This is a genomic window from Nanoarchaeota archaeon (genome assembly GCA_018897155.1).
GTDB lineage: Archaea > EX4484-52 > EX4484-52 > EX4484-52 > LFW-46 > LFW-46.
Map to the genome: position 1 here is coordinate 1 of JAHILE010000017.1, position 43,582 is coordinate 43,582.

General features: G+C 39.9%; 47 protein-coding genes and 1 pseudogene. 17 read left to right on the plus strand and 31 right to left on the minus strand.

Translation table 11 applies throughout. The features are described from left to right. Window positions 1-121 precede the first annotated feature (121 nt). Window positions 122-391 carry a hypothetical protein gene (locus tag KKB09_01570; GenBank protein MBU4299883.1) on the minus strand — a complete coding sequence of 90 codons (270 nt, stop codon included), beginning with the start codon at window positions 389-391 and terminating at the stop codon, window positions 122-124. 65 nt (window positions 392-456) lie between these two features. Between KKB09_01570 and KKB09_01575 the strand changes: the two genes are divergently transcribed. Continuing rightward, window positions 457-864: a PIN domain-containing protein gene (locus KKB09_01575; protein MBU4299884.1), complete on the plus strand. Its 408-nt coding sequence runs from the start codon at window positions 457-459 to the stop codon at window positions 862-864. Here KKB09_01575 and KKB09_01580 read toward each other — a convergent pair. Continuing rightward, the gene (locus tag KKB09_01580) at window positions 832-1,938 is read right to left on the minus strand and encodes a hypothetical protein (GenBank protein MBU4299885.1); all 1,107 of its coding nucleotides are present in this window, start codon (window positions 1,936-1,938) and stop codon (window positions 832-834) included. The genes KKB09_01575 and KKB09_01580 overlap by 33 nt on opposite strands. Before the next feature lie 129 nt (window positions 1,939-2,067). On the opposite strand from KKB09_01580, the gene KKB09_01585 reads away from it, so the two are divergent. Next, window positions 2,068-2,223 carry a hypothetical protein gene (locus tag KKB09_01585; GenBank protein ID MBU4299886.1) on the plus strand — a complete coding sequence of 52 codons (156 nt, stop codon included), beginning with the start codon at window positions 2,068-2,070 and terminating at the stop codon, window positions 2,221-2,223. A gap of 51 nt (window positions 2,224-2,274) precedes the next feature. On the opposite strand, the gene KKB09_01590 is transcribed toward KKB09_01585, so the two are convergent. Beyond that, entirely contained in the window at window positions 2,275-3,273 is a 999-nt protein-coding gene (locus KKB09_01590; GenBank protein ID MBU4299887.1) for a DHH family phosphoesterase, read from the minus strand. A gap of 45 nt (window positions 3,274-3,318) precedes the next feature. After that, entirely contained in the window at window positions 3,319-4,398 is a 1,080-nt protein-coding gene (locus KKB09_01595) for a mechanosensitive ion channel family protein (GenBank protein ID MBU4299888.1), read from the minus strand. Window positions 4,399-4,524: 126 nt separating this feature from the next. Between KKB09_01595 and KKB09_01600 the strand changes: the two genes are divergently transcribed. Next, the gene (locus tag KKB09_01600) at window positions 4,525-4,854 is read left to right on the plus strand and encodes a hypothetical protein (protein MBU4299889.1); all 330 of its coding nucleotides are present in this window, start codon (window positions 4,525-4,527) and stop codon (window positions 4,852-4,854) included. Window positions 4,855-4,885: 31 nt separating this feature from the next. Here KKB09_01600 and KKB09_01605 read toward each other — a convergent pair whose 3' ends face one another. Beyond that, window positions 4,886-5,407 (minus strand): adenylate kinase family protein, encoded by a 522-nt coding sequence (locus KKB09_01605; GenBank protein MBU4299890.1) that lies wholly within the window; start codon window positions 5,405-5,407, stop codon window positions 4,886-4,888. A gap of 197 nt (window positions 5,408-5,604) precedes the next feature. Between KKB09_01605 and KKB09_01610 the strand changes: the two genes are divergently transcribed. From KKB09_01610 to KKB09_01620, 3 genes are all read left to right on the plus strand, one after another. Continuing rightward, window positions 5,605-6,039, plus strand: a complete 435-nt coding sequence (locus KKB09_01610) for a CBS domain-containing protein (GenBank protein ID MBU4299891.1) — start codon at window positions 5,605-5,607, stop codon at window positions 6,037-6,039. Window positions 6,040-6,116: 77 nt separating this feature from the next. Beyond that, window positions 6,117-6,365 carry a hypothetical protein gene (locus tag KKB09_01615; protein MBU4299892.1) on the plus strand — a complete coding sequence of 83 codons (249 nt, stop codon included), beginning with the start codon at window positions 6,117-6,119 and terminating at the stop codon, window positions 6,363-6,365. Between the two features lie 29 nt (window positions 6,366-6,394). Next, on the plus strand, window positions 6,395-7,552 hold the full coding sequence (locus KKB09_01620) for a cation:proton antiporter (protein MBU4299893.1): 1,158 nt from the start codon (window positions 6,395-6,397) through the stop codon (window positions 7,550-7,552). Window positions 7,553-7,602: 50 nt separating this feature from the next. On the opposite strand, the gene KKB09_01625 is transcribed toward KKB09_01620, so the two are convergent. From KKB09_01625 to rpsB, 3 genes are read right to left on the minus strand one after another with little or no spacing between them, the layout of a single operon-like run. Next, window positions 7,603-8,670 carry a phosphatase PAP2 family protein gene (locus KKB09_01625; GenBank protein ID MBU4299894.1) on the minus strand — a complete coding sequence of 356 codons (1,068 nt, stop codon included), beginning with the start codon at window positions 8,668-8,670 and terminating at the stop codon, window positions 7,603-7,605. 41 nt (window positions 8,671-8,711) lie between these two features. Continuing rightward, a complete protein-coding gene (locus tag KKB09_01630; GenBank protein MBU4299895.1) occupies window positions 8,712-9,203 on the minus strand; it encodes a small multi-drug export protein in 492 nt (163 codons plus the stop codon). 57 nt (window positions 9,204-9,260) lie between these two features. Then, window positions 9,261-9,938, minus strand: a complete 678-nt coding sequence (gene rpsB, locus KKB09_01635) for a 30S ribosomal protein S2 (protein ID MBU4299896.1) — start codon at window positions 9,936-9,938, stop codon at window positions 9,261-9,263. 479 nt (window positions 9,939-10,417) lie between these two features. Here rpsB and KKB09_01640 point away from each other — a divergent pair, with 479 nt between their 5' ends. The 7 genes from KKB09_01640 to KKB09_01670 all read left to right on the plus strand — a co-directional run bounded on the left by KKB09_01640 (window position 10,418) and on the right by KKB09_01670 (window position 17,938). Beyond that, window positions 10,418-10,711 (plus strand): DNA-binding protein, encoded by a 294-nt coding sequence (locus KKB09_01640; GenBank protein ID MBU4299897.1) that lies wholly within the window; start codon window positions 10,418-10,420, stop codon window positions 10,709-10,711. Between the two features lie 89 nt (window positions 10,712-10,800). Next, the gene (locus KKB09_01645) at window positions 10,801-11,649 is read left to right on the plus strand and encodes a hypothetical protein (GenBank protein MBU4299898.1); all 849 of its coding nucleotides are present in this window, start codon (window positions 10,801-10,803) and stop codon (window positions 11,647-11,649) included. 194 nt (window positions 11,650-11,843) lie between these two features. Further along, window positions 11,844-13,241: a CoA-binding protein gene (locus KKB09_01650; GenBank protein MBU4299899.1), complete on the plus strand. Its 1,398-nt coding sequence runs from the start codon at window positions 11,844-11,846 to the stop codon at window positions 13,239-13,241. A 53-nt stretch (window positions 13,242-13,294) separates the two neighbouring features. After that, complete coding sequence (locus KKB09_01655) at window positions 13,295-13,933, plus strand: MBL fold metallo-hydrolase (GenBank protein MBU4299900.1); 639 nt, start codon at window positions 13,295-13,297, stop codon at window positions 13,931-13,933. A gap of 110 nt (window positions 13,934-14,043) precedes the next feature. Next, on the plus strand, window positions 14,044-15,852 hold the full coding sequence (locus KKB09_01660; GenBank protein MBU4299901.1) for an SAM-dependent methyltransferase: 1,809 nt from the start codon (window positions 14,044-14,046) through the stop codon (window positions 15,850-15,852). Continuing rightward, window positions 15,852-16,793: a restriction endonuclease subunit S gene (locus KKB09_01665; GenBank protein MBU4299902.1), complete on the plus strand. Its 942-nt coding sequence runs from the start codon at window positions 15,852-15,854 to the stop codon at window positions 16,791-16,793. Before KKB09_01660 ends, KKB09_01665 begins: the two co-directional genes overlap by 1 nt. An 8-nt stretch (window positions 16,794-16,801) precedes the next feature. Beyond that, window positions 16,802-17,938 (plus strand): hypothetical protein, encoded by a 1,137-nt coding sequence (locus tag KKB09_01670; protein MBU4299903.1) that lies wholly within the window; start codon window positions 16,802-16,804, stop codon window positions 17,936-17,938. Here KKB09_01670 and KKB09_01675 read toward each other — a convergent pair. Genes KKB09_01675 through KKB09_01685 form a run of 3 tightly spaced genes read right to left on the minus strand, consistent with a single transcriptional unit; the run spans window position 17,935 to window position 19,581 of the window. Continuing rightward, the gene (locus tag KKB09_01675) at window positions 17,935-18,258 is read right to left on the minus strand and encodes a hypothetical protein (protein ID MBU4299904.1); all 324 of its coding nucleotides are present in this window, start codon (window positions 18,256-18,258) and stop codon (window positions 17,935-17,937) included. The genes KKB09_01670 and KKB09_01675 overlap by 4 nt on opposite strands. A 2-nt stretch (window positions 18,259-18,260) precedes the next feature. Then, window positions 18,261-19,211 carry a hypothetical protein gene (locus tag KKB09_01680; protein ID MBU4299905.1) on the minus strand — a complete coding sequence of 317 codons (951 nt, stop codon included), beginning with the start codon at window positions 19,209-19,211 and terminating at the stop codon, window positions 18,261-18,263. A gap of 19 nt (window positions 19,212-19,230) precedes the next feature. Then, the gene (locus KKB09_01685; protein MBU4299906.1) at window positions 19,231-19,581 is read right to left on the minus strand and encodes a hypothetical protein; all 351 of its coding nucleotides are present in this window, start codon (window positions 19,579-19,581) and stop codon (window positions 19,231-19,233) included. Between the two features lie 77 nt (window positions 19,582-19,658). Here KKB09_01685 and KKB09_01690 point away from each other — a divergent pair, with 77 nt between their 5' ends. Beyond that, entirely contained in the window at window positions 19,659-20,657 is a 999-nt protein-coding gene (locus KKB09_01690; protein ID MBU4299907.1) for a hypothetical protein, read from the plus strand. On the opposite strand, the gene KKB09_01695 is transcribed toward KKB09_01690, so the two are convergent. From KKB09_01695 to KKB09_01715, 5 genes and pseudogenes are all read right to left on the minus strand, one after another. Further along, window positions 20,644-21,708 carry a radical SAM protein gene (locus tag KKB09_01695; protein ID MBU4299908.1) on the minus strand — a complete coding sequence of 355 codons (1,065 nt, stop codon included), beginning with the start codon at window positions 21,706-21,708 and terminating at the stop codon, window positions 20,644-20,646. The two genes, KKB09_01690 and KKB09_01695, sit on opposite strands and share 14 nt — an antisense overlap. A 38-nt stretch (window positions 21,709-21,746) precedes the next feature. Then, a pseudogene (locus tag KKB09_01700) lies at window positions 21,747-22,247 on the minus strand (NAD(P)H-dependent oxidoreductase). Window positions 22,248-22,270: 23 nt separating this feature from the next. Continuing rightward, on the minus strand, window positions 22,271-22,498 hold the full coding sequence (locus KKB09_01705) for a type II toxin-antitoxin system HicA family toxin (GenBank protein ID MBU4299909.1): 228 nt from the start codon (window positions 22,496-22,498) through the stop codon (window positions 22,271-22,273). Next, a complete protein-coding gene (locus tag KKB09_01710) occupies window positions 22,467-22,703 on the minus strand; it encodes a type II toxin-antitoxin system HicB family antitoxin (GenBank protein ID MBU4299910.1) in 237 nt (78 codons plus the stop codon). The genes KKB09_01705 and KKB09_01710 overlap by 32 nt, the downstream gene beginning before the upstream one ends. 50 nt (window positions 22,704-22,753) lie before the next feature. Next, window positions 22,754-23,236: a hypothetical protein gene (locus KKB09_01715; GenBank protein MBU4299911.1), complete on the minus strand. Its 483-nt coding sequence runs from the start codon at window positions 23,234-23,236 to the stop codon at window positions 22,754-22,756. A gap of 75 nt (window positions 23,237-23,311) precedes the next feature. On the opposite strand from KKB09_01715, the gene ahcY reads away from it, so the two are divergent. Then, window positions 23,312-24,592 (plus strand): adenosylhomocysteinase, encoded by a 1,281-nt coding sequence (ahcY, locus tag KKB09_01720; GenBank protein ID MBU4299912.1) that lies wholly within the window; start codon window positions 23,312-23,314, stop codon window positions 24,590-24,592. Between the two features lie 403 nt (window positions 24,593-24,995). Next, complete coding sequence (locus KKB09_01725) at window positions 24,996-25,379, plus strand: histidine phosphatase family protein (GenBank protein ID MBU4299913.1); 384 nt, start codon at window positions 24,996-24,998, stop codon at window positions 25,377-25,379. 189 nt (window positions 25,380-25,568) lie between these two features. Here the strand turns inward: KKB09_01725 and KKB09_01730 are convergent, their stop codons facing one another. From KKB09_01730 to KKB09_01785, 12 genes are all read right to left on the minus strand, one after another. Continuing rightward, window positions 25,569-25,769, minus strand: a complete 201-nt coding sequence (locus KKB09_01730; GenBank protein MBU4299914.1) for a hypothetical protein — start codon at window positions 25,767-25,769, stop codon at window positions 25,569-25,571. A gap of 90 nt (window positions 25,770-25,859) precedes the next feature. Next, complete coding sequence (locus tag KKB09_01735; GenBank protein MBU4299915.1) at window positions 25,860-27,041, minus strand: hypothetical protein; 1,182 nt, start codon at window positions 27,039-27,041, stop codon at window positions 25,860-25,862. A 45-nt stretch (window positions 27,042-27,086) separates the two neighbouring features. Then, on the minus strand, window positions 27,087-27,401 hold the full coding sequence (locus tag KKB09_01740) for a DUF424 family protein (GenBank protein MBU4299916.1): 315 nt from the start codon (window positions 27,399-27,401) through the stop codon (window positions 27,087-27,089). Between the two features lie 51 nt (window positions 27,402-27,452). Continuing rightward, a complete protein-coding gene (locus tag KKB09_01745; protein ID MBU4299917.1) occupies window positions 27,453-30,185 on the minus strand; it encodes a putative metal-binding motif-containing protein in 2,733 nt (910 codons plus the stop codon). 9 nt (window positions 30,186-30,194) lie between these two features. Beyond that, window positions 30,195-32,525, minus strand: coding sequence for a hypothetical protein (locus tag KKB09_01750; protein MBU4299918.1), 2,331 nt, complete (start codon window positions 32,523-32,525; stop codon window positions 30,195-30,197). A gap of 53 nt (window positions 32,526-32,578) precedes the next feature. Next, a complete protein-coding gene (locus KKB09_01755) occupies window positions 32,579-33,874 on the minus strand; it encodes a hypothetical protein (protein ID MBU4299919.1) in 1,296 nt (431 codons plus the stop codon). A 437-nt stretch (window positions 33,875-34,311) separates the two neighbouring features. After that, window positions 34,312-34,479: a hypothetical protein gene (locus KKB09_01760; GenBank protein MBU4299920.1), complete on the minus strand. Its 168-nt coding sequence runs from the start codon at window positions 34,477-34,479 to the stop codon at window positions 34,312-34,314. 114 nt (window positions 34,480-34,593) lie between these two features. Continuing rightward, window positions 34,594-36,075, minus strand: coding sequence for an aldehyde dehydrogenase family protein (locus KKB09_01765; GenBank protein MBU4299921.1), 1,482 nt, complete (start codon window positions 36,073-36,075; stop codon window positions 34,594-34,596). A 386-nt stretch (window positions 36,076-36,461) separates the two neighbouring features. Next, on the minus strand, window positions 36,462-36,911 hold the full coding sequence (locus KKB09_01770; protein MBU4299922.1) for a hypothetical protein: 450 nt from the start codon (window positions 36,909-36,911) through the stop codon (window positions 36,462-36,464). 112 nt (window positions 36,912-37,023) lie between these two features. After that, entirely contained in the window at window positions 37,024-37,440 is a 417-nt protein-coding gene (locus KKB09_01775) for a translation initiation factor IF-2 subunit beta (protein MBU4299923.1), read from the minus strand. A gap of 703 nt (window positions 37,441-38,143) precedes the next feature. After that, window positions 38,144-39,157 (minus strand): RNA 3'-terminal phosphate cyclase, encoded by a 1,014-nt coding sequence (locus KKB09_01780; GenBank protein ID MBU4299924.1) that lies wholly within the window; start codon window positions 39,155-39,157, stop codon window positions 38,144-38,146. Between the two features lie 46 nt (window positions 39,158-39,203). After that, entirely contained in the window at window positions 39,204-39,434 is a 231-nt protein-coding gene (locus KKB09_01785; GenBank protein MBU4299925.1) for a hypothetical protein, read from the minus strand. A 128-nt stretch (window positions 39,435-39,562) separates the two neighbouring features. Between KKB09_01785 and KKB09_01790 the strand changes: the two genes are divergently transcribed. Then, window positions 39,563-40,381, plus strand: coding sequence for a translation initiation factor eIF-2B (locus KKB09_01790; protein ID MBU4299926.1), 819 nt, complete (start codon window positions 39,563-39,565; stop codon window positions 40,379-40,381). 16 nt (window positions 40,382-40,397) lie between these two features. On the opposite strand, the gene KKB09_01795 is transcribed toward KKB09_01790, so the two are convergent. The 3 genes from KKB09_01795 to KKB09_01805 form a co-directional block, all read right to left on the minus strand. Beyond that, on the minus strand, window positions 40,398-41,126 hold the full coding sequence (locus tag KKB09_01795) for a hypothetical protein (GenBank protein ID MBU4299927.1): 729 nt from the start codon (window positions 41,124-41,126) through the stop codon (window positions 40,398-40,400). Window positions 41,127-41,282: 156 nt separating this feature from the next. After that, window positions 41,283-41,933, minus strand: a complete 651-nt coding sequence (locus tag KKB09_01800) for an NAD-binding protein (protein ID MBU4299928.1) — start codon at window positions 41,931-41,933, stop codon at window positions 41,283-41,285. Window positions 41,934-42,005: 72 nt separating this feature from the next. Next, the gene (locus KKB09_01805; GenBank protein ID MBU4299929.1) at window positions 42,006-43,406 is read right to left on the minus strand and encodes a TrkH family potassium uptake protein; all 1,401 of its coding nucleotides are present in this window, start codon (window positions 43,404-43,406) and stop codon (window positions 42,006-42,008) included. Window positions 43,407-43,582: the final 176 nt, after the last annotated feature.

Consider the following 43,582-nt stretch of genomic DNA (forward strand, 5'->3'; position numbering starts at 1 on the left):
ATAATCGCTCCTGCCTGCTTTAATTGATTGTATATTTCATTATATTTTGGATGCTCGACAATGAAAAGCAAATCATATGAGTTAATTAGCTCCTGCCCGTTTTCCATTCTTTGAAAATTATCTATTTTTTCAGGCGCATATTCCGGTTCGGCTGTTCGGAAATGTTTCTTTTTTCTGATGCAAAACTCGATAATCGTTTGTTTTCAACTTCAGCTATGTTTGGATATACCTCTTCTGCGGTTTGGAACTCCAAGTCTTTGGCATTTGGCTCTTTTCTAGGTTTTGAGGCCCAGATTAATCTTGCTGTGTCTTTTGCCTTGGGCTTTTCCTGTCCGAATTGCGCTCTTTCCTCTTGGACTGTGAGTTCTTTATTTTGCGGTTCTTCTGACATAATAATCCCTCATTTAATTACACGTTAGCGTTCAATAATATAAATTCAAAAAACACATATACGCTATGTCGATAAAGATATACTGCGACACAAACATTTATCTTGATTATCTTCTTAATCGGAACAATTTATTTGGAAAAAATATTGGCGACAGAGCTTTTTCCGTATTTAATCGCAGCCTTTCTTGCGAGTTTGAAATCATTGTTTCAAGCTGGACTTTGGTCGAATTGAAAAATAAGGTTGAATTTGGCCAGATCAATACGCTCTTTTCATTTCTCAAACGAAAAATCGTTAAAGTCGAACACACACCCGAAGATATTGAAAAAGCCAAAATATTGTCAGCACATTTTCAAGATGCATTGCACGCAATTCTTGCAAATAAAGCCGGAGCTTCATTCTTGATAACACGTGATTTAAAGGGCTTTTTGGCGTATGAAACTTTAGTTAAGGTCAAACTCCCTGAAAATCTTTGACGGCTCTTTTGCGGATTCTTCCGCTAATTTATGCGATTCTTCCTCGGTAAGAGTTTTAATTTCTTTTATTGAACCATGCAATTTTTTCAGCGCTTCGTATTCGGGGCACTTTGCATTATTTTTATCCAGAACGTACTCGCTTAATTGTGAAATGCAATCTTTCGCTATTTCATTTTGAGTATATCTTTCAAGAGCAAGATTCATCAACTGATGTTTCGAATATTTGCAAGATAGGTCTTTAAAGAAAAGCTTTGTCGCTATAGCCTTCCATAATTCATTAAATGAAGAAATAACTTCGCCTTTCGTTTGCAATAGAGCCCGCTCATCAAGTAATAAAAGGCTATTTGATACGCTCATAAATTCAACAAATAATTGTATACTTTCCAATTCATCTTGCGGTATTTTGATAAGCATATTCGAAAGAGAATTGCAAAATTTTGAAAAATTAATTTTATTGAAGTCTGCACAAGCCAAAGACGCGCTTTCTTCCTTGGCTAAATATAAGAAATTATCTGTTTCGCCATAATGCCGTATTTTTAACTCAGGTATTGAAAGTTCAGAATATTCATTTACTGCCGATTGTATGGCTGCTGTTATTTGTTGATTATTCTCAGGAATTGGATAACTATATGCTTCATCTTGATTAAACGGCTTGATGCAAATCATTCCATAAAGATACCGGCCGATAGGCAAATCTAACTTGCAGGCACGATTTACATTTACAACAACTTTTTGCATTTGCGTTTTTCCTATTTTGCAACCGGTTTTTTCCACCCATATTCTTTTTGTGATATCGAAAATAAAGTTTATGAGCCCATCATCCCGCTTTTCAAGAGGGATATTAAACCAGGTATTATTGCTGCCAACGGTTGGAAGAAAATGCTTTTTAAAGAATTTTTTGTTTTGATCCGTTGTACTTTCTACAACTTCTAAAGACTGTAAGAATTCTAGAGCTTTTTTTGTGCTTTCCCAACTCGTTCCAGAAGCATTTGCAATTTCAAGTATTGATTTAGGCTCCGAGCTAACCGAGTTAATAATGGAATGCATAAATTCTTCTGTCGCTTTTCGCGGCATGTATAGTATAAGTATGTAAAGATATATAAAGTTTTGTCGTCAAAAATATAAGTATCTAATGTATATAACTATATCACTATGTGTATATACTAACATATTCACGCTGATGACTGTAACGGAGTTGATTAAATGGGCATAAACATAAATGCATTTGGCAGCGGCCTGCCAGCAATCTTAGGCGCCGGCGCAATAATACTTGCTGTAATGAATAATGCAAACTCAGGCACTTTCTTAGCAATGGCAATAATTGCGCTGATAGCATCAATATTATTAAGAAAAATCTGATTGATGCCTTAGGAGAGTGTTTTAACATAACAACACTCTCCCTTAATATTATCAAGCAATCTGTTTTCTCTTTGCGCCAAGCTCTTTTTCCAGCGCCTGCAAAAGCGCGTCTTCAACTTTCTTGCCGCTCTTCACGTTTTTTCCGTTAGCAGATGCCGCGCTCGGGTGCCCGCCCGCGCTTCCGCCAATTAGAGGTTCAATGCATTTCATCATTTTTGACAAGTCGATTTTCCCGGAAAGATGAGTGCGCAGCCTTCCGGAAATCCGGTACTCCGGCTTTTTTTCATCAATATTTTCCACAAACGCGACGTCAGCTCCGCTTTTAATCAGCGCGAGTGCTGCCTGCGACTCAAACGAGCCTGCATGCGAAAATGCAACAATTATGTCGCCAAGGCGGTATGCGTTCATGCGCTTGAAACACTTGAATTTTGCGATGCGCTCGGAAATATCCTCGGGCGTTGAAATCGCGCTGTAAACCATGTCGATATCATCGCCGATAATTTCAAGAAGATCTGCCGCAGTTTTTAAGTCGCGCGAATTGACCATTCTCAAAAACGCAGTGTCTGCGACAATTCCCGCAAGAAGAAAAAACGCAATCTCGGAAGTTAGTTTTACGCCGAGATTTTTGAATAAATCAAATACAATGAATGCAGTTGCATGAGCCTCTTTTTCCGCAAAACGGTACTTAGCAGCTGTAAAAAACACGCCGGGCTCATGATGGTCGATTACAACAAGCTCTGATGATTCAGGAATTTTTATGTTGCCTATCTGCTCCGGGGTTGATGTATCAACAAGAAAAACAAGCGATTTAAATTCTATTTTCTGGCTCTCAAAAACCGGAAAAGGATATTTTGCAAGAATGCTTTTTGATTGCAGGGAAATGCCAAAAGGCGCGCAAACTTCCGAAGTTACTCCGAGCTGCGCAAGCCCGCGAGATAATGCTATCGCGCTTCCGATTGCGTCGGGGTCTGCATTATGGTGAACTATGATTGTCGCCGATTTGTGCGCAACAAGTGCGTCTTTCAGTCCTGTAATGTTTGATTTTGGCATAAGATACATTGCTTCAGGAAATTTATATACTGCTGGACTGAAGGATTATTTTTTCAGATAAACCGTCTGCGTCGGGAATGCTATCTCTATCTTTGCTTTATTGAATTCGCGGTTGATTGCAGTATTTATTTCATCAAGCACCGTGCCTTTTTTCGTCGGCATGTCAATCCAGACAATAAGCAGGAATTTTAGCGCGAAATCCCCGTGCTCCATAAAAAGAACCACTGGCTTGGGATTTTTCAATATGTTTTGCGCGCCTTCAGCAGCATTCAAAAGCGTTTTTTTCACCTTTGCAACATCCGAGCCGTATACAACGCCAATATTAAATTTCACATTCATCCTAGGTATTGGCTGGTTGAAATTTGTGACTTTGGAATTGGCTATCTTTTCATTTGGAATTATTATCAGGGTGTCATCAAATGTCTGCAATCTTGTGCTTCTGATACCGATTTCGACAACATCGCCGATTTCGCCGCTTTCCAGCTGAATCCTGTCGCCGACCTTGAACGGCTTGTCAAAATAAACCGCCACGCCGCCGAAAAGATTCGCCACAGTGCTTTGCGCGGCAAAAGCGAGCGCAAGTCCTACGATTCCCGCGGATGCCAGAAGCGGCGTCACATTTATATCCCATGCCGAAAGCGTCAGCATTATTGCTGCAAAAATTATCAAAAGTTTTGTAATGTTCTTAAAAAGCGGCATCATTTCGTCATCAAGCGTGCTCTTTGTTTTTGCTGCGAATTTCGCTATAACGCGGCCGATGAATAAGTCCGTAATGCGCCATGCGGCAATCGCGCCGATTATTATGAGTATTGTCTGAATCAGGTTGTCGATGTAGAAAAATGCAGCATCTCCAAGGCTGATGGAATGCAGCGATGCGTAAGTGCCGATTGAAATGACCGCATAATAAATCGGCGACTTCAGGCTTGCGACAATCCTGTCATCAAGATCTGTTTCCGTATGCGCGGTAAGCCTAAGAAACACTTTTTCAAAAAGAAAGTCCGCGATTTTTGCAAGAATGAATGATGCTAAAAGAATGATAAGCGCATTCAAATAAGGTGACGAAACCGCCGGGATTATGATTTCGGCTCCGGACGTAATATTTTTCAGGATTTCTGCTATAAACATAATATACAGTTTATTCAAAGATAACTATATATGTATATATGCTTAGAATAATGTAATTCTTTATTGGTGGTGAACTTTTTAAAGATTTATAAAGTTAAACGACCATGATATACTGTGTGTGATATTATGATAGACAACTATAAAGATTTAACAGATTTACTAGATATAGCTGCAGGAGCCGTAGAAAAAAAGAATGTTGAAGCAGCAATAAACTCTATTGGTTCTGGAAAATATGATGTTGATGCTTTAAGGTATGCGTTAATGCTGGGAATAAAGACTATGCAAATGGAGATTGACAATACAATGATGCAGGTTGCTCCAGGAGGCAAAACACCGAAATATCTTATTGAGTTAGAAGAAACGTATCAAGAACTGGCGAGAGGACGAAAAGTCAAAGTGTTTGGTATTGAAATTCCAGCAGGTATAAGTGAAGGTCAATTAGCGAATATAGATTAGCTCGCAACCAAATTTTGTTTAACTCTATAGCTTACTTGATGTGTTCTGTCCAATCAATTTTCCCGGGCGCGTATTTTTCCCGTTTCTTTCCTGCAATGATTTCTTCGATTATTTTCGCAACTTCTTCAGCGCTTTTCTTTGCCGTGTCCACTTCAAAAACCGCCTTTCCATGAAGCTCCACAGCCTCATCGAGGCAGATATTCATTATTTCGGCTTCGACATTTTCGCGTATTTTTTCCTCGCTCCAAACACGCGTTTTCATTCGTTTCCTAAGTTCCTTGGGGTTGGTGCGCAATATGATATATATGTCAGCATCGCAGAAATGCGCAAGATGGCCTTCAAGAATGATGTTCCCTTCCATCTGCGCAACTTCTTTTTTCAGCGCGGAAACATCAACAATGACGCTATTTCTTTTTTTATCATTGCCGAGCGTGAGTTTGTGAGATTTAGCGAACTCATTAAGGCTAAGAAGAGAATAGTTTAAGTTGCGCGCAAGAATTTTTGCAACTGTGGTTTTGCCGGTTCCAGGAGTTCCTGAGAGCGCTATTTTCATTTTTGAGTCACCTCATGCATCGAAAAAATGAAAAGCTTAAAATTGGCTGCTTTGCTAAGCAATTTTATGATTTTCATAATGTGATATGTTGAGCATTCAACAATAAATCATTAATGCGCCCAACCTCTCGCCATATCAAGGTATGTCTATATATAGTACTTAAAACAATAAAAGGCGCACCGAGGAGAAGATATAAGATGCCGGGCATACTGGAAAATTCGATAAAAACAGTGATGAAAACCAATACACTAATGCTTAAAAAGGAGGACACGATATCTGAGGCAGTCGAACTGATGCAAAAAACCGGCATTCAATTCATAACGGTTGTCGACGACTTCAAAACGCTCATAGGAACGCTATGTCCAAGAGATATACTCAAGGCATTCCAGGTTTCGTCAATACTTGGCGGAAATATAAAAATATCTGAAGAATTTTTTGTTTCCGGATTGTCAAGAAAAATCGAAGAAGTTATGATGGCTCCTGCGATTCAATTGGAAGAAGAAAATACTGTCGGGGACGCACTAAGATTATTCACAAACAACCAGGTAACTTTTATACCCGTTATAAATAAAGGCACGGTAGTTATCGGATTTGTAAGCCTTTTGGATGTATTCGGCCAAACAGGCAAATAAAAGAAACTACAAAATCAAACAAAAAGTCAGGAAGCATACATTATAATTGCACCAATCGAACAAAAAGGGGAGATAAAATGGAAAACTATTTATCAAAATTAGCTATCAAATCAGAAGAAGACGCACGTTTCAGGTATTATAAACCGATTTCTATATTGGACAATTTGCCAGGCGCTCACATACTAAGGACTTTTTTAGGCATTTATGAAACAAAGTCGCTAAACAACGCAGTTTCACTTTTAGTGTCTGATGAGCCAAAGAGCAGCACAAGTAATTTTTCATTAAATGCGGCGAAATCTGTCGATAAGTATATCTTGCCGTGCTAAGTGTGGCAAAAACAAAGGGGAGATAAAACATGGAATTATTATTCGTAATGGTAATGCTATTGCTCTTCGCGCGAATCGGCGGCGAAATGGCGGAACGATTGAACCAGTCGACGCTCGTGGGAGAAATAGCTGCCGGAATTATTCTTGGGCCGTCCATTCTTGGAATTCTTGGCACAAACATGGAGTTGAATCAGTTTATTGAAATCGGCGGAATATTGCTTCTTTTTCTCATAGGGCTCAACACCAAAATGGAAGAAGTTCATGACAATATCGTAGATGCTCTCTTTATCGGCGTAGTCGGCCAGGTTGTTGCATTTGTAATAATTGTTCTGTCCGCACATTTTCTGCTCGGATTCAATTATGCTATTTCAGCATTTCTCGGAGCGGTTTTCAGCCAGTCAAGCACAGGCGTATGTGTTAAATGCATGATAGATCTAAACAAACTCTACACAAAAGCGGGAAAATTTCTCTTGAGCCTAAGCATAGTGGATGATTTTGTGGGCATAATTGTATTTGCAATTGCCGCCACATATTTCACAAATTCTGCACTGAATACTTCCGAAATATGGAAATTAATTTTAACTGTTGTTGGTTTCATAACAATAATGACGACTGTCGGCGCAAAGATAGTGCCCCAGGTGCTCAAAGTCGCAGAAAAGATGGTTGTGAAAGAGGCGCTGATTTCGTTCACGCTTGTGATTGGATTTGCAATCGCGCTTCTTGCCCACCAGATAGGCATTTCACTGATAATCGGCGCGTTCATCGGCGGGATGGTAATAAACAAGTCCCCGTTTGTCAATCCTGCGATAGTGCCAAAACTCAGTACAATAGCATACGGGCTTTTCATTCCGATGTTCTTTACAAACATTGGCGTTTCGACATCGATAAGCGATGTCTCATCAAATATGGTTTTGTTTATCTCGATGTTTTTCATTGTTCTGATAAGCAAATTCCTGCCGCTCTTCATGGCTTCAAGATACATGGGCTACAAGAAAGGAGATGCTTTCGCATTAGCGGCAGGGATGATTCCGCGCGCGGAATTCTCACTCATACTTGCAGCAAGCGGCTTTGGAATGAAGCTGATTGACTTCTCGCTCTTCTCGACAATAGTGGCAGTCTCTATTGCAACCATACTTATTGCTCCGAGCTTGATTAAGAGAGGATTTACAAGCGATAGTTCGTATTGAAATTCAATAAATCGGGAATCCGAACGCGTCAGAGATCTCTTTAAGCCTGTTTAAATCAGCAGCATCACCGCGCCTGCGATGATTGGAACTGAGAAGTTGTCATCAACAGGAATTCCAAAAATCTTCAGGTCAAGGGACTCCACGAACATCCCGGCAAACGCGCCAATCAGCGCAACCTTTGGCGACACTAAGAAAAGCGCGCCAATAAACGCTGCGACAAATCCGGCAAAAGAGCCTTCAACCGATTTCTTGCCGTTGTGCGTATGTTTGGTCATTCCAAAAGGCTTTCCGACCAAAGTCGAGAAGCAGTCGCCAAGCGCAAGGATTATTATTGCCGCAGATGCTATTGTTTTTTCAAAAAGCAGCATTGTGGCAAATGAGCCGATGAGAAAATATATTGTGCCTTTCAAAGGGAATTCCTGCATATCTTTTTTTCGCTCAAAAATCGCAAGTATCTCGCTTAAGAGAGGCACGTAAATTCCGCTTCTTATCATTGCAGAAAGTAATAAAAGAAAAATAATTAATGTGATGCTAAAATAAAGTGCAAAAGGTCTTGGCGCAAAAAATACAAACAGTGAAACAGGTACTCCCAGGAGGCCGTGCACTAGTTTGCGCCTTGTTTCAAAGATGTGCTCTTTGCTGAAAAACGTATTGAAAATGATTTTTTCGTATATCCTTGCAGCATTACCGATTGCATAGCCGATGAACGCGCCTGCCAAAATGTCGCTTAGATAGTGCACTCCAAGAACCATCCTGCTGACGGCAATAAACGCAGCCCATAAATACATAATATTTTTTGCAGAAATCGCGGCCGCACCAAAGCTTGTTGATGAGTGCGTGCTTGGAAAGCTTGCATCGGTTTCTTTGTCGATAAAAACGAGAGCGTCATTATTGGGCCGTGAGATGTTGAATATCATTTTCAGCGCAGTGCTTACCACAAAAATTATGCCGAGTGATGCGGTTGTATATATTCCTTTTTTCAGTCCGCCGTTTTTAAGCGCAAGAAGTACTGAAACAAACAGCATCAAATAAATCGATTCACTTACATAGTACGCGGCTTTCAAAAGTGCCGGCGAATATCCGTTAAGATACAATGTCAACGGAAGTTCCAAAAGCATAAACATCATTTGGCGCAATTCTTTTTAAGGCTAAGTTATTTCTATCTAAAAAAACTTCCTAAAAGCGACATGAAGAATTTCGCCGCAAGCATCACAAAAGCCGCGGAAATAAGGATTCCTGCGCATATGGCGATAAAAGACCTCTTTTTATCGAGCTTAAGTGCGTTTGCCGTGATAACGCTGATTATTGTTCCAGTTCCGGGAATCGGGACGGCGACAAGAAATATCAGCGCAAGTTCTTCATATTTTTCAAAAGTTTTCCGGTTTTCTTTGATTTTTTTCTCGATTTTTTTGCCGAGTATGCGACCCATCCAGTTCATGGCTTTTTTGTTTCCAATTAAAGAGAATAATGCGATTGCTTCAATAATATTTGCTGATGCTGCAACAAGAAATAAGTTAAAATGATCAAGCCCGGCAAATAATCCGTAAAGTATCGCTATTCGCACCTCTGTCAATGGAAGAAAGCCAAGAATAGCTACAATAATCCACGGATTTGAAATATAGGATATTAAGAACGAAAGCAGTTCTGACATTAACCATCCCTTGATAAACTAAGGCGGGATTGTTTATATACATATATAGTAATTAGTCTACTCTTCTTCGCCTGCTTCTTCCCCAAATACTTCGCCTTCAGCTTCAGGAGGCATTTCAAAATCTTCGACAGTGTATTTGAATTCTGCATCGCCCTTTATTGTTCCGCGCAGCTTTAGAATTTCGCGCGTAAGAATCCAGTACAATAAAGCAACTGATCTGCGGCCCTTGTTATTCAATGGCACAACAAGATCTATAAGATTCGTGCTGCTATATGTATCGCATAGCGCGATTATCGGGATATTTGCATTGAATGCTTCTTTTACAGCCTGCTTGTCTGCGAAAGGATCTGAAACCAGCATTATCTTTGGCTCGATATATCCTTTCTGGTAAGGATTAGTAAGAGTCCCGGGCATAAACCTGCTCGGGACCGCCCTTGTGCCGAGGGTCTTTGACATCAATTGAACTGATTTGTGGCCGATTTTCTTTCTGCTGACAACAATTATGTCCTCGGGATTGTATCTTGAAAGCATTTTTGCGGCGACTTCTATCTGCTCGTCGATTTTTCTGACATCAATAAATGCAAGGCGGTCGTTTCGCACTTTGTAGATGTATTTTGACATCGCTTTTGTTCTTTGTGTCATGCCAATATGAATTCCTGCTGAAAGATAATTTTCAAGTGGAACTAGTAGGTCTTGTCTTTCAATTTGCTGCGTTTCTTCTGTTGCGTCAGTCATTTTTAGCCATCTCCGTGAATCATAAAAATTTCGCTTTGGGCTAATCATGCCACTTGCGTGGCAAGCTTTTGAGGATTCCTTCAAAAAGCCTCGAACATAGCACTTAATGGTGTGTGCTAAAGCGAAGTAAGAGAGTTTTCAATCCGCTTATTATGCATTGGATTGAAATCATCTCTGATAATAACATACTACATACATCAGTAAGGTTTTTAAAGGTATTGATTTCGGGATTTATAAAGTTTTAATTTTAAATAAAATATGTTCTTTTAGCTTAATGCAAAAGAATATATTAAACAATCTTGAAAACTTATACATAAAGACGTTTTCAAGCTTTTTAATCCAAAGATAATCCTTTCACTTCGTTCAAGGCTTTTTAGCCCAGAATGAAAGGTAAATGGCTAAAAATGGAGAATGATTAAAAATCATGGCGTTTTTCGCGCCAAGCTTTTTAATCCAAAGATAATGGAGAATGATTAAAAATGGTAGACAAGATTAGCGATTTAACAGCAGATTCTAAGGAAATCGAAGTCGAAGCGACTGTTATTGAAGTTCAGGACCCGCGAACAGTCAACACGCGATTCGGGCCAAAGCAGGTTGCTACGGCAGTTCTTGAAGACGACAGCGGAAGGATGAATCTTAGCGTATGGGAAGATCAGATAAAGACTCTTAAGGAAGCAAAAAAAATCAAGCTCTCCGGCGGATATATAACGGTCTGGAACAAGAACATGCAATTAAATGTCGGCAGGGGCGGAAAAATTGAAGTTGTGGAGTAACGTTCTTAACGTACTTTGCAAATTGGAGCCGTATTTAATTTTCCATAGTGTTCCGAACGGTCACAAGACGGATTTAAATTTATTTTCGAATGATTCCAAGTAGTGATTTAATGGATATTTTCAAGCATAAAAAACTCTCCAATGCCGAATTAAATAAGAAAGCAGATTTCCTTAATTATGTTCTAAATAATGCCGGCATAAACTTCCGAGATGGCGGCACAATAACTACATATAATATTCGAGAAGTTTTTGGTTATCCTGTTGATGGATGTTGTCAGGAAAGCCCGATTATACGGCGCGCATATGATAATAATCTTCTCATAGTTGTTGAAAAACCCATTGAGAATACACTATTGAGTGGAACGCGTATTGGACTTCGAAACAGGACAGTAACCGCAAACCCGTTCCCGAACATACCGGCAAAATTGCTGGAATACGGAAATGACTATACAAATCTTAGGGCGTCCTCGCCGCAGGAAAGAAGTATAACTGTGCAGAAACTTATTGAAGAAGCGCTTAAAGATACAATATCTCTTAAAGAAAGAATTTCTTTTCTGGAGACGAATGCTAACGTTATGTATGACGAAATTCTTTCTCAATCGAGCGCCAATACAATTGAATTAAGGCAGGCCGGCGGATTTACTATCATTCCACTGGGAAAAGAACCCATTCAAAAAGACATCGAGCAAATCGAAAAAGCTAAAAAGATAGTTGATGGATATAGTCCCGAGAAGCTGGAGTCTGTTTTGGATGAGCTTAAACAAGTAAAATTAGCAGATAAGTTTTATAGAGGAAAACCACCGCTTAAGCAAAATGAGTTGATGTTGAAAGAAGGTGAAGAAGGAGTTATAAAGGATATTTACGCAAAAGTTATTCATTCAAGCCCTTTGACCAAAGAAGATGTTAGAGAATATGGGAAACTTTTGGGAAATCGCTGAGATTTTAGATGGATGACTTTTCCATCGCGTTTTACTGTCTTTGTTCTATGGTGTTTTGAGATATGCTAATGTACTTTGCTGTTCGCTACGAAATTATTCGGTATATGCCCGCAGCCGTTTGTTGCGGAACACTTCAGCATATGCCATCAGCCTTGATAATATCTATATTATATTAAAACGCCAATAATACTACTATGTCTCAGGCTAGTTCATCGTTAGCATCCTTTTTCACTCCGCGCACCATTGCCGTTGTCGGCGCGTCTCCTGATGAAAAAAAGCTCGGCGGCATAATTTTTAAGAACTTGATGCATGGCGCTGCGCGCGGAAATCTCTATCCTATAAATATCCATGAGAAAAAAATCCACGGCATAAAATGCTTTGTTTCAATAGAAAAATTGCCTGTTTCTCCAGACCTTGCAGTTATTGCTGTGCATGCGTCAGATGTCGGAGGCGTTCTTCGCCAGTGCGTAAAAAAGAAAGTGAAAGCAGTTGTCGTGATTTCTGCCGGTTTTCGCGAAACCGGAGTTAACGGCGCAATAAGGGAGCAGGAGCTTAAAGAAATAATCAAAGGCTCTAGCACAAGAATTATCGGCCCGAACTGCATGGGAGTCTATGATGCGCACTCAAAACTGAATATGCTTTTTGTCTCACCTGTTAAATTCAGCACACCTGTTGCCGGAGACATCTCAATAATTTCTCAAAGCGGAGCTGTAGGAACCGCAATACTTGATTATATGGCATCCCGCGGCATTGGCGTCTCGAAATTTGTGAGCTATGGAAATCGCGCGGATGTTGACGAGTCGGAGCTTTTGCAATATCTCCTGGCAGACTCTAAAACAAAGGCGATATTGTGCTATGTCGAAGGGCTAAAAGACGGCAGAAGATTTTACGAAATTCTGAAAAAATCAAAATCAAGCTCAAACTCGAAAATTAGAAAGCCCGTCATAATCCTGAAAGCGGGAAAACACGAAGGCAGCGCAAAAGCCGCAGTGTCGCATACCGGAAGCCTTACTGGAAATTACCGCGTGTTTGGCGCAGCAATGAAACAGGCCGGCGCGATATGCGCAAAAACAATCGAAGAGCTTACCGATTTTGGAAAGGCCGCGGCTTACGAAACAAAGGCAGATAAAAAAGAGCATCCGCGCATTGCGATAGTAACAAATGGCGGCGGCTTTGGCGTGATGTGCGCGGATATGTGCTTAAGCCACGGAATGCAGCTTGCGGAATTTAGTGATGCGACAAGGCACAAAGTAAAGTCAGTGATGCCGGATTTTTCCGAGATAAATAATCCGCTTGACCTAATCGGCGATGCCGCAAGCGAGCGCTTTGAGGCGGCGCTTGACGCAGTGATAAAAGATGAAAATGTCGATGGAATTGCTGTTTTTGTATGGCATCTCGGAATATCCCTTGATGATTATATCGCAAATGCCATAATTTCCGCAAAAAGGAGGACGCAAAAGCCGTTTGTTGCCGGAGCATTCGGCGGAAAATATGCGGCAGCGGTATTAAAATATCTTGAGAGCCAAAAGATACCTGCGTATCCTACGCCGAGAAGGGCTTTGAAAGCTCTTGAAGTTTTGGCGAAAAAATAATCTTAAATGGCACTTTGAAAACTTATTTTTGAAAAAAATATCTGGTTGATAGTATGTCTGTCCGAAGAATAAATGAATCTGTCAAAATCATTTCATCAGGCGGCTTCGAGCCTAATCTGTACATAATAAACAATGAGCTTTTGATAGATGCAGGCACCGGTTTTCATCCGAAAATCCTTGTGCGCGAGCTTCACGAACTCGATTTGTTTCTTGAGGATATCAAGCGTGTCATTCTGACCCACGCGCATTTCGACCATACTGGCGGAACGTATTTATTCAAGGCGGCAAAGCTTGGCGCGCATCGGGACGAAGCCAAAATAATTGAGACTGGCGACAGCATCGCATCGCTTGCGACTTTGTTTTCAGCAACTCTCAAAAAGAAAAATGTCGATTTCAAGCTTGATGACGGCGATCTGATAAAATCAGGCGACTTAAAGCTGAAAGTAATACACACACCAGGCCACACAAAAGGAAGCATCTGCCTGTACGACGAAAAGAACAAGATTCTTTTTTCAGGCGATACGGTTTTTGCCGGAAGCTTCGGAAGGGTGGATTTTCCCGGGAGCAGTTCGCGCGAAATGAAACAAACTCTGGAAAAGCTCTCAAAGTTAGAAATCGACAAAATACTTCCGGGACACGGCGAAATTGTTTGGGGCTCGGGGAATGAAGTGATTAAAAGGCTTCTGCATTAGGTTTTTGAAATGCGGAAAAGAATCAGTACTTGATAATGATTTGTATCGGCAATGCTAAGAGCAATGTTTTATATACTATGAGACAATATAAGAAGACGGGGGGGTTATCGATGGTTAATGAACGGATTACTGAAGATTTTTTCAGAGATAATGTAAAAAAAGATGACTTTTATAAAAAAGGTAAAATTATTCTTGAAGAACAATCCTCTAAAAATATCAAAATCGATAAACTTTTAAAAAACGCTTCAAAAAATGGAATTGGTGGCGGTCGCCCTGAATTTGTAATTCAATTTAAAGAAAATCCTGATTTAATACTTATTGTAGAATGTAAATCAAATGTTTTATTTCATGAATCTAAAGAAGGAACAAAATATAAAGAGTATGCAGTAGATGGCGTGTTATTATATTCATCATTTTTGTCTAAAGAATACGACGTGATTTCTATTGCAATAAGTGGTGAAGAAAAAAATAATTTAAGAATATCTCATTTTTTGCAATTAAGAGGCACTGTAGAAGCTCATAAGATATTCGAAGAAGACAAATTATTATCATTGACAGATTATTTGAATGGATACAAAACAGATGAAAAGAAATTTAATCAAGATTATCAAGAATTATTAAAATATTCTAAAATTCTTAATGATAAATTGCATTCAATAAAAATCCCGGAATCGCAAAGAAGTCTTTTAATTAGTGGTGTTCTTATTGCTTTAACAGATAAAGCATTTCGCAATGCATACAAATTTCAGAAACCCAAAGAATTATCTGAAAATTTAATTAATACAATTAAAAATAAATTGACCAATGTTCAAAATGAACACATAAATGAAATTATTACTACTTACAGTTTTATTAAAACGCATACAATCATTTCTAAAGAAGAAAATAAATTAAGAGACATAATAACCGAGATAGATGAAAAAATAAATAATTTTATGAAAACATATAAATATTATGATGTTCTAGGACAATTTTATATTGAGTTTTTAAGATATGCTAATAATGATAAAGGATTAGGAATTGTTTTAACTCCGCCGCACATAACTGAACTTTTCTCAGAAATAGCCAATGTGAATAAGGATAGCATAGTTTTAGATAATTGCACAGGAACTGGCGGTTTTTTAATTTCTGCAATGAGAAAAATGATTAAAGATGCAGGAAATGATGGTAAAAAAGAAGAAAAAATTAAACACGAACAACTTGTTGGAATTGAATTTCAACATGAGATATTTGCGTTAGTTTGCTCTAATATGTATATTCATGGAGATGGTAGGAGTAATTTAATAAAAGGTTCTTGTTTTGATGAAAAAATAATAAAGCATGTTAAAGAATTTAAACCAAATGTAGGATTTTTAAATCCTCCTTACAAGTCTACAAAAACAGATCCAGAAGAATTAGAATTTGTTTTAAACAATTTATCCGTGCTTCAAAAAGGTTCATTATGCATTGCTATTATTCCCATGAGTTGTGCTTTAGCTCAAAGCGGAATTGGATTAACATTAAAAGAAAAATTATTAAGAGAACATACATTAGAAGCTGTTTTTTCTATGCCTACAGAACTATTTCATAATTCGGATGTGGGTGTAAATACTTGTGTAATGGTTTTCAGAACAAAAGAAAATCATCCAGCGAATTATAAAACTTATTTCGGATATTGGAAAGACGATGGGTTTATCAAAAGAAAATCCGGAAGGGATGATTATAAAAATAAATGGAGCGAAATAAAAAAATATTGGTTGGAAAATTATAGAAATAAAGAAGAAATTGAAGGGTTTAGTGTTAAAAAATATGTGGCAGCCAATGATGAATGGTGTGTAGAAGCATATATGGAAACAGATTATTCTAAATTAAATGAAAAAGATTTTGAAAAAACATTAAAAGATTTTGTCGCTTTTAAATTTTTAAACAGGGGGATTTAATGGTTAAAGTAAAAGATTATTTTGATTTAAATTATGGTGTTAATTTAGAATTCTCCAATATGGAAGAAGATTCTAATGGCATTCCATTTGTAGCCAGAACCGAAAAAAACAATGGTGTTGTTGGCAAAGTCAAATTAATTGAAGGAATAAATCCAAATCCGGCAAATACGATTTCAGTTTCTTGTGGTGGTTCTGTAATGGCGAGTTTTTTACAAGAAGAACCGTACTATAGTGGGTTTCACATACTATACCTAACACCAAAAATAAAATTAAATGAAAGAGAATTATTGTATTATTGTATGTGTCTAAAACAAAATGCCTGGAAATATTCATATGGAAGGCAAGCAAATAAAACTTTAAAAGATTTAGAAATTCCATCCAAGGAAGAAATTCCTACTTGGGCGTATTCATTAAAAGTCAATGAATTGAAAAAAGAACCAATTATCTCTAAAAAAATTGAATTAGATGTTAAAAATTGGAAAAATTTTAAGATTATCGATTTATTTGAAATTAAGAAGGGTGAAAGATTAGTAAAAGAAGAAAGAATAGAAGGAATGATTCCATTAATCACCGCAACTTCTGAAAATAATGGTGTTGTAGATTATATCTCTTATGATGACTTTAAGGATAATAAAAAGATTTTTAGAGATAAAGTAACTATTGATATGTTTTTTAATGTATTTTATCATAATTATGGCTATTTTAGTGATGACAATGTTCATACCCTAATTCCGAAAAATATTTCTCTCAATAAATATGTTTGCCTGTTTTTGGCAACAACTCTAAAGAAACTTCATTACAAATATGATTTCGGCAGGCAGGCAAGATTACAAAGATTAGATTTCGATGAAATCAAATTACCCGTAGATAAAAAAGGAACTCCTGATTGGCAAGTTATGGAAGAGTATATAAAATCATTGAATTACAGCTCAAATTTATAGGTATCCTCATGAATATTATAAAAACCGCAGAAGGTGTACAAAGCGCGAATTTTGATAAAACTCCCGAAGCCAGACGGTTATTTGGGCGACTGGATTCTTTTGTTTCGCGCCTTTCTAAAGCGGATGATGTCGCGATAATATTTCATACCGATGCAGACGGCATTACTTCAGGCGTCATTGCAACAAAAGCGGTTGAGCGCGTTTCCGGGAAAAAACCCGCGCTGTTCTTAACGCCAGCGCCTTCAGAAGTCACGCTTTCGAAAAAAATGGTTGCAGGGCTCAAAAAAAAGAGAATCAATAAAGTGATTGCAGTCGATCTGAATGTTGATCAGGATCCGAAGTCCATAAAAGAAATCGAAAAATTTGCTGAAATTCTTATTCTTGACCACCACACAATCCAGAACGATGTAAATTCGAAAAAGACCGTAATGATCAAACCGCAAATTTTCTCAAAAATTGCGCCTTCCAGATATTGCGCGTCAAAGCTGACTTACGACATATTTTCCCGATACACGAATCTGTCTGATTTGGCATGGCTTTCTGTTATCGGCATTTACGGCGATATGGCAGAGAACGAGTGGGTTGGTTTCATTTCAGAGGCGCTGGAAAAAAACGGGCTTCTAAACGAACACATTTCAAAAGCAGGCGCGCTCATAGTTTACGCGCGCTCCTTTGACGAAAAAAACGGCCCGATGAAAGCATTTAATGCATTTTATTCGGCAAAGTCCATAAAAGAAGTTCTTGGAAGCGCACTTCTGAACTACGAGGAAAAGATTGAAGGCGAAATTGAGCAGTTTGTCAAAAAGAGGGAAGAACTCGTGCAGTTTTATCCGGAAAAAAAGCTCTTGATTTACGAAATTTCGCCAAAGTACAACATAAAATCCGAGCTTGTGAATCGGCTGTCGCGCGACTTTTATCCGAGCTGGACGTGCATAGTTATCCAAAAGAAAGGCAAAATCGCAAGCATCGGCGCAAGAAATCAGACCGGCACAGTTTCGATGAACGATTTGATGATTCGCGCAACAAAAGGAATTCCTGGCGCGTCCGGAGGCGGGCATATACAGGCTGCAGGGGCGAGTGTGCCGAATAAGATAAATTGGGTTGGGCGCTTTAAAATCACTGCCGTAAAATTATTAGTTATTTAGTTTGTTGGCATACTGAAATTTTTCGGGGCTGGTGGTGTAGGAGATGCAATTGGGTGGAATTCTGTTTTATTTGAATCACTGACTTTTTTTATAGTCGTATTTTTTGAAAATAATGGCTCGGATTCGTTATTATTTGCTTCTTTAATTACGGGAATGTTATTTTCTGGAGTGGTGAACTTGTTGGCTATTACATATCCGATAAAAATCAACATTATGATTAAAATCAAGATTTTTATATACGGCGTATCTCTTTTATTAGTTTCATCGTTCATAATTTCAAGATTTTTGTTTGAATTTTGTTCTTCTGATGTTTCTTCCATATTTATCTCATCCCCGCAAATCTGCCGTAGGTATAACCATATCCGGAACATCCCGAAGCACAAGGATAATTTGTATATGGCTGGCATCTTGTTGGTCTAAAACCTGCCCAGCTCCAATCCCAAATAATCCCATATTGATTTGGAGCGCTATTTTCAGCAATACAACGTCCTACACCTGTTCCGTAGCCGATGTTAAAATTACATTGAGTACCCCATGTATCCGTGCATTTTACTGCTTGTTGCACTACACATCCACTAAGAAGATTATTGTTCGTAATCCAATCCTTACATGATTGTCCAAGCGCTCCGCAACTGCCGCCAATTCCGGCCCATCCTCCATAAACCCAATCATCAGTAACACCATTACAGTCCTGATCAAGCCCATCTGCGGCGCACGTATATGCAGTTGAGCCAGGATAGCATGTTGCGCAGGCATCGTTACAGTCGTCTTTGGGCCATGGACCTCCCGGGCATGTTTGAATTGGTGAATGATTATCGCCATCCACATCAGTAGTGTTGATGAGCCACGCAGTTATGTTGTTATCACAATAATCGGTGATTTGACCGTTGCATTTGTTGTTTGCACGGCCATCCCCATCAATATCAACCCAGCAAGAGTTCAAGAATGTTCCGTCCGGAAAAATTATGCCGTTTCCAGCCCCGATAGATATATTTCCGGAAACCGTCAGCCTTTTGTTTGAAGGCGCCACCCCGATTCCGACGTTTCCGCTGGATGAAACATTTATCGGGCCGTCAATGTAAGTGGAATTAAATTCTCCAGATGGCATTGTTATGCCAATGTTTCCGTCAATGTCGAATGAAAATTCTGATAATGGATGCCATTGCAGCGGCACTGCAGATGCGTAGTTTATAGCCACTTCAATAGCTAGAACAGCAAAGAGAATAAGAATGTGCGCTGCATATTTTTTTTGAATGTTGATTATAAATTTCATCAGATCTCCCGGTGCTTTATTAGCATTTCGTTTTCATAAACGTTCCGTCCGGGAAAATTATGCCGTTTTCAGTTCCTCCTACTATGGATATATTTCCGGAAACCGTCAGCCTTTTGTTTGAAGGCGCCACCCCGATTCCGACGTTTCCGCTGGATGAAACATTTATCGGGCCGTCAAGATAACTTGAATTAAATTTCCCGGATTTCGTTGTTATATTGATGGTTCCAGCATTATCTAGCGTGACTTCTGATATTGGATGCCATTTTACAAGGGCGGCAACATAATTGCCTGACATGCTCACTACAAGAACCGAAAGAAAAACTATGAGCACGATTGCTGTGTTTTCAGAAATATTGATAGTGATTTGCATAATATATTATAGAATGTTTGTATATATATGTTTGACAGGTAGTTGTCTATATATATCTTTGTTGATGATATGTATTTATGGGCTTTACAAACACATCTATGAAAAAAAGCATTTTTCTCTTATTTATATTTTTGGTCTTGGCCATTATTTTAACAACGCCTACTTATGCGGCAAATAATATTGATTGCAGCTTTTCTTATTCTACTACCAATCCTGATTGTCCGGGCCCTCAAATACTTCTTTTTAAAGGAATATCGGATGCCAATTCACATGCCGGCGTAAATACGTCCGATATATCAGAATATCCGTGGAAAGTTTGCTGTAAACTTACCGGCGGAGGCAATTTAAGAGTTATGAATTATAGTTATGCTAATCGGGGTAGTTGCACTTCTCCGACAATGGGTGGTGTAATTTCCATCAGCAGAAACGATAATGCGCATGTGGCTGATTATGGCCAAGGATTAAATTATCAAAACAACTTATGCCTCTCTTCAACAAGCGGAAACATAAGCTGCGTTTATCAAAATGGCGGCGGCAGCACATGCACGGGTAGCGGATATAAATGCATTGCTTCAATTACTGATGATATTAATGCGCATGTTGGAAAGTGCGGCCGGCATGATAGAAAGATCTGCTGCAAATTTAGTCAAGGATATTTGCCACCTCTTGCAGGCGATCTGGATATGGGTGTTGGAGAAACAGGCATGTTTGTTTTTAACATAACAAACACTCTTTCAGATTCAGACATATATACAATAGATTTGTCCGGCTCTCCATCAAAAATCGGCTATTGGTCATGGTTTAACGGACACCGTTATGATGACGAAAAAAATAATATGTCAGTTACCTTAAAGCCCGGAGAAACAGCGGCTTTTGCAGTTCTTGTTTTTGGAGGCGAGGTGGGGAGCGGAACTATTAGCGTAAATATAAAATCCGCTTCAACAGGAGAAACCAGACAACTTACAAAAAGCGTAGTCATACGATTTGCCAATGACGGCATATTTACAGACGTTCCTGAGTTTGGCTGGCTGTGGTATATCATAATCGGTATTGTCGCAGCAATTATTTTGATCTAATATTAAGCGGCTCAAATTCAATGTCAAACCCTTCTGCAGTCGGGAGCTCAAGAACAATAGCTGATTTAAAGCCTTTTTTTGCGGCAATGCGCGCATTTTTTTCTGAAGTTTCGATGCGCTTCATTTCAGTTCGTTCGAACATCTCGTTTTTCGGCAGAAAATCAAGTTCTTTAATATCCGCAAATATAACTCCTTTTTTCAAGAGACTTTCTTCAGTTATTGTTTCAAACGGCTTTTTTATGCTTTCTGCCCTGCGCCGTATTCTGTTCGTGTACTGGTAGACGTCTTTTAGCATTGAGGGACAGAAATGCACGCTTAATTGTTTGCAATTATTTGCTGCGAATGAAAGAATTTTTTGCGCAAGCTCTCTACTGCCTTTTGCCTGCCTGAGAGCTCCGTCTGCGATAATAAAGCCGCGTTTTTGCATTGCATCGTATTGATTCTCCGAGAACTCGAACTCGTTAAGATTAAGGAATTTGACGCCAACACGGTCAAGAAATAAAACCATCTTCTTTAGGACTTCAAATGTTCCGGGTATGCAGGGTATTTCAACTCCGACATCGAAATTTCGTTTTAGGGCGGGCTCAAGAACTTTCCAGTTATTTTCATTCTCTATGTCGAGATGAAATCGTATTTCGTCAAGCCCTGCGTTTTGGAGCTCTTGGAGAACTTGTTCGGTCATCCCGATTCCCGAGGTATAAAGATGTATATGGAACTCTTTGCCGAATGTCTTTTTTAGAAGCGTAATATAATGCATCGTTTTCTTGACAGTTGCGGGAAGAAGCGGCTCGCCGCCGGTAATTCCTGCGCCTTTTGCAGTGCAGAGCCTTGCTTCGTTCAGCACGTCTTCATCGCAGTTTACCGGCTGCTCGTTTGCCCATGCAGAATCGACAGCCTTTCTTTTTTCAGACAGCGTGCAGTAGAAGCAGTCGCGCGGGCATAATCCGGAAATAAAAAGCACGAGTTTTTCGCCTGTGATGCAAAGCTTGCAGCCTTCGGGCATTTCGCCTACAAGGATTGATTTTGCGGGAGTGATCCTAATTTTGCGCATATCTTAAGGTATGATTGGAAATAATATATAGTTTGATTCTAGTGTTTTGTAGCGGTTGAGGTTCTAAGGATGTTCGTAGCCCAGTATTTCGCTTTTTTCGCGCATGATTCTTTGTCGTTTTTCAGAGGCTCGAAGAAATCTATTTCCCCGATTATCTCGTTTCCCGGAAGCGCTTTGCGCATGTCGCCAAACGTGTCTTTTTTTCCGCCGCCATGGCAGATAAAAAGCGCGATTTTTTTGTTCTTGAGTTCAGTTTCATGGAAAAAAGTATTGAAAGGCGCAGAATATGAAAAAGCCCAGACAGGCGTGCCGATGAAAATCATGTCGTAGTCTTTCGGGTCTTTGTCAAACGGAAGGAGTGCGGGCTTCTCGCGCATAACGACCTGCCCCCCACCCTATAAAAATCTCATAAATCCTTTTGATTTTATTTCCTTTTTTGGCTTTATTTCAAGAATATCCGCGCCGACAGCTTTCGCAATACGGTTTGCGATGAATTTGGTGTTGCCTTCAAGAGAATAGAAAACGACGAGTTTTTTCATAAGAATCAACCATTGATAGGGCATTATAATAATTTTTCGAATTCTTCGCGCTTCAAACCTGCCTGACGAATTATCTCAATCAAAGTTCCCGTATCTATTTCCTTGTGGTTTGGAACAACCAACGCTTTTCTAGGGTTCGCATCCATCTTTTCAAGAATTATGTGGCTGCCTTTCTGTCGTACGGGTTCAAAGCCCATTTTTTTCAGAATTTTAACTAAATCACGCCCTGACAGAACAGGTAATTTTGTCATCGGTAGACACCTCAAAGCGTGCAATAAGCGTATCTTCATTCTTTAGTTCTTCAGGAATACCCATTTCTTCAATATACAGTTCAACGGCTTCTTTCAGGTTTTTTAATGCCTCTTCTATCGTATATCCCTGACTGACAACATCAATTTCCGGGCAAAGCGCAACATATTGCTTTTCACCTTTTTTAATAATCGCTGTAAGTTCCATTTTAATCACGAATATTTATTGGGTGGCTGAGTTTTTAAAGGCAAATTAAGTTATTTCAAGATTCCAACAATCCAATCATCATTTATATTTCTCATACTCACTATTTTAAGATGGTATTTTTTATTCACATATGCTTCCATTTTTTTCATTTCTTCAGATTTTTTCTCTTCATTCCCTTCAGGCGCCCTTAACAAAAATAAACACATATCTACTTTTACGTCTTTTTTTCTATAGTATAGTATGCCGTCTCTTATCCATTCCAAAGTGGGCGTAAATTCATTTTTGCATTTAAGCTCGATTAATTTAGGCGTTTCATTATCCATAAAGTTTATCGATAAATCCGGTCCCTTATTATGTGGTATCTCTACTTTGTATTTCGAAAGCGCAGCAATCACCTCAACTTTAAACCATCCCTCAAATCCTATTTTCTGTCCTTCATAAGTTTTCAAAGCGATTAATGACTCCGCCTTAATTTTTATCCGCTCTGCCACATCATCTAAAATACTTTTTTCCATAAAAATATCAGTTTCCATATTTTCTATATTGCAAGATTATCAATATAAACCTTCTTCCCTAAAAAAACTCGTGATTAAATGCCGTACGAAGTCATGAAAATCCAAGAGATTTCCAAGCCTTCGAAACCGAGTTTCGAAGTGAAAGATATTTCTTTGGCAGAACAAGGGAAAAAACAGATAGAATGGGCTGAAGTGCAGATGGTCGGCCTGATGAAAATCCGCGCGCGTTTCAAAAAGGAAAAGCCGCTTGCGGGCGTCAAAATCGGAATGGCGCTTCACGTCACAAAAGAGACCGCAGTTCTTGTGCGCACTTTGCTTGACGGGGGCGCAGAAGTCGCAATTACAGGATGCAACCCTCTCTCAACGCAGGATGATGTTGCAGCAGCTCTTGCAAAAGACGGCGTCAATGTCTATGCAAAACGCGGCGTAAATAAGGAGGATTATTACCGTTTCATACATACTATAATGGACTTTGAGCCGAACATAACAATTGATGACGGCTGCGATTTAGTTTCTGAAATTCATACCAAAAGGCCCGAACTCATCAAAAACATTATTGCAGGCGCTGAGGAAACAACAACCGGAGTAATTCGTTTGCATGCAATGGTGCGCGACGGAGCTTTGAAATACCCGATGATTGCTGTCAACGACTCGAACACAAAGCATCTTGTTGACAACTATTACGGAACCGGGCAGAGCACCCTTGACGGAATAATTCGCGCGACAAACGTATTTATCGGCGGAAAGAATTTCGTTGTCGCAGGATATGGACCTTGCGGAAAGGGCGTTGCCCTGAAAGCATGCGGGATGGGTGCTCATGTAATAGTCACTGAAGTCGATGCATTCCGCGCGCTACAGGCGCATTTTGACGGCTACAGAGTCATGCCTATGGCAGAAGCCGCAAAAATCGGCGATATATTCGTGACGCTTACAGGCGATAAAAACGTCATCGACATACACCACATGAAAGCCATGAAAACCGGCGCAATACTTGCGAACTCAGGGCACTTTGACGCTGAAATCAACCTGAAAGAGCTTTCAAAAATCGCGCAGAAACGAAATATTCGCGCGAATATGGATGAATATTCGTTTGACGGCAAGAAAATATTCATTCTTGGTGAAGGCCGCCTCGTAAATCTCGCTGCAGCAGAAGGCCATCCGTCGCTTGTAATGTCGTTTTCATTCTGCGACCAGGCTCTTGCATGCGAGTACGCAGTCAAGAACAAAGGCAAGCTGAATATTGCAGTGCATAAACTGCCGGATGAAGTCGACGACAATGTCGCAAAGATTCATCTTGAAGCAATGGGAATTCATTTCGATGTTCTTACAGAAGAGCAGAAGAAATACCTTGCGAGCTGGGAAGAGGGAACTTAGAGTTTCAGCATAAACAGCAAAATATAAGTATTACTGCTAATTAATGCTTATGAATGCTGTCAATTTACCGGAAAGGCTGGTAGTAATAAGACAGCCTTATTCGATACAAAATGCAGCATTAGATTTGCTAAAGGTTATACCAATCAGCCTATTAGCACAGATAACTTAGAATTACTCTATGAATATATTTTATTAAACCTGGATATTAGAGACCCGTAATCGGAACTTGACACGATTAAAGGATTGGCTGCTATTCCTGACGCGGATGTATTTGTAACCGACTTTGGCATGTGGCAAGGCACAGAAACCGGAAAATATTTAGCAAAAAAATCTCGTTTTGATTTCTGCTTCTCTCCAAAAAAATATACGCACTCTTCAACTGGAAGGTGCAATTAGTTCTCAATTGGAATATGATTTAAAGACTGTTATAGACGAACGGTTAGGAGAAAAGAACTTCGGAATTTTTTACGGCTTAACAGATAAGGAAATTAAAAAAAGAAACCTCCTCGAATATCGCCGATGGAGTGCTGAGGGAAGATACAGATATCGACCACCGGAAGGAGAAAGTTATATCGATGTCAGGGCAAGAATCGAGGGCTTCATGAAGGACAAAGGACAAGATTGGAATGGAAAAAATGTTCTTGTAATTACGCATCAAGTTCCATATAAAATGTTCAGAGCCATAATTGAGGGCTTAGATGAAGAGGCTGTGTTAAACTTACCACATACGCCTAACTGCGGGATTCAAGAATATCAGCTTCGTGGAGGTAAACTGGAGTTATCATAATATGACACTGTAGCTTACAAACCCAAAGAGTACTTACCATTTGAGGATGTTTGATTAATCGTAAGGGTCAGAAAAAGTCATAAAGAAAACATCCAGAACGGTTTTTATGACAGCGAGCCGGGAAGAAGGGAATTAACTGCTAAAGGACCCCCGGGATATGGTGAGCTCCGAAGTTGAAATAAGTGAAACTTATTTCGCAAAAACCTTATACAACGGCCTTATTGCTGCGAGCACAAATATAACTGCATACCAATGCCATTCCAAACTCAGCAGCGGCGCCCAAAGCTTTGCAGCCATAAGGGCAAAACTGAAAACGCTGATTTTTGTCAGCGAAATATCTGCCCAGTCGAATTTTCGTATTTTTGAAGTCATCCAATCAGTTAGATTCATAGCAATCACACTCTAAAATATAGTATGTGCTGGATGTGTGTATATATATATGTTAATATATATGTGTGTTAAATCCTAAAAAACATCCAGTCATATCTTTTTCTGCACATCATATATCGCATCCATAAGCCCTTCAGCATCTTTCATATCCTGTTCCATGAGGCTTATCTGCCCTTTTTTCAGGTTTGCCTCTGCGCTTGCTATGCACTCTTCAGCCACTTTTAAATACTGCGCGTATTCATTTGCACTTTTTCCATCAAGAATGCTTCCGATTCTTTTTGATTTTGAAAGGAAAAGGCGGGATTTTTCGAACCACAAGCGATACTTTTCAGAATCATCCTGTTTTGGATTTGCTGTTGTCTGAATAGAAGCGGCAATATTAGCGGAATCTTTCTTTTCCACAACAGTCTCTGTTTTTTGAACCGGTGCATCAGCAGTAAGCGCCTTGTTTTCTGCAATGGCTTGCCGAGTTATTACTGACGCACCTTTGGATATACTACCCGTATTTGATGCAGTTTGCACAGGCGCTCTAATTAATGTGTTCTTGCCTTCCGGAATAATGTTGCGCTTGACAGGAGGATTTGATGGAAGTGCAGAAACATTGTATTTTTGCACTACACCGGAAATTGCGGCATTTTTTTCGCCTAAAGAAGGCGTTTTATTTTTTGAATATTGTTCATATGCTTTTACAATGGCAAAGATAATGATCGCTAAAATAGGAATTGCAAGAATATACTTGATATAGTTCGTCTTATTTTCAACATTGCTATTGCTTTCGTTAACTGCTGGTTTTTCAGTAACTTCTGTGATTCCAGTTTCAGTTATTTCCCCCTCACATGAGGGAACAACGGACCACCCCATAGGCACAGCACAAGGTGATGAAAATTCCCCGCATTCATTTGTTTCAATATTTCTTGCCGCAGTTGAAATATTCGGACACGAAGAATATGTTTGATTTTGCGATAGGTCTATCGATTCTGCATAGACTTCTGTAGCAAAAGAATCGATGATATCAATAGATACCGCTTTACTTACATCGTAAGATATTCTCAAAATATCTCCGGATATATGCGGCGTTATGGCAAAGTTTTTATATTCTGCGCCATTTTCCAGAAATTCGGAAAGATACAAGACAATCGGCTTTGAGCTTTGGGATATTTTTACCGGCTGAGAATCCACGAGAATCGATAGCGCTACGATGAAGAGAATTGTAAAACATAATGCAATCATCGGCTTTTTCATATAGAACCAGCTCTGATATTTCGCAAGCAAGTGTTTTACAGTATATTTATTTCTTGATTATATAAACATTCTTAATCAAGAAGAGCCTCTAATCCGGAAAACCATGGCGTACTTAATTCCGCACATTTCTTTAACCGAGCATTCCTTAAGCGCGCCCATCTTCACAAGCTCTGCAATAATGCGGTTTCCGATGATGCTCGAGGTATTTGCGCTTTTTATAGAATCCGCAATTTCTTTGATTTTTTCCGGCGGCATTTTTTCTCCGCCGAAAAAATCCGCATCAACATCAAGGACGCGCTCATTTTCTTCAAAAATTTTGCCGAGAATGCCTGAGTCGCAGATTGCGCAGACTGTTTTGTTGTCGGATTCATGGATTTTTAGAAAGAACATGCATTATTGATGGTGTTTGTTGCTTTTAAGGCTTTTCCAGAGTCACGCGCTTCAATACATGATATACGGTATTATAGAAGTGCGGCATCGCGCTTCTTTGCCGCATCTGGATATGTTGTAATACGATTCATTTGTTGTGTCAATAATTAATTTGTAATCTGTTCCAAGCCGGATATTGAATTTATTTTTTAATCCGATTGCAATAGTTATGTATTTATTCTTTATTTTGGCCCATTCAAAGAAATCTTCCTTGTTTAATCCGTATATATATTCGTCAGATGTGTTTTTTATCTTGATTTCGTAAGTGCCGTTTACTGGCGCGCTTATATTTGTTTCTAATATTGATAAGCCGGGCACGGTTCTGTTTGCGATAACTACTTTGCCGTTTGCGCCATACGCCCACCAACAACAACCCGTGCACGATGTGCAATAATATGTTGCAGCTCCGCTTACATCAAAAATATATGTGGGCGCTAAATAACCGGAATCTGAAAACAGTCCTATAAAGCCGCCGTTGCCGGGACGACCACACCATCCATCCCAACCATCATCGGAATCATGTCTGCCGTTAGCGCCACGTTCAGTTATCGGACCGATTATGTAATTATCCGCATATAGTTTAGTTGAGCCTCCGGGTCCACCACTCATTCCGCCATTTGCAGTAACAGCGCCTAATGTTAAATTATCCGCAGCTATTTTTAAATTACCTCCTGAAGTGCCCCAGCAATCATCACCCGCGCTATTGGCACCATTCAGATTGATGTTTCCAATAATTGCTTTTTTCTTTGATTTGATTATAACCGAACCGCCGGAGCCCACTCCGCTGCTATACCAACCGTTATAACTGATGTCCGTATATGTTTCCCCCTTAGATGAAATTGGGCCTATTTTTGTAATATTGCCAGTAACTATAATTGTACCCCCACGGCCGTACAATCCCACACCATCGTCCGCATTTATCGTACCGATATCTATCATATCTCCGGTTAGTATGATCGGGCCGCCACTATTTGAATGGCAAGCAGTACCACAACTCGAACAGCCCCAACCCAATCTGCAGTATGCGCCATAAGTATACAAAGAGGTTGCTTTTATCATTTTGGCCTCTATCGTAATTGATTTGCCTGATCCGTCGCTCATTGAAGAAATTCCGGATGCGTAAATATTCTTTGCAGAAAAATTGCCTTTTGCATGGAAAACGAGGTTATTGGTGAGTGTTATATCATTCGTAATATTTATATCAAACCATCCGGCTTCATTTATATCATATATGATTTTATCTCCAATTTCCTGTGTCTCAAAATCATCATAAAACTCGGAAATAATGGTACCGCTCATGTCTTTTTTGATTATATTCACATTATCCAGCCATGCGCCATTGCTTGTAAACGCAATCCATTTTATTGCCGGAAGCGCTCCAGAAACGCCGATGATTGATGAAACTTCCGGATAGCCGTCTCCGATTATTTTTAAAGCCATTGTATTGGCAGATTCATCAAAAACAAAAGAAAAGTTATACCACGTTTTATTCTTTATGTCTGCCACAACAGTGTTCCAGCCAGTACTATTAAATAACGAAACTTTCAGATTGTTCGCATCAAAATTATTTATCCGGACAGAAACCAATGTGTTCGAATCGTCTTTCAGCAAAGCGTATGTTGTGTCTGTGGTTATGGAATCAAAATATATTGAAAAATTGCTTATAACAATATTGCTGTTGGATCCGTTTTGGTAAGCTACACCGCTTCTCATATAGTATGCTTTTGTTATCGGCAAATCGTTAGTCTCCTGAATCCGCATATTGCCTGTTGCAACCCAGTGAACTTTTTTTGTGCAATAATACGCGGGCATTTGCGGGAAGTATTGGCAGTTTGCCGTTATATTATTAATTGAAGATATAATCAGGCTATCTCCAATCCCGTCGCAGTTGTCGTCTTTGCGGTTGCCGGGTATTTCGGCACGCCCGGGATTTACATTTGGGTCGCTGTCATCGCAGTCATTTCCCATTGTGCAGGCATCAGTGTAATATCCGTCGCCGTCATTGTCGCTTCCCTGTGTAACGTTTTCCTCATACCAGTAAATTGTGTAGTTGAATTTATTGAGGTTCTGGGCACTCATATCGAGCAGATTATTTCCGAGCTGAAGGCTTCCGGGCACAAAAGTTAAAGGAGACCATGCCGGCTTTGATTGGTTTATGAGGATTGATATAACTGAAGTGTCGTTTATCATGCCGACATAATTATAGGTTGTTCCGTTTATGATTATTCTCGGATTTATTGTGCACGGAGCGTATTGAGTATTTATATCGCAGTTGAACGTATTGCATCCTCCGACACTGCAGCTCGTATTATGCCCTCCTAAAATAGTTGCTGATTCTGCAATTATCGAGCCGCTGCAGTTGGCTTTGAGCGGCGTATTATTTAAAAGTGTGCTGTTAGTATTTGAGCATATTTCAGTTATTGTATCATTCAGCCACGCGGTGCAATTGCCTATCGAGCAAGTGCCTTCTACAGAAACGTTTGCATAGTGCTGTATTAATTTTCCAAAATTCGAGTACGCCGAATTAGTCGGGCCGCAGCCATATATTATTGAATTTGTTCCTTCGCAGATTCCTTTGACAATCATTACAAGGCCAATCGGCGGGCAGTTCCCGCCTATCGATACTGTCGGAGACGCACCGCTAAAAGTGCCTGAAGAATATTTTATTTCTTGAGAGACTGCTGCATGCGCAGAAGAGCTAATGATTGCCAAAGTTATAAAACATGCAATAAAGAGGTATTTCATAATAGATCCCTATAATAACATAAGCGCACCTAAAAGTGCAATTGATGCAAAGCCGAGCCATCCGAATTCGGGCGTTTGCGCAGTTAGCCCGTCTTCTGAGTAGACTATGCTGACATCAAAAATAACGCTTTTTGCAACTCCTTTGTCCGATGATTCTGCTGTAAGGTTTATTCTTCCGCCTGAAAGCACCTCGCCGCCGAATACATTAATCGATACAACTTTTTCTTCCCCGGGCAGGAGCGAAATTGATGTTTTTTGGCGGTTGGTTTCTTTTTTCCCTGTAAACCATATCCAATAATCTATTTTTGGAGGCAGTCCAAAAACTGAAAACTCCATAATATCGCTTGTGCTTTGCAGATTTTTTATGTTGGCAGTTGCCTGCCCTTCCTCTCCGAGCAATACAACAATTTTTTGATCATTTGCCAATATAGCGAACGGCTGGGAGGTATATATTTTCAATACTGCTGTTTTTACCAGCTCAATATTTCCGGCACCGTCTTCTGAATAATATTCAATCGTATGTATTCCATTTCCCACTATTAAAAATGGCAGATAATAATTAGTCCATGTGCCGTTATCAAGCTTGTATTTTGGCGAGCATCCCGATGACGGTTCCGGATCTACACAGGTTAGTGTTGCAATAACATTTGTCAAATACCACCCCTTTGCATTTGGAGCCGGCGGATTGAATGTAATTGTAGTAACCGGCGGCTCTTGGTCCGCACATGCTTCTATATTCGTGCAATTGCAGCCGAGCGCAGTTGCACAATCAGGATCATCACAGTCAATAAGGCAATCGTGATCGTTGTCTTTTCCATCCATGCAGTTGAAACTTAATTGATCCACATACAATTTTGTATTAGTTAATTCCGGAGGCTCTATGAAATTATATATTATTTGGTATGAGTTGTCTGTTTCTTTTGTTCCTGCGTTGCACTGCAGCCCGCCGTCGACGCAGGTTTCGGCGCAATTCTGCAAGCCGTCAGTGCATGAGGCGGGGTTAAATCCCAATCCGGTTGTCTGGCATGAATAAATGCAGCCATATTCTTCATAAGAGCAGCTTACAAGCCCGAGGCAGATGCTTGTGCCGCAATAATACTGGCATTTGTTTACCCCTATTGGGCCGCAATCATCTTTTCCATAACTTGGCTGGGTATAGCATGTCCCGGTATAAAGAATTTGGCATGGCTCTCCGCATACGTCTGTGCTCGGCTCTCCGCAGTTTTGTATTCCATCCTGGCAATAGTCGCATTTGTCGCAGTATAATGCGGAGTTTTTATCCGCAGTTGTGCATACATTTTCGCATCCTGTTTCTGTGCATATCTCCTGGGCCGTGCATGTGTAATATCCTCCGGCAGTACAGCAGGGTGTTTCTCCTATCTGTGGATTGTGGGATGTGCATTGCGGTGCATTTCTGCATCCTATTGGTGCTGTTTCGCAGCACACAAACTGCTGATTTGCGTAGCTGGGAGGACATCCGCTTGAGCATATGTTGAATGTGGTTGACCACCATGTGCATCCCACGGGTGTCGGAGCAGGAGTATATGGATCAGATGGGCCTGTTGTGCACACACCGTTATAGCAGAATTCACTTGACGAGCAGGCGATTGTTTCTGACGCACATGTCTGGATTGCTGAACCGGAACAGTAAAACTCATTAACAGAACCACTGCTTGCGCACGTGTCAGTGCATCCGCCGCTGGCTGCATCGCATACTCCATTAGCTGTGTCTCTGCACGTTGCTTTATAATATACATTTATTCCATTATCATCGTCAGAGCATATTGAGCATGAGGGATCTGACAGGCATTGGTATGTTCCAGATAATTGGCATTTTGTTCCGGGAAATTTTACACAACATGCGTCTACGGCAGTATCAATTATTGTGTCGCCGTCTTGGTCGCAGCCTATTGGTGGGGGGGTTTTGCATTTATGCGTACCTATATCGCAGGTATCTGGACTTGTGCAATCCGCATTAGTTAAACATTCAACACACGTTACAGTAGCGCCGTCGTCATAGCATCGGGGCGTTGGAGATGTACATGGAGTTGTTTTTTTGCACTGGGCTTGCTGTAACAAATAGAGCCGCAGTATACATAAATCAGGTGCTTTGTACTCTGCAATTGAGTTAGCTTCGCATTTTATATCATTTTCACAATCCGAACAATATCCGATAAGATTTTTGCATAAATCTGATGAGCAGCAATCAGTTATATACGTATATCCTGAGTCGCAATCGTCTTGTGTGCAGAGCGGAAAACAGTCATCTGCAGTTACATTATCAGAAGAAAAATGAAAAACCGCAAGAAACAAAAATACAAAAAGAATTTTTGATTTCATAACCCGCCACAATAATTATATGCGCAAATAAATATATATATATATATAAGGCTCTAATCTACTGATAGCTCATCTTCAAAATATTTGGGATCTTTTGTGTAATACCTCATTTTTTGAAGAAACCCTTCTTTTACTTGTTCGTCAGTACTATTATATCTCGCTTTTTCCCAAGCGGTCTGAAGTTTTATTGCATCATGTTCGTGAAAGAAACTACGTTTTTCTCCTTTGATTTTTTCATCCCACTTATGCATTTTATCAAGAAATGTCTTATTCTGCCCCTGCTCAATATGGCGTGCTATATGCATCAAATTTGAAGCGTCAATAATTTTAAGAGGATATTGTTCAATACCTATATCGATATATTTTTCTTCTTCGCCCTCGTACAATTCATCTATGTAGTAGGTAACATATTCATGGGCAGTCATTCCGTTTATGCGAAAAGTATCCGGAGTTTTTTTAATATCCTCAAGATACTCCTGAACCTTTTTCTGGTAGTTTTCGCTTCCGAAAACTTTCATATCAGGCGTGAACTGGTGCGGTGTTGGCGTTGGTTTTGGAGTTGCCTTTATTTCGCGTCCATTTTTATCATAAGAAATGCCATTTGGCATTCTTATTGTGACGTTATCACTACCGTTTCCGCCAACTTCTAATAAACCTTCTGCGCCCCCTGCCACACCAATCTCTGCTTTTACCTTTGAGATTCCTGCGTCTGTGGCGTCGCCATGCTCTTCCTTATTTGCGTTAACAATGGCATTGCTTGCATACAGCCCGACAAGCGCCGCAACTGTTCCAAATGCTAAGGCTTTTTTGTGCTTAATTACGCCGCCCATAATATAATCAATAACATCAAACGCTTTCTTAATAGGCAATTCCTCCGTCTTATGCGCGGGTACGCCAGAATCAGATACTGCCTTACCTCCTAAAATGTTTTTCGGCGGGGGCGCCATAAGCACAATCATTGCAGCGCCAAATGTGGTCATTTCTCTAATGTGTTTCGGCGCAGTTTTGCTGATTCCGCCGTATTTATTGTGCTCCACAGGAACTAACTGTTTCTCAAGATCGTCCAGTTTTTCCATAACGTCGGGATAATAGAAGCGCAAAGCATCATTATACAGGTTTTCTTCTTTATCATTGCCTGTGGCTTTATCTTTGAGATACTCGGCAAAAAATATCTTGGGGTCAACATCTATTGCGCCGTATATCTTTTCCGCCGACAAGCCGTGCTTTTTTGACATTTCGCGGACTCTTGAATCAAGCTCAATCATGCTGGAGAAAACAGAATCGTAATCAGGGCTGTGCGGTTCAGCTGCAAGCCCTTCAATTAAATATTCAAACCGATCGTTTTTCATACCAATCCCCTCTCAAACATTATTCAAGCCATTTCAAGGTTTGTTTTGCGCTGAAGCAGACCAAACCATTGAAAGTGTTACTATCCATATATGATGAACCACTATCAAAGAGTAACGCTACACTATTATTATGTGACGAACTACTATTTAAAGCCATGGGCTTTAAAGCTACGAGTGAGCGAGAGCGAAACGAAATGATTTAAACTTTAGAAATGGCTGTTTTTAATCATTTTGGCAGAAAAAGGCAAAAATCGGCAGAAAACGAATGGTTCGCCCAGGATTAATTTTAAAAGATATGTCTAAAGTGCTTTAATTATTTCACAGATGCTATATGATATTAGGAACGCAAGTTTAAGGCTTTTAAATACTACTGATTAATAGCGATGTATGGCAAAACCTCGCTCAAGTCCCGCTACAAAGAAATTTGATATAGCGCCTTATGTAGGGCCGATAAAAAACGTAGAATCCGACATATTCAATAATTTCAAGATGGCTGAATTGATGGGTGTTTCAAGCGATTCCATGAAGCTCAGATTGAAGGATATGACTCTGCGCGAATATCTCCAGCTCGAAGGCGGAGATCCTGCAAAAATTCCGATAAACATTGTTATCTTCAGAAGAGTTACAAAAAGAAGATTGTGGGTTTGGCGCCGTCAAACTTATATCAAATTGCCCGATGCATTCTTTCGGAAATATAAAATTACAAAGAAAATTGAGTTCTACTTCAAATTAAACACAATCGTATGTATTTTTGTCATTTCTTCCATGCTGGTTCTTATGCCCTCGCGCCCTATTCCTGAATATTTGTCGCCTCCGAACGGGAATGTGCCTACGCCATGCATCGGCGCGGCATTTATCTGCACTGTTCCGTCAATCAGCTTTAGCGCGCCATCCAACGCGCGATTCAGATCATTCGTAAATATCGACGCGTCAAGGCCGTATTGCGATTCGTTTGCCATGCGCAGCGCTTCTTCATAGTCTTTTACGCGAATTATTGAAACAACAGGACCGAAAGTCTCTTCCCAGGCTATGCGCATGTCTTTTGTTACATTGCCAAGAACCGTGGGCTCGAAATACAATCCTCTGACTTTCTTTCCTCCTGCAAAAAGGTGTGCGCCTTTCTCTACGGCGTCATTAACAAGAGCATCGATTTTTTCAAGCGCCTTTTGATTTATTATCGGGCCTATTGAGATGTCCGCATTTTTCGGAGAGCCGAGCTTCCATTTCGGCAGCTCTGCAAGTATTTTCTTTGTAAATTCGTCAGCAACGCTTTCAACAACCAGAATTCTGCTTATTGCGTCACAGCGCTGCCCTGAATATTTTAGCGCGCCGCTGATACATTCCTTTGCCGCAAGGTCAAGGTCTGCGTCTTCAAGAACAATTCCGGGAGACTTTCCGCCAAGTTCCATATGGATTTTTTTCATGCCTGCGGCTTTTGCTATATGTATTCCGACTTCAGAGCTTCCTGTAAATGAAATCATGTCAACTTTTTCGCTTTCGACAAGAATATCACCTATTTCTGCGGAGCTTCCTGAAACTACGTTGAAAGTGCCGTCAGGCATTCCTGCTATTTGAAGCAGTTTCGCAAGCATAATCAAGCATATGGGATCGTCGCTTGCAGGCTTTGAAATAACCGCATTTCCCGCAGCTATCGCCGGCGCGATTTTTGCAGATGCAATGAAAAGCGGATAATTGAACGGCGAAATCGCAAGAACTACGCCTAAAGGCTGCCTTCGAGTCATTGCTATTTTTTTCTTTGTGTGCGGGAAAGAATCACCGCTTATTGCTTCGCCTTTCAGCTCTTTTGCCTCTTCGGCTGCGAACTTGAACCTCTCGATTGTGGCATCGACTTCGCCTTCGGCGACTTTTACGGGCTTTCCGGCTTCGGCTACAATTGTGTCGACAAAGAAAGTTTTGTAATCGCTAAGAAGCTTTGCAGTTTTTTCAAGGATTTGGGCGCGCTCGTATGAAGACATTCCTGCAATTTTTGCCTTTGTATTGAAGGCAGAATCAAGTGCCCACAAAGCATCATTTTTTGACGCCTTTTGCACTTTTCCGACTATCGAGAAATCATCAGGATTGTGTACATTGAACGTGTGCTGGTTGGATGATTCAACCCATTTGCCGTCGATAAACATCTTGTATATTTGAACGCCGTCTGCCGCAGAAGGAAATCTGATTTCGTCGAAAATGTTAGACATGTATATATTATTGTGCATAAATGTATATATAGATTTTTGAGATTTTGAGTGGTGCTTTGTTGTATGTTTTCCAGTTTATCTTCTTTTTTCTCCGGTCTTGGTCTTTTCCCATGCTTATCCCCCCTGCGAAGCTGACGCTTCGCAGTAGATTATTTGTCAGAATCCGTATATGCGCTTATCGCTGGTGGACAACATCGAGTGGTGCTGTTGCACAATTCGCAGAGCACATACACCTTAGCGTTATCTGCAAAGCTAAAACCGAGTCATTCAAAATTCTTGCGTTCAACGCTAAGATTTGAGCAAGAATTTTGGCATATATAAATCTTATATAAATCTTATGCAACAGCACCATTTTGAGTAACTTTTGGCCGCGAGTATAATTTAATTTATTTTTCTAATTTATTTATTGCCTCACGCGTCATTTCATTCAGACGAATTGGTATTTCACTTTGATATAATGTGTTGATGTTTATTTTCAAAACGTTAATTATTTCATTAGCCGCAATTTCATCAAATAACTTTTCTCCGAGATATACTGGAATTGTAGTGGATTGTATTTTTTTAGCGGCAGTTATGGCTTCTATATATGCGTCTTGTAATGTTTTTAATCCATCAATCGTTGTATATAACTCACTATGTGGATGTATTTCAGCCTTTTTTTCAATTAACTTAATGCTGTTTTTACCGTCAGTAATATTTGCTTCATAAATTGTATGTTTTTCTCCTTGAGAACATTCAATGGAAATAGTTACTTTTTTAGGTTTTGTTTCATTCAAGTTAATTATAAATTCTTCAAGTGTTAGTGGATTTCCAAAAAATTTGTAAAATTGAGACATGTCATCACAAACTACTTATAAGTAACAATACTTTATAAACCTTTGCTTGCGCCGCCACATACAACTAATTAAGTTTAATTACTGGTTTTCAAATTATTCCGATATTCTAGAATTATCTAACATCCGCCACGCTTTTCTTCGCGCCGCAGGCCTCGCATTTTAAGAACCAGAGCCGGTTTTCCTTGAATAGCTTTGTGTCCGGCTTTTTGCACTCGTGGCAAAGGACGTACTCATCCACATATCGCTTGAATTTTTCATCGATCTGAATCATGCCGAATTTTCCTATGAATATTGCCGTGCCGTTCTCGATGTTGCCTGAACTGCCAAGGGAACGAGCCATATAATGCAGAAAGTGTTCCTGGTCGCGGCGAATAGTTGATGCAATCTGGAGAAAATCTTTGATAAATGTGCGGTTGCCCATTATCTGCGAGGAAATTTTCGGTATCTCAAAGCGCTCCTTCTGCAGGACTTTTTCAGGCACTTGAGCACGGGCGCGCTTTGCAAGTTCATCATAATTAAAATTATCCATAAGAACAAATTGTTTGGAAGTTATTTAAAGGTGTTATCCAAAAATAATCAAATATTCAAAAACCTGAACTTGTTTGATTATGCTGAATGGTGGCGCGATATTGCTCACACCCCGGATTTGCGCGCGAAATAAATGTTTCAAAACGTATTTTTTTATCAGAATCATAATTTTCTAATGTGCTCAAATACTCATTAAGAGACATATTTTTAAGCCGATAACGACATTTCCATGGCGCGTCTCCATAGTAATTCTTTCAGGATTAATATCTAATAATTATTTTTTAAATTCATTAAAAAAGATAACTTCGGTTGATATTTTTTTATAACCCAGATTATTATCCAATGCTTCTTTGTATGCATTCACTAGTTTTTCAAGCATAAAATTAATGATTGATAGAAATATTTAAAGATAATCGAGGCCGCTTATTCAGAAACCTCAAAAAATCTTTTTAGAAAAAGTATTAGAACCGTTGCCGAGAAGCGCACAGGTTGCCCCGCACGCCTCAAGGTTTCGGTAAGGGAGATAAAACAACATGAATAATTGCAAATGGTATTATCCCACGAGATAACTATCATATGTCTTTCCCTATATAAAAGCCTTTCGGTGTGCTTTAATATTGCTATATCGATATATCTTATGTTGCATTTGAGGTGCGCCTAGCGAAAAATCAGATATTAACGAATTCGATAATTAACGAATGGAATTATGACTTATTTACACGTATTATTTTTTTCGCCTTATCAACTTCAAATATCTTTCCCAAAAACCGCTCAACAACCCAAATATTTGTTTCAACATGCGGTGTAATTTCCTCTACTTTCACCGAACCTCCTGAAAGCGCGAGGTACGGCACAATCTGGTCGGCCATCCATTCATCAAGGCACGCGTCGGATTCCATCTGCTTATCAAGACGGTTTGCTGCCTCTTCACCAACTTTCTCAGCAGGCTTGTACAGCTCCCCTATTGCGCTAGCACCCAGTTTGCAGTTCTCGTAATTCGCGTCAAGATATATGAATGATCCTGGTGACGGCGTATTGCAATAAGAAATTTCTGTTTTTCCGTGATATTCTTTAAGGATATTTTTTGCGCCTTCAATCTGCCTTTCGGCGACTTTTGCGCCTTTCAGGCTTTCAGAGGCAACGCTTAGGAAATTTATTTTATCTAACGACCCCCTTTTTGTCAGGTTCAGCGGCTTAAGATTCGCGCATGGCGTTATTATCGCTTTGACAATGCCTCCGCCTTTTGGATAAAATCCATAACTTGCAAGCCCTACATTAATATCCACACCCATTTTTTTCAAAAAATAGCAGAATATGTCCTGAAAGTAGTTTATTGTCGGGCTCCACAGGACGCTGGTTCCTCCGGTTATTTCAAAAATAACATTTTCTCGCGCATGAAGTGCAGGCAAGACAATTGCCTGAAAAACAAGAGGGATTGATCCAGCAGTTCCAATATCTATTGAAAATGAGCCTCCCTGTATAGGATTTGGCGAAAATTCAAGTGCCAATGAGCCCATAGAAGCACCTTTTACTCTTGCATTGCAGAGCTTTGCCACTGCATTGACTGCCGCAAGATGCTGCGCCTGAATGCCGGGATTCTGCCTTCCTGCGCGTATATTTTCAATCCTCACAGCTTTGCCGGTAAGCGCGGAAAACGCAACAGCAGTCCGTATTATCTGCCCGCCGCCTTCGTGGTACGAGCCGTCTATGATAAGCATGATTCTTTATTCGGTAAAGAATATTATATAAGCACCGCATTCTAGTTTAAAGAGTTTTTGCAAAAGCCAGTTCTTTTTCAAGCTCTTTTTTGGATGATATTTTGCCTTCAAGTATCAATGGAACGTCGCGTTTTCGGATTATCGGCGCGATTTCCTTTTTGTGCAATAATGCGTGCCTTGAGCCTTCGCCGGAAATTTTATGCGCGCTTATATGAAATTCAGTTATTTTGCCGAAGAATGCTTCTTCGTATGCACTGAATGACTCTTCAGTATCCATACAATGCGCAAAATCCAGAACAATGCCGAGCTTTGAATATCTGTCAGTGATCTTTTATTTCGGTTAATTGCTGAACCTGTGCTAAATCAGCACGATTGAATATATAGACAAAAAACCATAATATTTATATGGACAAGCTTGTTGCAAAAACCGTTCAGGACATCAAGTCGCTTAAGATCCAAGGCGCGCGAAACATTGCACTCGCCGCGCTTGATGCACTGATTCACGTCGCGAAAAAGCATGGGTTTGAAAAAGAGTTCTTTACTGCGACAGACGCGCTTTCGAATTCAAGAAAAACGGCAGTGCCGCTTTACAATGTAATCGAGGCAGCGAAAAAAAGGAAAAGTATAGAAGTAATGGCTGAATTAAAGAGCTTTTTTGAAATCGCTGCAGAGAACATCGCAGAAAACGGCGCGGATCTGATAAAAGACAATACGGTGGTAATGACGCACTGCCATTCTTCAGAAGCCATTTTTGTGATGAAAGTCGCAAAAAATCGAGGAATTCATTTCAATGTCATTGTCACTGAAACCCGGCCAAAGATGCAAGGCGTCAGAACCGCGCAGGATTTGCGCGCTGCAAAAATCCCGGTGGATTATATTATCGATTCTGCCGCAGGATTGTATATGAAGTACGCAGGAATTTTTCTTGTCGGATGCGACTCGATAAGGCCTGAAGGAATCTACAACAAGATAGGCACGTACTTGATGGCAGTTTGCGCGCAAAAACACAAGGTTCCGGTTTATTTTGTCGGCGATTCGCTAAAGATTGACAGGCGAACGTCTATAGAACTCGAGATGCGCGATGTAAATGAAATAGCCAGATCCCGGGAGTTGAAAGGCGCGAAAATTCTGAACCCTGCGTTTGACTGTACGCCATGGAAGCTCATTTCAGGAGTTGTGACTGAAAAAGGAATATTTGCGAGCTGGAAAGAGCTGAATAAATAATTTTAGCATCATCGCATTATTCGTATGCCTCATTGAATAATTCTATTACTTGATAACCTTTTTCAGGAAACATCTGCTTTAAGAACGAATGTACGTTCCACAATTCCTCTTCTTTTAATTCTTCAGTTTCAGATATGTATGAATTGCCAAAATCGATTAATTTGGAATCTTTGTCAAGTAGATTAAAATATAAGTGCTTCCAAAAGTCGTCATTGTATATTATGTCATTTTTATGTACCGTACCCATTAATTCTCCAAAAGAAGTTACCCACATTTCATAATGCTTTCTGATATTTTGCTGTTCTGAATAAACTGGATTCCACCCTTTTGTTGGAGATAAAAATTCTTCAGTAATATATTTGCCATTGCCTTCTTTGAAAGGAGATGAAAATGATGTAATAACCTTCGGTCCTGCTGTTTTTTCTGATGCTATTTTTGAGGTACTCAATTCATCGAAGCTTTGTTCCGGCTTAATAATATAATACTGAATGGGTTTAGCTGTTTGAACTAAGAAAACAAAGTCATAGCCTTCTCTGAGTAATGAAGCGTATAGTTTTTGCGGTATTTTGCCGGAAATTTTCTTCATTCGGGCGTAATGATCTATGCCCAAGCTCAGATTATCTCGGATGTTTTTAAATAAATATAACTGCTCACAATCTACATATTGCTCGATTTTGTCAGTTAATGGCTTTAATTCTTGGCACAATTCTTTATGAACTGGTATCCAATGTTTTGGTAAACTCATATTACTACTAAGCAATACGAACATTTAAATAGGGATTATTGCCTTAGCAACCTTATTGCGACTGAAAAGGGTGTTTTTAACGCCAAAAAGGCGTTAAAAAACTTCAAGTACTATCGAAATAATTTTCAAGAACTGTAACGCGTTAAATAAATAAAATCATTGAAACATCTTCCGCACATCTTTTTCAAGGTGCTTTTTCACAAGCACTATGACACGATCCCCTAATCTCAACATCGTATGCACATCAGGTATAACAAACTCTTTACCTTCCTTTATTGCAACAATAAGGGATCCTCTCGGCTTCTCCAGGTCAAGCACCTTTTTGCCAAGAGCCCGTGACGTCAATGTGACTGTAAATTCCAGCATCTCTATATTGCCTCTGTGAATCATTGCGATATCAACAACATCCGGCTCTACAATCATGGATTCCAGCCGGGACGCAAAAGCGTCCTCCGGAGAAAGAACAATATCGACTCCGGCTTTTTTGAAAAGCTTTTCATAGCCCGGACCGGATAATCTTGCAAGAGTTTTTGCCTTGGACATCTCCTTTGCAAGAAGGCATGCCAATAAATTGGCTTCCTGACTTGAAGTGACTGCTGCAAAAACATCAGCACGCCCGATTTTTGCCTCTTTCAGCACATCTTCATCAGTGGCATCGCCATTTAGGACAACGCCGTTGAATTCATCGGCTATTTCCTGGCATTTTCGCTTATCTTCTTCTATCAGGATAACATCGTGTTTATGCGCCGAAAGCGTTTCAGCAAGCGACACCCCTATTTTTCCTCCACCGGCTATTATTATGTGCATAGTTTTCACCATTTTATAAATCTTAAGGTGTGTGCGCGTTTTTATCTTGCGGCGCGCACACCATATCAATATTCATCCCAGCAATCTTATGCGCATTGACTTGACTGCAATATAAATTAAAAGCGTAAGGGCCGCCCATATTTCAAGTCTGCCCGCCCACATAAGGAAAATCGCGGTACTCATGCTAAATGTGCCGTACGTAGAGATAACTGAAAGCCCGGAGTTGCCCAGTGCAGACGCTGACTGAAACATTGACAAATTAAGGCCATAGCCATCATACAAAAACACAAATGTTCCGAGCATAAATAATAAGAGATACAGCATCATGAACTTATATATGCTCAACAACGAATCGTTAGTATAACTTACATCGCCAATTCTTTTTGAGAATATCTGCCTTGGATTGCGTATGCGATTCATAGACCAGAGAAGGGACTTCAAGGCAACTAACACGCGGTTTATCTTTATTCCCGATGCAGTGGCGCCTGCATTGCCGCCCACAATCATCAATATGATAAGGGCAAAATATGAAAACCCGTGCCAGGCGCTGATTGAATCCAGGTTAAATCCCGTGCTTGAAGCTGCCGATACCACGGTGAATATCCCTGTTCTTAGCCCCCTGTCTGAATAAACAAAAGCCGTACCGATTATTATCAGAATGATAAACGATCTTACAAAGACGTCAGAAAAGAATTTGCGCAAATTTCCTGTCAGGAGGTCGTAATGCGAAAGAAACGATATTGAGCCGATGACCATTATGAGCATTATGATAAATTCTACAGTCGGGCTATTGTAATACGCGATGCTTTCGCTGTGCGTTGAAAGCCCGCCGGTTGCGATTGCAGTCATGCTGTGGTTTATCGCGTCAAACGGCGTCATGCCTGCCAAAAAAAGCAAGAGGATGCCTAAAACAGTATATGCCGCATAAATCCACCAGATCATCTTGATTGTACCAAGAATATTCGGCTTTATTTTTTCATTTCTGGCTTCTGCGTAATATAGGCTCGCGCTGGTGTTAAATACGCCGGCTATTGCGATGACAACTATCCCAACCCCTCCGAACCACTGCTGGACGCTTCTAAAAAAAAGCATTGCCTTTGGAAGCGTTTCAGGAACAAGAATGCTAAAGCCTGTTGTTGTCCACGCAGACATTGTTTCAAACAAAGATTCAAGAAGAGAGATATTTGCAAGCCCGATATACGGAATTGCAGACACAAGCGGTATTATCAGCCAGATAAGAGAAACGCACATAAGCCCTTCCTTGAGCAATGTTTTCTCATCAGTTCTGAAGACCTTTTCAATAGCATCGCCTAACACAAGAGCTGCCAAAAAAGCGATAAAAAAGTATTTTATGGTGAAATATTCGCCGTAATAAATCGCGGCAAATATCGGAAAAAGAAAGGAAATGCTCGAATATTTTACAACAACGCCCGTATCACGGAGAATCACTTTCAGATTCATTGTTAATCCCAATAGACCTTTTTTGATTTAAAACGATATATAGCCGAATGTTTTCCAAAGCACATATATACTAGAACGAACCTATAATATACTATGGGACTTTTATGAAATATGCGGATTACGTAAACTCAAAATACAAAATAAAAGAATCTGATCTCGTCTGCACATTTTTTGTTGAACCTAATGGC

Excerpts from the sequence above, each read along its gene's own strand:
- KKB09_01710 (MBU4299910.1), bottom strand. The coding sequence starts at position 22,703 with ATGGAACTTACAGCGATTATTAAAAAAGGTGAAAAGCAATATGTTGCG.
- KKB09_01670 (MBU4299903.1), top strand. The coding sequence starts at position 16,802 with ATGAATATTATAAAAACCGCAGAAGGTGTACAAAGCGCGAATTTTGAT.
- ahcY (MBU4299912.1), top strand. The coding sequence starts at position 23,312 with ATGAAAATCCAAGAGATTTCCAAGCCTTCGAAACCGAGTTTCGAAGTG.
- KKB09_01780 (MBU4299924.1), bottom strand. The coding sequence starts at position 39,157 with ATGCTTATCATAGACGGCTCGTACCACGAAGGCGGCGGGCAGATAATA.
- KKB09_01620 (MBU4299893.1), top strand. The coding sequence starts at position 6,395 with ATGGAATTATTATTCGTAATGGTAATGCTATTGCTCTTCGCGCGAATC.
- KKB09_01640 (MBU4299897.1), top strand. The coding sequence starts at position 10,418 with ATGGTAGACAAGATTAGCGATTTAACAGCAGATTCTAAGGAAATCGAA.
- KKB09_01785 (MBU4299925.1), bottom strand. The coding sequence starts at position 39,434 with ATGGATACTGAAGAGTCATTCAGTGCATACGAAGAAGCATTCTTCGGC.
- KKB09_01715 (MBU4299911.1), bottom strand. The coding sequence starts at position 23,236 with ATGGAAACTGATATTTTTATGGAAAAAAGTATTTTAGATGATGTGGCA.
- KKB09_01690 (MBU4299907.1), top strand. The coding sequence starts at position 19,659 with ATGGGCTTTACAAACACATCTATGAAAAAAAGCATTTTTCTCTTATTT.
- KKB09_01630 (MBU4299895.1), bottom strand. The coding sequence starts at position 9,203 with ATGTCAGAACTGCTTTCGTTCTTAATATCCTATATTTCAAATCCGTGG.
- KKB09_01775 (MBU4299923.1), bottom strand. The coding sequence starts at position 37,440 with ATGGATAATTTTAATTATGATGAACTTGCAAAGCGCGCCCGTGCTCAA.
- KKB09_01800 (MBU4299928.1), bottom strand. The coding sequence starts at position 41,933 with ATGCACATAATAATAGCCGGTGGAGGAAAAATAGGGGTGTCGCTTGCT.
- KKB09_01765 (MBU4299921.1), bottom strand. The coding sequence starts at position 36,075 with ATGTCTAACATTTTCGACGAAATCAGATTTCCTTCTGCGGCAGACGGC.
- KKB09_01695 (MBU4299908.1), bottom strand. The coding sequence starts at position 21,708 with ATGCGCAAAATTAGGATCACTCCCGCAAAATCAATCCTTGTAGGCGAA.
- KKB09_01685 (MBU4299906.1), bottom strand. The coding sequence starts at position 19,581 with ATGCAAATCACTATCAATATTTCTGAAAACACAGCAATCGTGCTCATA.
- KKB09_01795 (MBU4299927.1), bottom strand. The coding sequence starts at position 41,126 with ATGAGTTTACCAAAACATTGGATACCAGTTCATAAAGAATTGTGCCAA.
- KKB09_01595 (MBU4299888.1), bottom strand. The coding sequence starts at position 4,398 with ATGTTTATAGCAGAAATCCTGAAAAATATTACGTCCGGAGCCGAAATC.
- KKB09_01590 (MBU4299887.1), bottom strand. The coding sequence starts at position 3,273 with ATGCCAAAATCAAACATTACAGGACTGAAAGACGCACTTGTTGCGCAC.
- KKB09_01680 (MBU4299905.1), bottom strand. The coding sequence starts at position 19,211 with ATGAAATTTATAATCAACATTCAAAAAAAATATGCAGCGCACATTCTT.
- KKB09_01755 (MBU4299919.1), bottom strand. The coding sequence starts at position 33,874 with ATGAAAAACGATCGGTTTGAATATTTAATTGAAGGGCTTGCAGCTGAA.
- KKB09_01650 (MBU4299899.1), top strand. The coding sequence starts at position 11,844 with ATGTCTCAGGCTAGTTCATCGTTAGCATCCTTTTTCACTCCGCGCACC.
- KKB09_01570 (MBU4299883.1), bottom strand. The coding sequence starts at position 391 with ATGTCAGAAGAACCGCAAAATAAAGAACTCACAGTCCAAGAGGAAAGA.
- KKB09_01790 (MBU4299926.1), top strand. The coding sequence starts at position 39,563 with ATGGACAAGCTTGTTGCAAAAACCGTTCAGGACATCAAGTCGCTTAAG.
- KKB09_01610 (MBU4299891.1), top strand. The coding sequence starts at position 5,605 with ATGCCGGGCATACTGGAAAATTCGATAAAAACAGTGATGAAAACCAAT.
- KKB09_01605 (MBU4299890.1), bottom strand. The coding sequence starts at position 5,407 with ATGAAAATAGCGCTCTCAGGAACTCCTGGAACCGGCAAAACCACAGTT.
- rpsB (MBU4299896.1), bottom strand. The coding sequence starts at position 9,938 with ATGACTGACGCAACAGAAGAAACGCAGCAAATTGAAAGACAAGACCTA.
- KKB09_01745 (MBU4299917.1), bottom strand. The coding sequence starts at position 30,185 with ATGAAATACCTCTTTATTGCATGTTTTATAACTTTGGCAATCATTAGC.
- KKB09_01770 (MBU4299922.1), bottom strand. The coding sequence starts at position 36,911 with ATGTCTCAATTTTACAAATTTTTTGGAAATCCACTAACACTTGAAGAA.
- KKB09_01600 (MBU4299889.1), top strand. The coding sequence starts at position 4,525 with ATGATAGACAACTATAAAGATTTAACAGATTTACTAGATATAGCTGCA.
- KKB09_01705 (MBU4299909.1), bottom strand. The coding sequence starts at position 22,498 with ATGACAAAATTACCTGTTCTGTCAGGGCGTGATTTAGTTAAAATTCTG.
- KKB09_01625 (MBU4299894.1), bottom strand. The coding sequence starts at position 8,670 with ATGCTTTTGGAACTTCCGTTGACATTGTATCTTAACGGATATTCGCCG.
- KKB09_01645 (MBU4299898.1), top strand. The coding sequence starts at position 10,801 with ATGATTCCAAGTAGTGATTTAATGGATATTTTCAAGCATAAAAAACTC.
- KKB09_01580 (MBU4299885.1), bottom strand. The coding sequence starts at position 1,938 with ATGCCGCGAAAAGCGACAGAAGAATTTATGCATTCCATTATTAACTCG.
- KKB09_01655 (MBU4299900.1), top strand. The coding sequence starts at position 13,295 with ATGTCTGTCCGAAGAATAAATGAATCTGTCAAAATCATTTCATCAGGC.
- KKB09_01760 (MBU4299920.1), bottom strand. The coding sequence starts at position 34,479 with ATGTTTATCGGAATTTTTGCAGGATCTCCGCCTTCGAGCTGGAGATAT.
- KKB09_01615 (MBU4299892.1), top strand. The coding sequence starts at position 6,117 with ATGGAAAACTATTTATCAAAATTAGCTATCAAATCAGAAGAAGACGCA.
- KKB09_01730 (MBU4299914.1), bottom strand. The coding sequence starts at position 25,769 with ATGAATCTAACTGATTGGATGACTTCAAAAATACGAAAATTCGACTGG.
- KKB09_01660 (MBU4299901.1), top strand. The coding sequence starts at position 14,044 with ATGGTTAATGAACGGATTACTGAAGATTTTTTCAGAGATAATGTAAAA.
- KKB09_01665 (MBU4299902.1), top strand. The coding sequence starts at position 15,852 with ATGGTTAAAGTAAAAGATTATTTTGATTTAAATTATGGTGTTAATTTA.
- KKB09_01750 (MBU4299918.1), bottom strand. The coding sequence starts at position 32,525 with ATGAAATCAAAAATTCTTTTTGTATTTTTGTTTCTTGCGGTTTTTCAT.
- KKB09_01575 (MBU4299884.1), top strand. The coding sequence starts at position 457 with ATGTCGATAAAGATATACTGCGACACAAACATTTATCTTGATTATCTT.
- KKB09_01675 (MBU4299904.1), bottom strand. The coding sequence starts at position 18,258 with ATGGAAGAAACATCAGAAGAACAAAATTCAAACAAAAATCTTGAAATT.
- KKB09_01740 (MBU4299916.1), bottom strand. The coding sequence starts at position 27,401 with ATGTTCTTTCTAAAAATCCATGAATCCGACAACAAAACAGTCTGCGCA.
- KKB09_01585 (MBU4299886.1), top strand. The coding sequence starts at position 2,068 with ATGGGCATAAACATAAATGCATTTGGCAGCGGCCTGCCAGCAATCTTA.